Origin of the sequence: Mucilaginibacter hurinus (assembly GCF_003324525.1) — a bacterium.
GTDB lineage: Bacteria > Bacteroidota > Bacteroidia > Sphingobacteriales > Sphingobacteriaceae > Mucilaginibacter > Mucilaginibacter hurinus.
Window position 1 is genome coordinate 230,686 of the sequence record NZ_QGDC01000003.1, and the last position, 57,671, is coordinate 288,356.

The window sequence follows — 57,671 nt, forward strand, 5'->3', positions numbered from 1 at the left end:
GTATGACAGGTGGTGGGAAGCGCGTACCATCTGGGGTGCTATCGTAAATGATACGCGCACTCTTACGCGCCAATTACTAACTTTTGTTGATACGCATTACGGCACCGGTGATGAAAGGGCATTTTGCGAGCGTGTTGCCAAAAGGCAAATAGCCTGGTGCCACAGCCTAAGCAAACACCTGCGTGGCGAAAACGCCATGGAGGGCATTGAACACCTTATTTGCAACGAGGATATGGATTATATTAAAAGATATAACAATGTCCCTTTAGGCCTGCTTGAACTACAGGGTACCGACTTGCGTAACGCCTTTAAACTGGGCTGGATTAATGAATACCAGCAGGTGAAAATGGACGAAACACTAACCAGGTTCTCAAACGAAATGGGCGGTTGCGAACGCATTAAAAACACTGTCTTCCCGGCTACATACAGTGTTTATATACACTTCTCGCTGGTATTGTTCATTATGATGCTTCCGTTTGGACTGATAGAGTACTTTGGAATTGTAGAAGTACCGGTAGTAATTGCCATAGCCTGTTCATTCTTTTTGATCGAAAAGATGGCCATCCATCTGCAGGACCCTTTTGAGAATAAACCAACTGATACTCCCACTACCACGATATCAAAAAATATCGAGCGGGATATTAAGCAAATGTTGAAAGAGAACTACAGAAACGAAGAGATATCGGCGGGTGAATCGTATCGTAAAACAAAAATGTTTTACATACTGTAGCCCAGCCGGCCATACAACCCCTAATAAAAACCCCGAAGCTAATCTTCGGGGTTTTGTTTTTCAACTTTTTGGACACCGAGTTCAATGGTATGTAAGCTAGAAGCTGCTTATACTCCCGCTCCCGGATTTTGACTTTGAAACTTCTTTTGCACCGCCCGTATAGCGCACGCTTCCTGAACCTGAAACGGATGCGTCAACCTTTACGCCGGCATTTACCTTTACATTGCCTGATCCGCTTACACGGGCTGATGTGGTTTCAGTTTTTAGGCCAACCCCGTTATAATTTCCGGATCCGCTAACGCTTACATTTGAAGTGGTGGCGCTGCCGGTAAGCTTCATATTACCTGAGCCAGAAATGCGCCCTTCCAATGTTTGCGCCTCCACTTTACCGGTTATGCTACCAGACCCGCTAACCGCCAGGTTTAATGTATTAGACCTAATACCGTCTTGAAAAAATATATTGCCAGACCCGGATACACCTACGTTATTAAGTTGTTTTGCCGAAACATATACAATAACCTTTTTATTGCTAAACACCCTGCCGCTTTTGGTTTTTGTATGGATTTTTAATGTTCCGTTTCGTACCTCGGTAATTATGTATTCCATTACATCTGCCGGCGCGTCAATTTTAACCGATTCGGTAGAGCCTTGTTTAATATACACATCAAATGAACCGCCGGCTTCAACCCCTGTAAAGCCTGAAACCTGCCGCTCTTCGGTTTGATAAGCCGACTCATTTGCGGAAACGGTTAGGCCGCTTCCGGCAATAATTACCGCAGCCAGGATAATTTTAATAATTGATTTCATAATTGGTTAGTTTTAGTTCAACTATACAGCATTCAATACTGTCAGTAGTAAATATTCTTATAATGCGGTGACATCACCGCTGCCAGTTTTCGATTTTAATATCTCCGTAGCACCACCGGTGTAATTAATGTCCCCTGAACCTATAACCGAAGCTTCGATTTTTTGGCTGGCGTTCACACTCGCATCGCCCGAACCGGCTACCTTAACAGCTGTATTTACCGTAACAAGACCGCTGCCATCAAAATCGCCGGAGCCTGTAACTTTCACTGCCGAACTGTTGGCACGACCGGTGACTTTTATATCACCCGACCCGGCTATGCTGCTTTCAAGCGTTTGAACGTCTACCTTACCTTCAATATCGCCTGAACCGGTAACAGAAAGCTTGAGCGAATTTGATTTGATCCCACCTTCAAAAAAGATATCGCCCGATCCCGACATGGCTACACTGTTTAAATCTTTGGCAGAGATGTGGACAGTTATATCGTTTTTATCCCAATTACGGCTATTGTACTGTTTATCTAAATATATCTTTAAAACGCCATCTTTCACTTCAGTAACGATGTGTTTTAGTATATCATCAGGGGCATCAACTTTTACTGATTCGTTTGACCCTTGTTTAATGTACACATCAAAAGGCCCCGCTACTGATATCCCATTAAAGCCTTTAAGGTTTCGGTCATCGGTAGTACGGCGGGTTTGAAAGTGGTTATTGGCTTTAGCAAAAACCGAGTAACCGGTAAGCAATAAAGTGCAGATAATAATATTGGCTAATTTCATAATGCAATTGTTATGTTACAAACTTTATGTATCAGACACCCTTGCGCCGCTAAACGTTGCATGCCATTGAAAAATAAGTAGCGAATATTACGGGAATAGCTTCAGGCATATAAGCGCTAGTCTTTCAAAAGACCGATATAAAAGTTAAAGGTATCCGCTTCAATATTATCTTTGGTCGCCCCGGGTATGTCAACAGGCGTAAATTTATTGTTGTTCAGCATTATTAGCTTGTATTCGCCTCCGGGTATTTTCACCCTTACCGGCATGGTAAAGTTGTCTACAAACGTTATCCAGCGCGCAGATAACTTATCCTGATTTATTGCAAATTCAAGCACAGGAATAGTGCGATGATTCAGGTACTGATCAAACACCGTTGTAAGATCGATGCCTGCCTCTTTGTTTATATAATTTACTACATCACTATAGGTAACGGTTTGATGATAAAATGTTTTACCGAGGCCACGCAATATGTTTCGCCACTTTGCGTCATCATTAACAATGGTGCGTATCATATTTAATAACACTGCGCCTTTAGGATACATATCGCCCGAACCTTCTTTATTTACGTTATAAGGGCCCACTATGGCCTTGTCATTATCAATGCCCGCACGTAAACCATAGATATATTCCTGTCCCTTTTGTTTACCCTGTGTGCTTTCGGTAAATAATCCTTCTGAGTACGTTGTAAAGCTTTCCTGTATCCACATGTCGGCTATATCTTTTGCAGTAACGTTATTGCCAAACCATTCGTGCCCGGCTTCATGTACTATTATATAATCCCAGGCCAAACCTAAACCGGTGTTGCTTAGGTCGTGCCCCAAGTACCCTTTTTTGTATTGGTTGCCATAAGCAACTGCACTTTGATGTTCCATACCCAGGAACGGTGCATCCACTAGCTTAAAACTATCTTCATAAAATGGGTATGGCCCAAACCAATACTCAAATGCTTTAAGCATTGGTTTTACATCATCACCAAAATGCTTTTTTGCTTTACTAACATTGTAACTCAACACCCAATAATTTATATCCAGTTTTCCCTTTTCGCCGTTATAACTATCTTTTATATTAACGTAGTCACCAATATTTACGGCCACTCCATAGTTGTTGATAGGATTTGATACAAACCAGTCAAAGCGGGTATAACCATTCTTCAACCTGGTTACTTTGCGCAGGCGGCCGTTTGACACTTCTTTAAGACCGGTAGGTACACTGACGCTTATAAGCATACTGTCAACTTCATCGGCCTGGTGGTCTTTGTTAGGCCACCAGGCACTTGCCCCTAATCCCTGGCAAGCAGTAGCCACCCAGGGCCTGCCCAAAGAGTCTGTAGTGTAAACTACGCCACCATCCCAAGGGGCTCTTTTAGCAACAGTTGGATTACCCGAATAATACACGGTGAACTCATCTTTTGAACCATTTACAATGGGTTGCGGAAAGGATACAAATACAGCGTTATAATCACGGTGAAACGGTAATTCTTTGCCTTTATAAATCACCTTATCAACCTTCAAATTAGCAAACAAATCAAACTGAAGCCGAGTAAAGTTTTGCGTGGCAGTGAACTTAAACCGGTTACTGCCACTTATAAATTTTTTATCTATATCAAACTTAACATCCAGGTGATAATAGTTAATATCGTAGCAGGTACGAAAAGGCGTGAGGCTACCCCGCAAACTATCGGCACGTGTAAAAGTTTGCTCCTTATTAACCAGCAACTGAGCGCTGGCGGTAGCAAAGACGCACGTGAATGCTAATAATACTGTTAAAATTCGACGCATTTGTCCCATTCGTTATTATAGTAAACGCCGTTTAGCGTTTACCTGATGAATATTATGAGTTAGTTAATACAGCAAAGTACGTAATATCCCGCAGAATTACACGATTCAATATCTTAAAAAATAAATCATACACCGGTTATAAAAAGAGACACCCTTCCGGGTATCTCTTTTTATATAGGCAATCAGCTTTTTATTAATTGTTGAGTATAACCGAGTAAGGGATACGCACGCCTCTTAAGCGGTAATGGTCAGGGTTTGACCGGTAATTAACATGGCTCGGTATACATCCCGGGTAACCGTTAACAGCGTAGGTAAGCAATACTTCGTTTTTATCATTGATATATTCAGGGTGCAATATCGGTGCGTAGAAAAATGGATAGTGACCGTCAACCACATCATCAATAGTATAAATTACCTTATTTTTGGTAAACGGACCTATCGGGCTGTCAGCTGTGGCCAGGTATATACGTTTACCCTGATCGCAGCCTACGCTAAATTCAGTACTTACTAACACATATTTATCACGAACTTTAGCTACATGACAGCCGCTCGACATTGCTTCGGCCACCCTTTTAGCTTTTGTTACATCGCTGGTAAACCTGCTGCCGTTCCAAAAAGTCCACACCGGCTTTTCGCTGGTAGCCTTAAAACGGGCCAGGAAGATGTCGTTATGGATAAATGTCATCCGGTTACCAAAGGTATATACATAGTCTGAATTAGGATCTTTTATAAACGTATGCCCGAAGTTAATGCCATTGAACGGTGGCAAATGCCAATGGCCTACCGGCTTCATATCAGACAAGCGCACTTTAGATATCAAATCATGCCCTACGTTTTCGAAACCAAAACCGCCGCCGCCTATTTCTCTAAGGTAAGCCGAATAAATATACAGGTAGTTGCCGGCGCGGTATCCGCTATTTGGCCATATAAACAGCTTGGTATCTTCAGTATTTTTCAAATAGCTTTTGGGGCTTTTACCTGTACCTATAAGGGTCTGCGTTTGGCGCCAGTCCCAGTTGCCCTTTGGTTGCAGCAAAGCAGCGTTACGCACCTGGAAAAGCCACGGTATGGTTCCGTCAGACTTCCGGTAATCATCAATATGGCTATCGCCCATCAGCCATATTACTTTGCCATTACCCAAGTCAATACTAAACCCTGCGTCACTGGCTATGTGGCCGGTTTCGCGACGGAAGAAGTTGGTTACAACAGTATCTTTATAAGCAACTGCAGAAGCATCAGTATGTTTAGCAACATTGTTCTTATCGGCTTTTAGTTCGTCTTTTTTACATCCCGCCAGGCCGGCCATCACCAATGAGAACAGGAAGATCTTGTGTGTAAATTTCAGCATAAAAATAAGTTATTGGTTAAAACAATAAGGTTTGTATATACAAATCTACAAAAAATATCGATTGCAGGATGACGGATGGGTAATAATGTTGTTATAATAGTGCTGAGCGGATATAATTGCAACGGGAGTTTCTTTACCAAACGATATTTTTTAACTTTACCCACCAAATAAATACATTCTGCTATGCAATATGATGTTATCGTTATAGGCTCGGGTCCGGGTGGTTATGTCGCTGCTATTCGCTGCGCCCAGTTAGGTTTAAAAACTGCCATTGTTGAAAAGTATAACACGCTGGGTGGTACCTGCTTAAATGTGGGTTGCATTCCGTCAAAGGCCCTGCTTGATTCATCTGAGCATTACTATAATGCAGCGCATGCATTTAAAGGTCATGGCATTGAACTTAAAGACCTGAAGGTAAACTTTGGGCAGATGATAAAACGTAAAGAGGAAGTTGTAAATGCTAATACTGCCGGTATTAGTTACCTGATGAAAAAGAACAAGATTGATGTACATAACGGCATCGGTTCATTCAAGGATAAAAACACCATTATCATCACCAAAAATGATGGATCAGCAACTGAAATTACTGCCAAAAATGTGATTATTGCTACCGGTTCAAAACCGTCTGCGCTGCCGTTTTTACAGCCCGATAAAAAACGCATTATTACATCAACCGAGGCATTATCGCTTAAGGAAGTACCTAAACATATGGTATTGATAGGCGGTGGCGTTATTGGCCTTGAACTCGGATCGGTTTACGCACGCTTAGGTGCTAAAGTCTCGGTTGTAGAGTTTATGGACAGCATAATTCCAACCATGGACAAGGGTTTAGGCCGCGAATTGCAAAAGGTGCTTACCAGGTTAGGAATGGAGTTTTACCTTGGTCACAAAGTTACCGGTGCAACAGTGAAAGGCAAAGAAGTTACCGTAAGTTTTGACAGTCCGAAAGGTGATAAAATGGAACTGACAGGCGATTACTGCCTGCTGGCTGTGGGACGGGTTGCATATACCGAGGGTTTAGGTTTAGAAAATATAGGTATTACCGTTGAAGAACGCGGCCGTAAAATAACCGTTAATGAGCACTTAGAAACGAGTGTTAAAGGTGTTTATGCCATAGGAGACGTTGTTAAAGGTGCCATGCTTGCCCACAAGGCCGAAGACGAGGGTACTCTTGTAGCCGAAGTTATAGCCGGGCAAAAACCGCATATCAACTATAACCTGATACCCGGCGTGGTATACACCTGGCCCGAAGTTGCCAGCGTTGGCTACACTGAAGAGCAGCTAAAAGAAAAAGGCACCAAATACAAAAGCGGTTCGTTCCCATTCAAGGCGAGTGGGCGTGCGCGCGCTAGCGGCGATCTTGACGGGTTTGTAAAGGTACTGGCGGACAGCGCTACTGATGAGATATTAGGTGTACACATGATAGGCCCGCGCGCTGCTGACATGATAGCCGAGGCGGTATTGGCCATGGAGTTCCGTGCATCAGCTGAGGACGTAACCCGTACCAGCCACGCCCATCCAACTTATACCGAAGCCATGCGCGAAGCGTGCCTGGCAGCGACAGAAAACCGCGCGATACATATTTGATAAGAACCGGCGTTTTTTAATTCCCGGAGTTGGATAGCGTTAAATAGGCTGTTGTGATTTTTTTCAAGTAGTCCGGGTAAAATAAGTTCACAAGTACTTATGGCAGCGTTACAAAATGTAAGTATTATAATTGCCACCGTAGTAGTTATGGAGATATTCTCCTGGGCTATACATAAATATCTGTTTCATGGCGTGCTTTGGTTTATTCATAAAACCCATCACCAGCATCGCCATGGATTTCTTGAATTAAACGATGTTTTTAGTATAGGCTTTACCGCGCTGGCTTTATGGTTAATGTGGCTTGGACATGTTACTTTAGACTACCGCTTTTGGATAGGTACCGGCATCAGTTTATACGGCATCATCTACTTTATTTTTCACGACTGGTTTATCCATAACCGCTTAAAGGCATTTAAAAGCACTAACCGCTACTTATTAGGTATACGCCGGGCACATAAAATTCATCATAAGTCCACCGAGAAATGGCCTTCCGAAGAATTTGGGTTACTATGGGCGAGTTGGAAATGGTTTAAAAAGTAAGTTCCCAGCTAATGCTTATTCCTTGCTCACATAATGCCGCACATTTTCCTGGTACTTCACTATTTTGCCGTCTTTAACCAGCACATCATCAATGTAATTAAGCGAATCCTGCTTGCCCGTTTTGTCGGTCCATTTCTCAGTGTACCACAAGGTAACCCATGTGTCATCCTTATCGGGATAGTAAGCGGTTAACCAGGTTTCAAAATCCTTTAGAACGGTAACTTGTTTGGCGCGTTCAGCGCTTAGTATAATGGCTAAACTATCGCGCGTGCCTTCGTAATAAAAATTATCAGAAGTAAATATTACCGTATCGGCAAAATTTTGCAAGCCGCCTTTTATATCACCATCAACATATTTTTTAAGATAATTAAGCACCACCAGCGCATTCTTTTCGTCTCCTTTTACCCAATTAATGCCGTAGTTGGTTTTAAAGGGGTAGTTAAGGCTATCAGTCGGGATATTGTCATTGCTTTTATTTTTCTTTTGATAGCAGGCAGAAAGCAGGATAATAGAGAGCAGTAGAAAGGATGTCTTAACCATAGGTCTGTTATGTTGTAAATAAATATATAAATATTGAGGTGGTTTTTAAATCATTGTTTATCACATCGATTTTTAATAACGTCAAGCAGCCTGTTTTGAAAGTCACTTAACATGAGATTGCCCCACAAAGATGCATAACTGTTTATTTTAGTATTGAGTTTATAAGATGACGTTAAGTGTAAGCGGCACTCATTGCTGCCTAATCGTTGTATTTCATACGAAGCATTTAGAAATTCAAAATGAGCACCGGTCAATACATGCTTATCAAATACAGTATTCCTAACAGATGATGGAACAACCGCTATATTAAAAGATACTCTTTGATTTCGGTGCCATTGGTTAACAGTTTCTTTAAAGATTAAACCCTCCTCAAAATGACCAGTACGTATACCACCCAGCGTATCTTTATTAAGTTGGGCGTATAATGGCCTTGGAATACCAGCAAAATTGAAGAAACCGTTGTTATATTCCTCTTTTCTTATCTTATTTACACGTACTATGTTTGCCCAAATAATTGAGGGATCAGCACGTACAATTGTTGAGGTATGTATAGTAAATGTTTGACTAGGTGATATATATTGTGCCTCGATTATACCTGCGATGATTGGTATGAAAAAAACAGAATACATTACGCCATTGCGCTTTCGATAGTTTAAAACATATTTACCAAAAAAAACACCCCCTATAGCTGCACACAGCATGAATGGCGCTGTAATGATTAATATGCATATAACGTCCTCTATCCGAGTTGCAAGGCATATTATAAAAAACAAAAGAACACTTGAAATTGGAGTTAAAACACGATATAGTATAGATGATAATTGCTTTCGTGTTGCAAATAACATGGGTGTAATACCAATTACTAAGGGTACTATCCAAATAAATGTGATGGAGAATAGATCGCTAAAACTAAAGTTTTCGGTTTTGGAAGGTATGTTAAACACAACACGCATAAGCGTGCCATACAACGCACCAGTAATTATCCCGATAAATTTTATTAACAAACGCTTGTATGCGGGTGGCAAAAGCATAAATTGTGAATAAGGAAGCTGTTAATGTTAAACTGAAACTGTCGACTATAAATATAAAATATTTACAATAGTATTTCCGAAATTCGCCCCAACACGACAACCATGCTCCAGATTCAACATAGCGTCTCTCTTAAGCACTTCAACACCTTCGGCATTGACGTCAATGCTAAATATTTTGTAGAGATAAATCGTAAAGAGGAGCTGCAGGAACTGTTTGCCGATCCGCAATGGCTGCAAATTCCCCGGCTGGTGCTGGGCGGCGGCAGTAATATGCTGCTCGTTAATGATTTTAACGGCTTGGTTATTCGCATCAATATACGTGGTATTGAGCACCGGGTTAATGGTGATTCAGCAATAGTTGAGGCTGGCGGCGGCGAGGTATGGAATGACCTGGTGAACTTTTGCGTTGATCATAACTTATCCGGCATGGAAAACCTTAGCCTTATACCCGGCTCTGTGGGGGCCTCGCCTATACAAAACATCGGTGCTTACGGCGTAGAGTTAAAGGATGTGTTTGAGAGTTGTGAAGCATTTGAAATAGCTACAAACACATTCCGCAACTTTGGCAAAAGCGATTGCAAATTTGGATACCGGGACAGCGTGTTTAAAACTGAACTGAAAGGGCAGTACATTATAACATCGGTAAAATTTAAACTGTCGTTGGAGCCACAGCTCAAACTTACGTATGGTGCCATTAGCGAAGAACTGGCTAACCGCGGCATAAATACTCCTACTATAAAGGACGTATCTAAAGTGGTTTCAGCAATAAGGGTAAGCAAACTACCCGATCCAACTACCATTGGTAATGCCGGGAGTTTTTTTAAAAACCCGGTTATCCCTGTTGAAAAGTTCGCTTTGTTGAAAACTATACATCCTGACGTGGTAAACTATCCGGCCGGCGAAGGGTTTATCAAATTAGCAGCGGGATGGCTGATAGAACAATGCGGGTGGAAAGGCAAAGTGGTAGGTAATACCGGCACATGGAAAAACCAGGCTTTAGTATTGGTTAACCATGGCGGAGCTACCGGGGAAGAGGTTTTGGCTTTTTCGTCGCAAATCATAGACAGTGTGTATAGTAAATTCGGTGTGTTGTTAGAACGCGAAGTAAACATTATAGGCACGTAAAATTTACTTTAGCGAAAAGTTATAAAACCAAAAAATCGGTAATTCGCACTAAACGGCTTTTTTATTTCATTTTAGTTAAAATTCTGCTAATCCGTACACAATTCCATATATCTGTACAATTTCACGGGGTGCTTTTTATGCCGTAAAAGCGTGTTTGAACTTAAATTCGCGATGAAACCCGCTGAAAGACTTACATTATGAATAGTGCTTAACAAACTGGTATCATAATTGTCTTTTCTCAGTCACATAAACACTACTATTATGACAAAGATTGAGTTTAACACCCTGGTATTACGTCAAGCAAGTTCATTAAGGTCTTACGCGTTACACTTTACACATGACGCCGACGATGCAAACGACCTAGTACAGGACACCATGCTGAAAGCAATTACTTATTACAATAAGTTTAAAGAAGGTACAAATTTAAAAGGGTGGTTATACACAATCATGAAAAACACTTTCATCAACAACTACCGTCGTTTTGTAAAGATGAGCACGTTTGTAACCAAGTCTGACGAGATATCATCGCCAAACCTGGTATTCAGCTCAACAAAAAATCAAGGCGAATCTAAATTTGTAATGGATGATATTAAAAAAGCTTTAGATAAATTGCCAGAAGATTATTATGTACCCTTCACCATGTATTTCGAAGGCCATAAATATCACGAAATCGCTGATCATCTGGACATTCCTATCGGCACCGTAAAAACCCGCATACACGTTGCACGTAAGCTGCTTAAAAAGAATTTAAAAGCTTATGATAACGGCGTTGCAAAACCGGTGTACGCTGAAGCTGAATAATATCTGCTCGTAAAACTCAACATATATAATAAGAAACCCGCCTAAAAAACAGGCGGGTTTCTTTGTTTAACGGTTGGACAAAAATCGCTCGGTCTTTAACTAAAATAATTGATAAATTTAATCACGAAAGATATGATGATTTACGCCCTACCTCTTTAATCATTTTTTCAAGCTCTGCAGCGGCTATTTGTCCGGAGATTAACGCTGGGGGTACACCTGGGCCGGGTACGGTTAGTTGACCGGTATACAGCAAGTTTTTAATATGTTTTGCACGCATAGCCGGTTTTAAAAAGGCGGTTTGCTTGAGTGTGTTGGCCAGCCCATACGCATTGCCTTTGTAAGAATTGTAATCTGCTTTAAAATCATTCATAGCGTAGCTGCGCTTTACCACAATATTGTCCCTTATAATTTCGCCCGTTATGTGTTCAAAGCGGGCCAATATAATGTTCCAGTATTTTTCACGCATTTCCGCATTGTCTTTAAGGCCGGGAGCAAGCGGAATTAAAAAGAAAAGGTTTTCACAACCATTGGGCGCTACCGTTGTATCTGTTGCCGAAGTGCATGAAACGTAGAAGAGCGGCTTTGACGGCCATTGCGGTTCAGCATATATTTCCCTGGCGTGCTGCTCAAAGTCTTCGTCAAAAAATAAATTGTGATGCTGTATATTTTTTAGCCTTTTATTAACGCCCACATAAAATAGTAAACTTGAAGGCGACATGGTACGGGTGTCCCAATACTTTGGTGAGTAATTCCGGTGAGCCCCGTCAAGCAACTGCTGATCGGTGTGCTCATAATCGGCACCGGAAATAACATAATCAGCTTTTAGGTTTCCTTTATCAGTAACAATGTTGGTTATTTTTCCGCCGTCAACCTGTAGCGTAGTAACAGTGGTGCTGGTTTGTATATTAACACCAAGTTCATTAGCTATGCTCACCATGGCTTTAACAATTTGGTGCATACCGCCCATTGGGTACCATGTACCCAATACCAGGTCGGCATAATTCATCATACTGTACATTGCCGGGGTATTTTGCGGCGTCGCGCCTAAAAAAAGTACCGGGAACTCAAGTATCTTAACCAGCTTGGCATTCTTAAAAAATTTACGCACATGGCGGCGCATACTGCCTAAAAGCTGAATACCTAAACTTTTTTTTATAAGATTGAAGGTAAAATATTCGGTAATTGAATGCGACGGAAGAAATACGTACTCGCCCATTCCAACCTTGTATTTGTACTCCGCCTGTTTTAAAAACTCAGTCAACGCGTCGCCGGCACCGGGTTCCAGCTTTTCAAATAACGCCTGCAACTCCGTTATGCTGGCCGGTATGGTAACAATTTCATCTTTACCAAAGTAAACCCGGTAACCGGGATCCAGGCGCTTCAACGCATAAAAATCAGCAGTAGTTTTACCAAAAAGATTAAAGAAATTTTCAAACACATCTGGCATCCAGTACCAGCTGGGGCCCATGTCAAAGGTAAAACCATCCTTTTGCCACACCCGCGCACGCCCCCCGGGCTGATCATTCTTTTCAAGCACGGTTACTTTATGACCAGCTTTAGCTAACACGCACGCAGCTGCCAGCCCGGAAAATCCGGAGCCGATAATTGCGATGTGGTTTTGTTGATGCACGTTTATTAAAAGGCAATTTAAGTAAATTGTTTTAAATCATTTTTCTTAGTATCAAACACACGGCATTTAGCGATCCGCTTCCGGACACCAAGACCTGGCATGACTTGAAGGATGCTGAATTACAATATTTGTTTTCAAAGCAAAGCCGTATTTAGTGATAACTGATTGAGTACTAACTGACAAAAATAACCACAAAACAAACAACGCATTATTTTGTAGCTTTGGCATAAAGTGCCGTAAGGATGATGCAATTATATGACGATACCTGTTTTAACTGTAGTAAACTTATAACTAATAAGTACAGTACATCCTTTAGCCTGGGCATAAAGGCGTTCGACAAAAAATTCAGGGACCCTATATACGCCATTTACGGGTTTGTGCGGTATGCTGATGAAATAGTTGACACCTTTCATGAGCATGACAAGCAACAACTGATCAGCGATTTCAGGGCTCAAACATTTATAGCCATTAAACAGAAGATCAGTCTTAACCCGGTGCTTCACGCCTTCCAGATAGTAGTAAACCGTTATGGTATTGAGCACGACCTTATCGAAGCCTTCCTGATATCTATGGAAATGGACCTGGATACGCGGGTATATGATCAGGAAGCTTATAAAGCCTATATTTACGGATCGGCCGAAGTAGTTGGACTAATGTGCCTGCGGGTTTTTTGTGATAATGACGAACAACTTTACCAGGCTTTATTACCTAAAGCCTGCAGTTTAGGTTCAGCGTTTCAAAAAATAAACTTTTTGCGTGATGTAAGGGCAGACCATGAAGAGCGTGGCCGCACTTATTTCCCGGGCGTAAATTTTGAAAATTTTACCGAGGCTGATAAGCGTGCTATAGAAGAAGATATAAAAGCAGATTTTGCAGACGGTTTTGAAGGGATAAAATTATTACCACCCGGAACTAAGCTGGGAGTTTATATAGCATACATGTATTATCAGCACCTGTTAAAAAAAATCACAGGCATCCCTGCCAATACCATCCGGCAAAAACGCGTCAGAATATCTGATACGCAAAAAATGGCGCTATATGCAAAGGCTATCTTTAAGCAAAAATTTAATATAATTTAATGAGGCGCTTTATCATACTCGCCTTTATTGCAATGCTGCCATTTACTAAAAATGCGGTTGCAAACGATGTGGACCCGGTTGTTATACGCCAGCACCTTATAACTGCCTTAAAGAGCAGCAAAACTACCGACTCATTATTTAATCGTCTTGACGCGATTAAAAATAAAACCGGCCTGGTAACCGGCTATATCGCAACGCTTCAAGCGCTTAAAGCTATTCATGCCTGGAACCCATATAATAAAATTAAGCATCTTAACCGTTCTGAAAAAAGCTACCGTGCCGCAGTAGCTGCTGATCCTACAAATATTGAAGTAAGGTTTATGCGGTTTTCTGTCGAGCATAATGTTCCGGGATTTTTAGGCTATAATAAGAACCTTGCAAACGACAGACAAGAAATTATTACGCAACTCAAAAAGAAAAACTATGCGCATAACGACCATGCGTTCGTGTCCACGGTGGTAAAATTTTTGCTTGAATCCAAGAGGTGCACACCGGCCGAAAATGAGTATCTTACAAAGCTTTTGGCTAATTTAAAGTGAAATACACCTACCTGCTTATAAATTTTTTAACGGTACTGTTCCCGATTATTTTATCGTTTGATAAACGGGTGGCTTTTTATAAAAGCTGGAGATTTATCTGGCCCGGCATGGCAATTACAGGGTTGGTTTTTTTATTCTGGGATATTTTATTTACGGTTAAAGGTGTATGGTCTTTTAACCCTGAATATATTACCGGCATTGCCCTGGCCGGGTTACCGCTTGAAGAAATTCTGTTTTTTTTAACGGTGCCCTTTGCGTGTATATTTATATATGCCTGCTTAAATTACTATGTTAAGTGGCAAATAAGTATACGCCTAACACGTATCATATCAAACCTGGTGCTCATACTATCATTATTTGCGCTGATATTATATTATGACAGGGTGTATACGGCCGTAACCTTTGGTTTACTATTTATATTGGTGGCTTATTTGCAGTTCGGCTTAAAGGCTAACTGGCTGAGCAGGTTTTATATGGCTTACATTGTTTCGCTTATACCATTCTATATCGTTAACGGCATACTTACGGGGCTTCCGGTGGTGCTGTATAACGATGCGGAGAACCTTGGCATAAGGGCCGGCACTATCCCCCTGGAAGATCATTTTTATTCCATGGCATTGCTGATGATGAATATCGCATTCTTTGAGTATTTTAAGCAACGGAAAAATCATGGCCATGCTTGAATTGCCGTTATATACGAGGTCGCAACTGGCTCTGCGCAATGGGCAGGACAAGCCGGAAGTATGGGTAGCATACCACGGCATTATTTACGATGTGACCGAAAGCCGTTTATGGCGCAATGGTAAGCATTACGAACATTGGGCCGGACAAGACCTCACTGATGAACTGCCCGACGCGCCGCATACCGAATCGGTATTTGAACGGTTTAACCCGGTGGGCCGGTTGGCAGTATAGCTATTCCTTTATTACCTTCCCCGTTACCACTGTATCAGCGGTAGCTACATTAAAAATGTATATTCCGCTTGGATAACCTGATAAGCTAACATCGTTTGATCTGCCTGAAATGATCTGTTTACCCATCAGGTTTGATACCTGCACTTTTTTTATGGCCTTATCTGACATGATATGCACATTTTGCCCGTTAGTAACTACCGTAGGGTAAATACTGATACCTGCATTACTATTAACGGCAAGCATTTCACCGGCTGTAATGGCTGAAGCATTAGCGGCCTGGTTTATAGTAACGGTTTTACTGCCTGCAAAACTACCGTTAGTAAAGCTAAACCTTATGGAACCTGTACGGGCCTTACCACTTGTATTGGCTGATGCCGTAAACGTGAGGTATCCCGATCCGGTTTTTGACTTTAAACCGTTAGTGCCTACTTTTATCCATGATGGCAGTGATATGATATTCCCTGTGCAGCAAAAGGCATCCGCATTTACATTAACGCTGCCACCACCGGCAGCATAATTCAAAGCCTCGGGATAAACGGCGAATGACGGCGAGCCGTTGCATGGCCCGTCCTGGCGCACGGTAAAAGGGGCGCTTTGTGAGGCAGCGGCAAACGTTATGGCACCCTGCCGCGCTGCACCTGTGCTTTTTGCAGTTACAATAAGCGTAGTGTTTCCCTTGCCCGACATAGGCTTGCAGCTAATCCAATCAGGCAGTTTACTTATAGACCAGCTTTGTGTAGTGGTTAGGTTTACAAAGTGCGCTCCTCCCGTCGCCGCAAATCGGAGCGGGTTAGAGAATACCGGTTTTTGACTTATAGACAAGCGACTGTCAAAACTCTGTCCGGGTACTGTTACGGCAATGGTGGTGAGCTTGGTAACGGTACCTATATTTGGCTGCGCGGTAATGGTAACAGTAGTAGTGCCGGCGTTGCCTGACATTGGGGAAATTGTGTAACCGCTATATGTTTTATTTATTGACCATGCGTTACTGCTTCGTATCTGGATACTTTTTTGCCCCCCCTCACCGGCAAATATTACGCTATCGGCCGAAAAAATACTTTTTACCTCAAAGTTTTGCTTTACCACTTGCCCTTTATGATCAACTATAAACTGCCAGATACCGTGTTTACCTGTACCGGCCGGGTTAACGGGCACGGTAAACCACCTGTAAAAAGCGCTGTAATGGAAAGCTTCTTTTTGAAAAATCCCCCTGAAAAACGGTTTTCCGTCAGGGGATATCAATGAAATCCTGGTAACCGAATCGGGCTGCATATCCCTGAAATACATTGAAAAATACATGGGATCACCATCGTTAAACACAGTAGCTATGTTATCTGCCGCTTCTGTGGCATTATAGCATTGTGATAGCACCGGTATAGATCTACCTGTCACTATTTTATTAATGGTAGTTACATAGTACGGCTGTTGCTTTTTCCATAACGATTGGTTTCCGCCTGCATTGCACGATCCCGCCCACGGATCCAATAGCTCCTGGTAGGTATTATCCTTATAAACTTCAAAATGCAAGTGCGGACCGGTTGAATTGCCTGAACTGCCTACAACACCCAGGTATTCACCTTCGTTTACTATCGAGCCTATTGGCTTTGTAGTAACCGAGCCTTTTTTCATGTGGCCGTACCAACACACAGAGCCATCAGTGTTTTGTACATATACCGCGTTCCAGTCACAATATTCTGTACAAAATGCACAGCTTTTATCATCAGCGCCGTCAAACTTGTAAATAATAGTCCCTTTTGTTGCCGCTACAATCTGCACGGCGTTTTTATCCATCTTATCCCATGCAAACGGCCATGTAAAAATATCGGTGCCCTGGTGGCCTTCATAAGTCCGCGTGCCACAATTAAAATCCCTCAGGCCGGTACCTCTATTTTCATCCACATAATTGCTTATTCCGTAGTACCCCGGATCGGTACTGCCCGCAGATTGCTTAATAGGCCATATAAATTTACCCACCGGCACTCCATGGGTACGCACACGTAAAACTTTTTGCTGCACCAATTTGGCTGTGCTGCTTTTTAGTTGGGTAATTATCATTTGCCGTTGGCGGTTGCTGATACATGAATCTTTTAAAGTTTCACGAAAGCCAATACCGGTTTCTTTAAATGATTGCTGGGCTTTGGTTGCGTTGGCGCAAATCAACAGAAAAGCGCACGTCAATGTAACAAGGCGTAATGGGTTCATCGGTTTTTTAAAAAGGTAGGCTAATATAAAATAAAATCAGCCCAATTAAAAGGCAGTTTATATAGCTAATGTGTTATATATCAAACCTTGATAAGCCTACAAATTGCTGAATCCGATCTGAAATTTCCTGTTGTGTAAGATTCTTTATACGTTCAGTACCAAACTTTTCCACACAGAACGAAGCAAGGGCCGATCCGTATATCAGTGCGTTCTTCATATTATTAAAGTTAACCGTGCCTACACGGGCCAAATGGCCTATAAAACCGCCTGCAAATGTATCGCCGGCGCCGGTTGGGTCAAATACATCTGCAAGAGGCAAAGCTGGCGTTGCAAAAACGTTGGTTTCATCAAATAGTAAGGCACCATGCTCGCCCTTTTTGATAACCAAATATTTAGGGCCCATCGCCAGAATTTTGCGGGCTGCCTTCACCAGCGAGTATTCGCCGGATAATTGGCGCGCCTCTTCATCATTGATGGTGAGTACATCAACCATCTTAATGGTCTCAAGCAAATCATCCAGTGCAATATTCATCCAAAAGTTCATCGTATCCATTACGATAAGTTTGGGGCGGTTGCGTAGTCGTCTTATAACTGTTTGCTGTATTTGTGGAGTTAGATTGCCAAGCATCAGGTATTCACAATTCTGATAACTTTCAGGAATAACCGGATCAAAGTTTGCCAGTACATTCAGTTCAGTAATAAGCGTATCGCGGGTGTTCATGTCGTTATGATACCTGCCGCTCCAAAAAAATGATTTTTCGCCTTTTTTTACCTGCAGTCCCTCAGTATTAACTCCATGGTCATTTAGATCCTTTATCTCGCTTTCCGGAAAATCGTCACCTACCACCGCTACGATGTTTACCTTATCATAAAAGTATGATGCTGCCAGACCTGCGTAGGTAGCGGCGCCGCCTACTATTTTATCTGCTTTACCAAAAGGGGTTTCAAGAGCGTCAAACGCCACGGTGCCAATTACTACCAAACTCATGCGTGAATATTTTTTTATTTTTTTGCGCAAATATTGTGAAATTAAGCCGAAAATTATACTTTTGCACACTCTAATCGAGAAAACGCACTCCTGAGTAGCTCAGCCGGTTAGAGCATCTGACTGTTAATCAGAGGGTCGCTGGTTCGAGCCCAGCCTCAGGAGCCACGAGCCCCGCAAGTCCGCGGGGCTTTTTTTATGGATTTTATTTTGGTCCTTTTTATCAGTTGGTAGCACAAGGGTACGATTACTGCAATAAAACTTTACCGGATTTGTTTATGCCTTCAGCTGCGATATTTAGAATGTATGTACCGGGGGAGGTAGCAACATCTAAGGTATAATGCTCAGTTGTGTTTACATTAAATGTTTGCTTAGTTAGCTGTTTACCATATAGCGTAGTTAAAGTGGCCGTCAGGGCTTTGCCTTTATAAGCTTTTAAATCGAAACTCACTTTACCTGATGTAGCAGGATTAGGATATATATTGAACGTAACATCAGTTGGAGCCGAATGAGACAAGTAATTACTTTTTACCAATACAGATCTTATTGGCGAGCGTTTTTCCATACCGCCTTCCCACCATACAAATACATAATGTACATACGTATCTTTTAATACAATGATCTCTGTATCCCAATACCTGTAAGTGGAAGGCATATTGTGCGTAAAGCCTTTTGAAAATATAGTTCCTACATATTTGTAACTATTCCTGTCGTACTTATCGCCATAACTACGATATATAGCGCCGTGATGATGAAAATGTTCAGACTGTGTGATAATATCAATTTTAACAGGGCTATAACCATTGTTACTGGTTACTTGAAAGGTCTTAATATCCACATAAGCTTTAAATGTAAATTTTTTCGACCTGTCGATAGTTGCTTTGTTATTTGCATCGTATAACACAAATCGGTAATACCTGGTACCTTCATAGGAAGTTACCCCGCTGATTGGTAACTCTGCCTTAAAATTAGTGCCTATGCCACCCGGGATGGTATCAACAGAGTAAAAGTTTATATTATCACTGCTTTCCTGCAGTATAAAATGGTCGTGATTATTTAATGCGGTGATAAAGTTGACATTTATCTTATTTCCACTGGGCCTGGCCGTATAACTCGCAACAGTGTCTGCAGGCGCCCCGTGAATATCTGCACTAGTTGATAATGGAGCAGGTTCAAACGGACCCAACACATCTAATCCTATAAAATAATAAGCTGTACCCTGTTTAACGTGTTTTGTTGGTTTAATGCACCATTCAATCTCTGTTGATTGTCCATGTTTGAGTATCATCCCACCGGTACCCGCCTGGGTCACCACTTTACCGGGTATAAAATCGTTACTAAATATCTGGCTGGTTGTAGGTTGACCATTTGTCACATATTTCGAACTTGTAATTATAAATGCGTCGGTTGTATTTGGATCACTCGTTAACACCTTATAATCTGCATCGGCAGCACTCTTATTTCGCAAAACGTGTGTTACAGATAGGTTAATGTTAATGTCTTCATTAGTATTGTAGTACCCGATACGAAGCCTGATGGGGTTGAAATTTGAAATTTGCGTACCCGTGTGCGCGGCCGCACTCCAGGTAGCTGTTTTCTCGTTGCCATTATCATTTCGCCACCGATAGCCTGAAGTGGCGAAAACGCCGGCGAAAGTGTTTGCACAAATTAATACAATCGCAATAGAAAGCAGGATCTTATTCATGATGTGTGATTTAGGTGATAATAAAAGAGTTATTTTTTGTATTTATAACTTAGATCTAGTGATGATAAATATATGTAAATTATATTTCCATTATTATACTCCTTTTTTACTCGGTTATGAAAGGAGCCTGATAAGTGGAGCTCAATTTATTATTCCGGCAGATTAAGATATTTGCAGATTCCTTTATCGAGCAAATCATTTTTTATTAAGATCCTAGATTTTCGTAAATCACCAGGATTAATGATACAGGCGCATAGCGCCGTAAACCAAGTCATCTAATCAGACTTTTAAAAACACCTGTATAGGACACAGTACGAGCTCGGGCGCAAAGACAAACATTATTCAATGCTACAGAAGTAAAAGCATTTATACAGAGGCTGCAACAAAAACCACTGCAGAGATTGACCATCCGGAGAAAGGCACACATATATCATGACGTTGAAATTACGTCAACATAATATTGCAGCAGATATAGAAATGATAAATACTCAACAAAATTAATGACGCCTATAAACGACTATTGAAAATGATGTATAACGTGTTTGATTGATATGGCGTTGTTAAACGTAGTAGGGTTTATAAGTTATATAATAAACACAATTGAAAGGCATAATAAACGACAAGTAATTACTGCTCTTTATTATAATCTATCACTTACTCCTCTGATTTAATAACAACCGGCCCCATCAATCCCGAGGGCAATAACCCATCACCCGGTTTATACGGATTGACATTAAGCCACGTCAGGCGCTTATCCGCAGTAAGGCTGCTATCGCCTATCAAGCGGTTCACCCAGGTGTTTACTACCTCAATTTCCAGTTCGTTCTTACCCGGTTTTAAAGCTCCGGCTACATCCACACTGTACGGCGGTGTCCATACGGTGCCCAAATCCTTGCCATTAAGTTTTATTTTTGCCATTACGTTTACTTTGCCCAGGTCAATAGTTATCTTTTTACCGGTTTTTATATCCGCCTTAAATGTAGTTTTGTATACAGCGGTACCCGAATAGTACTTTATCCTGTCGTCCCGGCTGTCTGCCCAGTTGGTTAACGTAGTAAAAACAACCTGTTCGGCCGGGCCGCCAAAAGTTTTATCGAACGATACCTGCCATGGCATGTTCAAGGTCAACAAAGATTTTTGTACCGGGAAATTCTTCAGGCCGGGCAGGCGCTTCACCATCTTGTCAGTAAATATAACAAAGCCGCTTTCAGCGCCTTCCAGCTCTAGTGGCACGGTTGTGAGGCTATCTGCAACACTAAATTCGGGTAACAGGCGGGTTTCGCCCGTAACCGGGTTCCACCACTCGGGCTGCCTGCCTTTCGCCCTGAATTTCGGACTAATACTAATCGTGCTGTCAGACTGGTTTGTAACAAAGTAAATATCCGCTTCCGGAGTTATGCGGTGCGTGTATAATACCGGTGCTTTTCCCTCCACTGAAAAATCGGGTTTAAGTTTGAGCAACTTAAATGCTTCTTCCATTGTATAACCGCACAAAACCATACCCTTCCCATACCGGTTGTGTTTAATGCTAACACCGTCAGCCTTACCCCATAGTTCCCCAGCTATGGCTCTAACTTGCTCGTCTGCTTTGCCAAAACTTTGCAGGCTCGGCGAACATAGGGGTTTCGGCCCTAATATTACCGCACCGGCTTTCACCAGGTCGCGAATGCTTTTCAAGAGTTCCGGGCGCATCGTCTCGAGCTTTGGCAACACCATTAAACTGTACGTTATGCCCTCGGGCAATGTTAGCTTGCCATTATTTACCGACAAACGGTTTTCTATTACCTCGGCATTTATATAATCATATCCATAGCCATCAGGCAATTGGGGATCACGCACACCCGTCATTTTAGGTGCATCCTCACCTATAAAATACGCTACGTCATTTACCGGCGTGCCTTGTTGCAACATGTGGTTACAACGACGCAGGTAATCAATAAAGGCTTTACCTTGTTTAAACCAGGTGTTATTACGGTTAAACTCAGTGCCAAAACCCGCATTAATACCCGGAACTTTATCCGCATAAGGTTGTTGAATATAAACGTGTAAAATGGTGTTGTTTACCCCTTCGGTAAACGACCAATCTCCCCGCTTTTTCAACAGCGCCGGGTGACGGCCATAAGTGAAAAAACCGGCGGTAAATGATTCTGCAGACACTTTGTTTTTACCGTAAATATGGGCAGCCGACGATGCTGCTTTACACTCAATGCTACCCAGGTCGCTCTCATTCCAAAATTCGCCGCCAACCTCATCAGCCTGGCCACCGTATTTTAAAAACTCTGACGGGTAACCCCAATGACCATAATTTTCCAGCCATAACCCCAGCTTGTTTTTGTGGCACAGCTCACGCAAGCCACCAACATAATCATAAGCAACTTTATCTGCTACCAGCCGCCGGAGGTCCCATAAAAAGCGATTGCTGGCATCGGCGCTGTGTACAATTCTGCCTGTTAATACCGGCAGCCAGGGCAGCGGGTCATAGCCGTACTGCTTTTTAAATGTTTCGGCCATGCCATCAGTCCAGTTCTGCGAGCCGGTTTCGTAGCTATCCGCAACCACATACTTAAATGAAGTGCGATCAGCAGCCGGTATTTTTTTTATTACTTCGCCAATAAAGGAGTTATATAGGGTGAGCAATGCCTCGCGGCTCATCTTGTCAACCTCAAGCCCGGTGCCCTCCGCAGGTGCGGGCGAGTTTGTAACCCCGGTGGGCAACATACCATAGCGCACAATAGTCCATTTGCCGGGCGGCACTTTCCAGCTAATCACATCCTTGCCCAATAAGGACGTAAGGTTGATAATTTTTCCGGCATCAATATAACCGGAGCCTTCCTGTTGTACCGGCCATTGGTACTCATTCCATAAAGGCAGTGGCGACTGGAACATTTTTGCCAGCTGTTTTTCAGCATAGCTCTCCAGGTAGGGCGTACCGCTGAGCTTTAATTCGTTAATACCACTATTGCCCCCGTCTATGTTTGTTAATACCAGCCTAAAACGGTTTGAACAAATTTTGGTGAATGATACTGATACCGGCGCATAGGGAATAAATCCGACGGTTAGCATAGCATTGTACCTTATGATCTTGAATTTTTTAACGGACACGAATCCGGAAACCGTTTCCGCAAACAATTCTGCCGAAGCAGTTAATGGATTATGCGCAGGATATAATAGCAGGCTTTGCGCTTCCAGACCGGCAGGCGCGCTGATGTCAAAGCTAACCGACTTACTTTTTATAACCTCCTCTGAAAATGTGGCCGTTGTATTTATATCGCCATCTGTTAACGCGGCGATGTTGTTAACCGGCAGATTTGATATTACTGTATGTTTCTGCTTAGAGAGTTCTGTGCCTTGCTGTGCTGGAAATGCCAGTACGGCAACATCTTGCCAGTGTTGAGCAGCCGGTTTTGGTAAATTAACGGTTTTGGGTCCGGTAACGGTTACCTCATCTGCCGCCAGGTAACGCATAGTTTCTGCCGGCTTAACCCAGGGGCCCCCACTTTGGCTCCAGCCCGGGCTGTTAAACATTCCTATATCCACGCCTGTTTGCCCGCCGGTTTTCATAGCCTGGTGCACAACCTCCCACCACTCTGCCGTAAACATTTTAACAGGGCCCTCCGGTACATCGCCTAAGCCGATATTACCAATAAAAGCCCGGCCAATACCCACTTCAGCCATTGCCTGCAAGTCTTTTACCACACCTTCTTTTGATATATTACCGTTAAGCCAATACCAGTACACGCCTGGCTTACTTGATGCCGGAGGCCGCAAAAAGTCAGCCGGCGACGGTAACTGCTGCGCTTGTAACTGTGAAGCGAACAAAATAATCAGGAATAGATAGCTTACATAAAAAAAGTTCCGCATAACTATGGCAGGTATAATTTAGTGTAAAGATAGCCCCGAAAGAATATCAGCCATCCTGAGCTGTCGCATAATTAGTTATGCATCTGCAACGCTACACTAAAAATGCCTTGCATTATTGTCATGATCCGGTAACTCCTGACTTGTTAACAAAATCATGAACACTGTGTGACAATATAAAATTAAGGTCACTATAAATTTGTAGCAAGATGAAAATGAAGATAGAGGTCTGGAGTGATGTAATGTGCCCGTTTTGCTATATAGGCAAACGTAAATTTGAAACCGCGCTTGGTCAGTTTGATTATGCGGGTGACGTCGAAGTAATTTGGAAAAGCTACCAGTTATCGCCTGATATGCAGACATCGCCCGGTAAAAGCATACACCAGTTTTTGGCGGACCATAAAGGGATAACCCTTGAACACGCTACAGAGATGAATGCACAGGTGGCTGGTTTTGCCGCACAGGCGGGCCTCAATTTTGATTTTGACCGCACTATTCCGGCTAACACTTTTAAGGCCCACCGCTTTGCGCACCTGGCCAAACAACATGGGCTGCAGGACAAAGCCGAAGAAGCTTTGTTTGAGGCCTATTTTACCAAAGGTGAAAATATTGACGATACAACGACCCTGGTAGGATTGGGGGATACCATTGGACTGGATGCCGCAGAAACCGAAATGGTTTTGCAAAGTGACCGATACGCCGCTGATGTAAACCAGGACATTTACGAAGCGCAGCAAATTGGTGTACGTGGCGTCCCTTTTTTCGTATTCGACAGAAAGGTGGCTGTGTCAGGCGCCCAGGACAGTTCGGTGTTTTTACAAGCGCTTGAAAAAACTTATACTGAATGGCAGAAAAGTAATCCGCAAACGATAGCGGAAATCATCCAGGGATCGTCATGTGCTCCCGACGAAGAATGCGGTTAACATTGACTGACGGTTTGATACATGAATCCTTTAAACACGGGATATATTACTTTCTTTCACTATGTCCCAAATTCTTATCAGGACTTACTACATCGCGCACCAACTGCTTTAATTCCTTAATATCTTTAAAGCCGCCGTTTAATTTTCTGTCAAACACAACATTACCATCAACGCTGATGATATATGCACCACTGGTGGTGCTTGGCACTAACAATACGCCATGCAGTTCGTCAGTAAAAGTAGTTAACAACTCCTGCGCCATATAAGCTGCGCGCAACATCCATCCGCACTTCGGGCAATACTCAATCGCTACAGTAGGTTTATTTTTCTGCATACTATATCTTATTAAAATTATTCACCTCCATTTGCACTGGTAGCTCCCAGCCCATCAATGTCATCACACGTTTAAATTCGTCCTGCACACAGGCGCTTATGGTTACATCAATATTTCTGACGGGGTGGTTAAATGTTAAGTGTGCTGCGTGCAGTAACATAGTACTCATATCCCATTTTTGGCTAAACAGTTTGTTTTGCTTGTTGCAGCCATGTGTACGGTCGCCAATAATCGGGTGAAATATATGCGCCATATGCTTACGTATCTGGTGCATACGGCCGGTTGTTGGAGTTACTTCAATCAGCGAGTACCGTGAGGTAGTATGTTTACCAAGCGGCACCTCTAACTCGGCCCGGTTTAACGTAACAAAGGTAGTAAAAGCGTCCTGCAAGGTGCCGTTCTCTTTACGCAAAGGGTAGTTTATTTCAACGCTATCATCAGTGTACCCCCGTACAATGGCCAGGTACTTTTTGTGAACCCTGTTTTCGGCAAATTGCTGCTGCATAAGTATCTCGGTCGGCTTATCCAGTGCAAACAGCAGTAGGCCACCTGTTTTCCGATCAATACGATGGCAGGGATATACCTTTTGACCAATTTGATCGCGCAGCAGTTGCAGCGCAAACTCTTCGGCATCATCAGCAATGCCTGTGCGATGCACCAACAGGCCATGTGGTTTATTTATGGCAACCAATTGGCTGTCGCTGTAAACAATTTCGAGCATATAGTACTGGTTGGGTATAGCTAAACGCCTGCCCAATGTGGTAAAATTAAAAATAAAATTAACGGTATTCAGGGTTATAGCTGTAAACCACCTGGTACGCCATGTCTTTTAATTTAGCGGATACCTGGCCAATCTGCAAGTCTTCAGGCTGCAAGGTTGGTTCGCAAACAGAATAAACTTTGCCATTATAAACTATCGGAGTACCCACCGGTTTATCAAACTCCACACCTATGGTAATGTGAGTTGGATATAAAAGGGCTATCATCGGCAGATCATATATCTCTTTTACCAGGTAAAAGAAAAGGGCCGCACGATCGTCGCAATCACTGTATTTGGCGAATAGTGTGCCCTCGGGCGAAAGGCGTTTCTCTTTACCGTAATTCTCCTCATCGTCTTCATACAAAAAAGCATAACGGGTAAATCGCATCAGGTAATCAACACCTTTCTTTTGCGTCATACCTGCAATATTCTTTTTTAGCACCGGTATTAGTGAGGAGTAAGTTTCTTTAGATAACGGGATATTAAAGTATGAGCCAAAATCGACTCCCGGATAGTTAGTAAATATCTTTTCAATATCCGGATTTAGCTTCACAGTGAAATGGTATACCTTGTGGCCGTAAGTAAACTGAAGCTTTTTTTCAATATAATTTTCCGCTTTAAAATCCGGCATACGGGTAACAATATATGAAAACGCGCCTGTAGCTCCCGGCACTGTCACATCTACCGGTAACGGCGGGTCCTGATTTAAATCAGCTTTTGCATAGTCATGATAATTAAGGCACATAAATTTTTTGCCATCAACCATGAAGAACGGGATATCCGTTATATCTTCATCGTTATATACGTAAAAAATCACTTTTTTATCCGGGGTAATAGCCAACCGTGCATCATAGCCCGATTTAGCTAGTAGGAACCACTTATATAAAGTGTAACGTCCATAATTTTCGGCTTTGGGGCTTATTTGCTGCGCGGTTTTCCGAACAAGCTGGTAGTATAGCCAGTCGTTAAGCTGATGGCTATTCTTATAAGCCAACAACGAATCAATAACCGGCTTATAGTCTGCCTTATTTATAACCGAGTAAAACGCCCTTACATCGTTTGCAGATAACTGTGCAGGCACATCAACAAAAAGAGAGGTATCTGCATCCGCTTTGAAATTCCCGCTATAAAATTCAACAAGCAATGCCCGGCGCTTACCCTGACCAAAAGATGAAGTAAGCGCTACTGATAAAAGTATTATACCGAATACTTTAATAAACCGGGCCATTGTAGTTAAATTAATGTTACCTGAATATCAGCGCTAAGTTAAATTTAGGTAATTAAAATCACCAAACCAAGGGCTTTCATATTAAATTTCGGTTATGCAAGCACGCCAATCAGGTTTAAAGTTTACATGCAGGATTAACGTTTTAGTGCACTGTAAAACAAAAACGGCCTGCATTAAAGCAAGCCGTTAACTTTTAATCACACTAAATGGTTATGATCTTGAGCCGGGGGTAATCTCAAGCTTTTCAATGATACCTGTTACTACTTTTGGCAAGTCTTGTATGGCTTTTTGCGGGTTACGCAGTTCGCCAACACCATATCCACGCCAAACCATTTTACCGGTGCGGCGGTCAATCAGGTCAATTATAATGGTGCCTTCGCGGAATGGAACACGTTCGGCAAAACCGCCGCCGCCCCAGCCCCAGCCGCCCCAACCCCATGGTCGGAAACCCCAGCCCCAGCCACCCCAACCCATGTATGGGCTGCCATAGTACTGGGTTTTTACACCACGACCAGTCATGCTGGTATAGCTAACCAACAGGTCGGGATATGCCGCTTCATTTAAACCCTTGGCCTTTAAAGCAGCAGTGCCTGCCGTTCTGATGTTTTCATCAGCAATATCATTGGCATATATTTTTTTCGGATCATTTGTAGGCTTCGCGGCTTCAACCCAGCCAAATGTATTATATCCGTTTAAATTGGTGTTGTTTTTGGCCGCGGTGTAATACCTGTAATTAGAGCAGGCGGTTAAGCCCGTCATAATAAATAGCAGCAACCCGGCGTAAATTACTCTTTTCATGTGTTTTCTATCTCCCTTTTTTTGATTAGACGAAATGCCCTCTAAAAGGTTTAATGTATAAAGTTAAAAAATTATGATAAATATTTTCCGACTATCGGCATTCTGCGGCCCACACCGAATGCCTTTGGCGACACCCTTAAAATGGGCGGCGTTTGGTAACGTTTATGCTCGGCCGTGTTAACCAATTTTATTACTTTACGCACAGTAGTTTCATCATACCCCATTTGTATAATTTCGCCCGAAGAGCAGCGGTTTTCCACGTATTCCTTTAATATTTTATCAAGTATATCATAATCAGGCAAAGAGTCAGTATCCTTTTGGCCGGGGCGCAATTCGGCCGATGGCGGCTTTACAATGGTATTTACCGGGATAATTTCGCGGTCGCGATTTATGTATTTTGCCAGTTCAAACACCTGCGTTTTGTACACGTCGCCAATAACAGATATGCCGCCACACATATCTCCATACAGCGTGCCATAACCCACGGCAGCTTCGCTTTTATTAGAGGTATTAAGCAATATGTAACCAAATTTATTACACATAGCCATTAATAGGACTGCACGGCTGCGTGCCTGTATATTTTCTTCCGCAATGTTAAAAGGCAGGTTCTTGAACTGCGGTGACAAAGCCTGTTCAAAAGCGTCGGTAACTTCTTTTATAGCTATCACCTCGTGCCTGCAACCTAAGTTCTGCACCAGGTCCATAGCGTCCTTTAATGAGTGGTCTGACGAAAATTTGGAGGGCAATAATATCGCCATTACGTTTTCTGCGCCTAATGCTTCAGCGGCCAGCGCGCAAACTACCGCGCTATCAATACCGCCTGATAAGCCAAGGGTGGCCTGTTTAAATCCCGACTTATAAAAATAGTCTCTTATACCCAGCAGCAAACCGTTATGTATCTGCTCAATATCGCTTGCCCGGGTTGTTTTTAGTGTAGGCGTGTGCTGCGGAACAATTTTAGCATCATTTTGTAAGGTGTAATAGCCTATACTTTCCTCAAAATACGGCATCTCGTCAATTATAGCGCCATTGTTATCAAACACAAGCGAGCCACCGTCAAATATAAGCTCTGTTTGCGCTCCAACCTGGTTTACGTAAAACAAAGGTAAGTTGTACCGTTTTGCATTATCGCTTAATATGGCTATCCGTTCTTCATCATGGCTATAAGTAAACGGCGAGGCGGCAATATTTATCATCACATCGGGCTGCTGCTTTATCAACTCATCCATAGGACGGGTTATATACAATGGATTTTCTATGGTATTCCACAGGTCTTCGCAAATAGTTAAAGCTATACGGTGACCTTTAAAGTCAATGCAATTGAATTGCGTGCAAGGCTCAAAATAACGGTACTCATCAAATACATCATAATTAGGCAGTAGCGCTTTGCTCACAATCGCTTCAACCTTACCGTTATTAATAAAATAAGCCGAATTATTCAGGTCTTTACCCTCTGGTTGATTGTTTACCGTTGGGATACCAATGATACAGGCAATGTCCTGGCAAACCGCTGCAATGGCATCAGCTTCCTGGTTGCAAAGTGAAATAAACTCTTTAAATTCTAAAAAATCACGAGCCGGGTATCCTCCTACGCACAGTTCGGCAAATACTACAAGGTCTGCACCATTTTCCCTGGCCTTTTTAATAGCATCAATAATTTTTGCGGTATTTGATTCAAAATTCCCTATATGATAGTTTAACTGTGCTAAAGCGATTTTCATAAATATTAATTTAATTTTGTTAGGATGATGATGGCCTTAAACAAAGCAAAGCAAATTTATTTAATTTTTACCATCGCTGCCTTAAGCGCGTGTGACAGGCACCAGGGCCCGGACGTAAGCGGCATTGACCTTGAGGTAAACATTGAGCGCTTTGATCATGACTTTGATGCTATGCGAGCAAAACCTATGCCGCAGCAGGCTGCTTACCTGCAAAAAAAGTACGGTTTTTTTTATGCCGATTATATTGAACGCATATTAACTGCGGGCACTGTTACCGACACGGCCTACTTTTCCGTTCTACGGGATGTGTTTAAGGGCAAAGCATATGCCGATCTGAAACATGCCGTTGATTCTGTATACCCTGATTTAAATAAGCAAAATTTGGAGCTGACTAATGCGTTTAAACATGTGAAGTATTATTATCCTCAAAAACAACTTCCCAAGGTTTACGCCTATTTTTCGGGCTTTCAGGCTCAAACTTCTATCGGCGACGGTTATTTTGCTATTGGATTAGATATGTTTTTAGGAGCGGACTCTAAATTTTACCCAGCGTTAGTGCAGACACTGCCGCACTACATAACACGGCGGTTTACACCGGAGCATATAACACCACGCGTAATAGAAGGTATGGCCCGCGAAGACATGTTCCCCGAGCATGACAAAGACAAAACCCTGCTTTCAAAAATGATCTATAATGGCAAAATCATGTATTTTATGGATAAGATTTTACCGGATGTACCCGATTCCCTTAAAATAGGTTACACCGCGCATCAGCTGCAATGGTGTAATGACCACAAGGCTGATATCTGGGCGTATTTTTTAGAGGAGAACTTACTATATAATGCCGATTACCTGCAAATACAAAAATACCTAACGGAAGCGCCGTTCACCCCGGGCCTTGGCGAAAAGAATGATTCGGCACCAAAACTTGCCGTATGGACAGGCTGGCAGATAGTACGGCAATATATGGATAAGCACCCCGATGTCACCTTACCCCGACTAATGGCTGATAAGGATGCTCAGAAGATCCTCAACGATTCAAAGTACCGGGCCAAGTAAAATATATAGTTTAGGCCATTGTGAGCGGTAAGGTAATGCATACCAACTGCTAACGAGCCTCTTTATCAGATTGCTAGTACCTTTCATGATACATTTAAAATATTATGCTGCCAGGCTATTACTTTAACACATCAGCAGGCAGCATCTCTGTTTCACTTAGTTTTTTATAAGGATTTAGCGGGGTTGTGTCGTGGGCTGCAATACGCTTCTGTTCTTCATCTAGCCAGCCCTTTATGCCAATCTTAATAAAACCACCTACTTCAGCGCGTTCAATAAGTCCCTGGTTCATATCTGCTAACGCGTAAAAGTTAGCCATTATCCCATCAGTATGTACTTTAGCCTTTTCCAGCACCTTTGCCGCGTCGTCAAACTTGCTGTTTTTTCGCAGGGTTTCTATAACTCCGCGTAAACGGTGCCCTTCGGCCATATTCATGGCGAGTGCGTGAAGTTTAGCTACCCTGTTAACACGGTACGCATATGACTTATTGCCTTTTGCTGCTGCTATCGCCGGTTCAATAAACTTCTTTTGTTCGTCAGCCAGCATTTTGCGATCTTCATTATTTGTATCGTCGCGTACGTGATAGCTTAAATCTATATTGGTTGCCCATTCCTGGTAGTAATCGGCTATATATGGGCCGGCTTGGGGGCCGTAATACTTCAAACCATAATCGCGTATAGCTTCATATGGATCATAGGTCTTATCATAATAGGTGCGGCCGCCCAGGTAAGCGTTAAGTCCGTGGTTCCACCAGTATCCTTTCGGATAAGTTAGCATATACATTGCGCTTACATTGTGCTTTATAAAATACCGCCTGTCACTCACCATCGCTTTAGTAAATGGCCCCATTACCCAGGGTTCGGCAAAGTTATCCGGGTAATATTGGCAAATGCTTAAACCACCCTTTGCCGCTTTACGCCAGTTGTCCAGGTTTTTAGCATCGTATGCCGGGTCGTCATACCCTACGCCATGGTAGCGCCCCCACTGCGCCCATATAATCCGCAAGCGTTCGTTAATTACATCAAGGTTAGTTGGAGGGTCGGGTACAGCCCCGTAGCCGCCAATTGTCTCTACCATTACGTCAGGGTGCGTGGTTTTCAATTCTTCGGCAAGTTCGCTTGCCACAACCATCAGCAAATTGCTTGCCCCTGCTTTTTTACAAATATCGCACGCGCAGGGCACGCCCCCGTCAAATGGTATATTGCTGAATATTTTTATCAAGGGTGCCTTCTCAATAAATGCAATAGCATTTTTGGTAAACTCCTTACGCGCATCCTGGTTTGACCAGCAAAACTGCGCGCCTGCATAGGTTTGGGGCACCCGTTTACCATCGCGCAGGCCAAACCACTCCGGATGGTCTTTAAAATATACGTCGTGATTAAGCAACTGATCGAATGAATGGGCCGGTCCATGAATAAACATGCCGCGTTTGTCGAGCTCTGTTTCAACACCATGCTTTTTAAAATCGTCATATTGATCAAACAGCGATACATTGGCGTTAGAGGCCAGCGCCTGCCAGCCTACAGCGTTATAGCGGTTCTTCATGGCCCAGTCAACTTGCTCCTTTGCCAGTTCGTAGTCCATTTTAAAAAACCACCCATCACCATTGTATATCCGGTACCGGGTAGGCGACGACACCATCCAGGAGCTGCTGTTAATTGAAACTGTGCTTAGTGAAGGCACAACTTCCGGGTCATTACTGTCCTGGCGCGGATAAAACCACCTGCAACCAATTTTTTCAAGCAAATCATATACTCCGTAAATTATACCCTGTCCGTTTTCACCTGCTACTACCACTACGTCCGGCTTTGCAGATACCGCTACGGTATAAGCGTCATAACCCTTATCCATTACCGGCAATATTTTTTGATAAGCGGCAGGGATATCCTTTTTTAAACCAATGATAATGCTATAATTGCCTGGCGCTTTAGCTGCAGGCAAGGTTGCACCGCTTATCTTCTGAAGGTACTTTTGCAATTCGCCAGCTGCAAATTTTGCTTCTTTTGTAGCAGATACGGTGTGTATTTTCCATTGGCTTTTATTTGCCTTCACTAATATTACAGGCACATCAGCTGCCCGGCTAAAAAAACTGCTCAAGGTAAATATTACCGTAAAGCACAGGTTAAAAAACATTTTCATTATATTCAGTTTAATCTATTGGTATTACAATTGAGTTGCCGCATCTGCCATTAGTTGGCGGAGCATTACAGGTTGGGTATACACACATTGGGTTTTGCCTATTTACAACTACCGCTTTTGTGTTTACCGCGCTCAGCTGCTACGCAAACCTATTCACTATAAATTTTTGTATTAAGCTCACTTAGCTTAAACAGATTGATCAGGCAATAGTAGTTCACCAGCCTTTAGGCGTCACTGTTATAAAATTATAATTTTATTTTCCTAATGCAATAGGCGCATTTACCCGACCTTGCAAAAAATCACAAAATTCATCAGCAAAAGCGCATGCAGATCTGCTACAAACACACGTAGCATATTACCGCTAAACAAATATACCAGTGGGAAACGGTTAGTATGCGCTCCTCTTAAACCAACATTCTCTTAATGCAAAAAGCGGTGGATACCTTGATATTATTTAACCGGGATAAACTTAATCAGTTTGCCGGGTCCTTCTGATATAGCGTACACATAACCTTCTGGGCTTTCAGCCGCGTATCTGAAACGGCCCTGACCCTGCAGCATTCTATCTTCAGACTTAAACGTAGTTCCGGTAAGCGTAATGCGGTTAAGGTGCGTTAAGGCCAAAGCACCTACCAACAAGTTTCCTTTTGCGCCAGCATATTTATTGCCGGTTATAATAGTCATCCCGCATGGCCCTATGGATGGTACCCAGTAGTGCTTTGGATTTTCCACCCCGGGTAATTCTTTGTTTGGCGTAATTATACTGCCATCGTAATTAACGCCATAAGTTGCTATGGGCCAGCCGTAGTTCTTACCTTTTTGTATCAGGTTTAGTTCGTCCCCACCTTTGGGGCCGTGCTCCACCTCCCATAACCTATTATTGGCAGCATCGTAAACCATACCCTGCGGATTCCGATGTCCGTATGTCCAGATAGACTTGCTTGCACCGGCCGTATTCACAAAGGGATTATCAGCGGGCACCCTGCCGTCATCATATATACGGTGTATTTTGCCATGGTCGTTATCCAATTGCTGTACCTTTGGCTCGGTACCGCGTTCACCTACACTTACATATAAGTATTTATCCTTGTCAAAAACTATGCGACTGCCAAAATGGTGCGTTGCCCTGATGTATGGCTTTGCGGTAAAAATATCCTCCAGGTCAGTGACCTGATTTAATTTGAGCTTAAACCGTGCTACCGCCGTGGTAACACCGCCATCAACAGGTTTTGAATACGTTATATATATCCAGCCGTTTGTCTTATAATCAGGGTGCAACTTAATATCCATTAAACCGCCTTGTCCGGCATTTTTTACCGGCGGCAATCCTACAAGTTTTTTACCTGTAAACTTATCATCCTTAAATATTAGTACATCACCTGCCTTTTCAGTAACTAATAAATAACCCTCAGGCAACCATACCATGCCCCAGGGATTATTTAATCCGGTGTAAATAGTTTTAACAGTTACATTGGCGTTTGCCAGTTTAAGCGCAGGGCCGTCGTCATCCGGCTTAACCGTATTGTCAACAATACGCTGGCATGATATAAATATAATTGCCGCTAATAATATTGTTGGTATGCAATACCTCTTCATTATCAAAATAATTTGTTTTCTGTTCATGTTATAAAGCTACGCTTTGCTAAATAAGTTTTAAATTTCTTACAACTGTAAATCAATGAATAAATGGCAAATTTGATTATTGTAATTAAAATATTACCTGTTAATATTGAATCGCCGATTTTATGCTCGTAAACTAATGTTAAATGCGGTATTGCTTATGTGCGGGATAACTAAATATATAAACATTTGAAGTACGATATTTGCATAAGCCCCTGCCAATACATCATCCATCATTACACCCACACCGCCGGGCAGTTTTTCCATTGATTTTATATAGTGAGGCTTAACCATGTCAAAAAACCGGAACAGGATAAAACCGGCTATAAGTAACCATAAGTTAGCCGGGATAAACAACATGGTTATCCACATGCCGGCTACTTCATCAATAACTACGCGGTAATTGTCTTTACCCCAGTAAGGTTCAACCTTGTTACCGGCGTATACGCCTATAAAAAAAATGGTGATGCCGATGATCAAAAATGCCACCGGAAGCTGGAGCCATGTGGTTTGCCAAACAAAATAAATTATACAGCAAGTAACTGCGGCTGCTATAGTGCCGCCTCCTTTAATATAACCTATACCGAACAGCGTTGCAACAAGTTTATTCATCAACTTCAAATTTAGTTATTTAACTAAATTGGCGAATATATATTTAACACCATGCAATTACCTCATTATGACGATAATCTTATAATGAATATATATTAAAAACAATAATTTTTGTATATTTGTTATGTTTGCATAGTAAACGTATTAATGAGAACGGGCATCATAAAACACTTTTTAGTTCTATTCTTCATTTTTTCCATAATGGAAAAAACAGGTATATCTGTGCTCTCATTAATAGTTGATAACGGTTACCACCTTACCGAAGTTGCCTTTGAAGAGGCCGAGGAAAAAGGTGCTTCAGAAACCAAAGAAGGGGTTAAGGAATATTGGCTTTTTCATCCTGATATAAAGCTCCCTTTACCCTACACAGAACCGAAGCCAATGAATTTTGCCGGTGTAAACAGCAATCTCCATTTGGCTTATTTTCCTTCGGTACCTACACCGCCTCCAAACTACTGTATATAATTTTATTGCGTTGATTTAAATGAGCCGTACCTGAAAAGCGTGCCTGCTCTGTTTTTTACCATTTAATTTTATATACCATGAATACTCAAGTTAAATTTTTAGCAACCCTATTTTCTGCTGCAGCATTATTTTTCACTGCGCAAACTGCATCTGCACAAAGCGTAAGCGATGCTGAACTAAAAAAGAACCAAACACCTATTAAAAATTCACTGTCGTACATTGAGCAGTTAAAGCCATTAACATTTGAATTTAATAAAGACAAGTTTAAGCAGCTTAATCTGCCGGCCGGTACACAGTACGGGTTTAGCACCGACGAGGTACAGCGCATATTGCCCGGCCTGGTAACTAAACAATACAAATGGTATGTTGCAGGTAAAAATAACCAACGTGCTGTAGCCACAAATGCTGTTGATTACGATAAGCTTATCCCACTGTTGGTAGGAGCTATTAAAGAGCAACAGGCTGAGATAGAGCAATTGCGTGCCAGCGTTCAGCAGTTAAAAGCCAAATAATTTAGTTAATAGTTTTAGTGTGGAAGACGTCCCGAATTCAGGGGCGTCTTTTTTTATTCTACTGTTACTGATTTTGCAAGGTTACGGGGCTGATCAACATTGCAGCCGCGCATAACAGCTATGTGATACGCCAGTAACTGCAGCGGTATTGTTGCCAGTAACGGCACAAATGCTTCACCGGTTTGTGGTATTTCAATAACGTATTCAGCCATGTCTTTTACTTCGGTGTCTCCTTCGGTAACAATAGCTATCACATGTCCGCCCCGGGCCTTAACTTCCTGTATATTGCTTATCACTTTTTCATATGATGAATGCTTGGTAGCAATAAACACTACAGGCATATCTTCGTCAATAAGCGCAATCGGCCCATGCTTCATCTCAGCAGCAGGATAACCTTCGGCATGTATATACGATATTTCTTTAAGCTTTAAAGCGCCTTCAAGCGCTACCGGGAATGAACTGCCCCGGCCTAAAAACAGGCAGTTATTGCTCGACTTGAATTTTTCAGCAATCGTTTTTACGTGATCATTTGATTGTAAAGCGCGCTCAACAAGCGTTGGTATCTCATCCAGTTCGGTTAAATACTCAATAAGCTTGCTTTGTGTTATGGCGCCGCGCTTTTGAGCAATATAAAAGGCTATAAGCGTTAACACGGTAACTTGGGCGGTAAACGCTTTGGTTGACGCCACGCCTATTTCAGGGCCCGCGTGTGTATATACACCCGCATGGGTGGTACGCGGTATAGAAGCACCCACTACATTACAAATACCAAAAATAGTGGCTCCCTTTTCTTTAGCCAGTTCAATGGCTGCCATGGTATCCGCTGTTTCGCCCGATTGGGATATAGCGATAACCAGGTCCTTTTCATTGATAATAGGATTGCGATACCTGAATTCAGACGCATACTCAACCTCAACCGGTACGCGCGCATATTCTTCAATCAAATATTCACCCACCAGACCCGCATGCCATGATGTGCCGCAGGCGACGATAATAATGCGGTCGATATTTTTAAGCTTTTCAACATACTCTTTTATGCCGCCCAGCTGTACCTTGCCCTGCCCCGGATAAATACGCCCGCGCAGACAATCACGTATAGAACGCGGTTGCTCGTATATCTCCTTCAGCATGAAATGGTCATAGCCACCCTTTTCAAGTGCCTCAAGTTTAATATCCAGTTCCTGTATGTAAGGCGTTTGTACGGTGTTATCGATATTTTTTATTAACAGATCCTTACGACTTATGTAGGCTATTTCGTTATCATTCAGATAGATGACATTTTTTGTGTATTCAACTATCGGAGTAGCATCCGAGGCTATAAAGTATTCACCGTGGCCTACGCCAATAACCATCGGGCTGCCCTTGCGCGCGGCAATCATCAGATCCGGATCGTCTGCGCTCATAATAACTATGGCATATGCCCCTATTACAGTATTCAGCGCTACCCTTACAGCCTCACGCAGATCAAGGCCAGTTTCCCGCTCGATATCTTCAACAAAATGAATTAATACTTCGGTATCCGTATCGCTTTTAAAAACGTGCCCCTTTGATAGCAGGGTTTCTTTTATAACTGCATAATTTTCGATAATGCCGTTATGTATAATGGTGAGTTTACGGTCGCCAGACGAATGCGGATGCGAGTTACGGTCACTTGGGGCGCCATGGGTAGCCCAGCGGGTATGCCCCATGCCCATGGTACTGTTAAGCGTGATATCTTTTACAAAATCTTCAAGAACGCTTACCTTACCTGCCTTTTTATATACTTTTAAGCCGTTGTCATGTAAAGCAATTCCTGCGCTATCGTAACCACGGTATTCAAGACGCTGTAAACCTTTAATAATAATAGGATATGCATCCCTGTGACCTATGTAACCTACGATTCCGCACATAAATTTAAAATTGACTATTGTAGCAAAAGTAATCAGCTTTTAATACAAAACAACGGTAAGCCCATCAATAATTGCAATAAAAAAGCCCCGTGGGGGGCTTTAATTATTTTATCCTGGTATAAATAATATTGAGCTTAACCCGGAACGGTGAGTTTTTACCCGCCAGTATGGTACGGGCTATGGGGTATCCTGTTGCATTAACATCGGCAGCACTTTGCGCGCTTTCGTTGGCAGCGCCAATAAACGTTCCATAGTCCTTAGTTTTACCCAGCACAAGATTTTGAATATAATTAGTAAGCAAAAAGCGGTACTCATTTTTTACCGGCAAACCCAACCGGCCTCCAAAAAGTGCCGAATAACTGCCCGTCATATCTTCAATAAATGTTCGCTGCTTGGCCAGGTCAAACTTATACATCATTAAATTAGGCAGCGGCGCATACGGAATAATGCTGCCCGGGTAAGGTGTTACCACCAGTTCGGCCCGGTTGATAATAATATCATTTTTCATATCAATCAGCGATTGCAAGCCCGGGAAGCTTACCTTAACCCTTAAACCGCCCATTCCCTGTACATAAGCCTTGGTATTTGACTCTGTTTGATTGGTCAAGGCGGTAAGCACATTCTCGCTATAGGTGTGTTTTATATCGGCAATATGCCGTGTAATAGGTAATGACACTACTGAGGTATCCATTGTAGTACCATTGTTCACCCTTATATAAACCGATAAGGTATCAGGTAAGCCGAAGGTGAGTATTCCCCCGGTTCCGGTAGTGCCTGCTTCATCCAGCTTTACATAAAAGCCTTTAACCGCAGTTTGGAAGTTATCATTTGAATTAAGTTGGTTGCCCGCAGTAAATAACACTTCCCTTATACGCGCGGTGTTAAGCGGTATGCGTAATTGCGGTAACACACGCACAAGGGTATCCGGCTTACCTTTGATAATTGAGAAAACTTTAAGCGTATCATGCGGACGCGCTTTAAATGTTTTTGTTCCCCATACATCGGTGGTGTTATACAACCAGTTTTTTGTGTTATAATAAACTGTAGATGCTACCGGCTTTTCATTTAGTTGAAAAACATTAACCTTATACATCGAATTAACCGAATCGCCATAAAATCCGGCCGAATTGTACTTTATGCTTAAAATAGCCGAGTCGATATCAATTGTGCCTGTGGGTATTGTGTATTTACTTAACAACGGCAGGTTAATATTAGTAACTATGCTTGATTGTGTTAAACCCAATTCAGGATCGTTAAAATAAGCTAATGGCGTACGGGCAAGGTTACCAACCTGTACCGAGTCTTCACGCATTGTATTCAACATAACGGTAGTATCGGCGTATACTGTGCCGCTTAAGCCGTTATCAACACCTAATCCAACGCCATCAGGGTTTTTACAACCGTTTAAAATAAAAAGACTTATCAACAGGGTTAATAAGTCTAGTCTGAAAAATTTCATATATCTGTAATAGCTATCCAACTTTATACCACGTGCGCTAATTCTTCGTTAGCAATTTCGTCGTAAAAATTGTAATAATTTTCTACATCCGAAGTAGAATTGAAATCTAAAACAGCTTTATTGCTGTTTTTAACATTATTTAACACTTCTTCTTCAATATTCTCGCTACCAAGTACAATGCCGTCTGAGTAGTGAATAGCCCCCGCATATAAAGCAGAATTAGTACCTGGTTTATATACATCTGTATGCGTTTCGGTCATATCGTTCATAACCGCTTTCTGTGCAAAATCTGCGTTTAGTTTATCAGTAAAATCATTCTCATAAATTGAATAAACGATCTTCGAATTTTTAAACGTTGGATCATCCTTGTAGGTAGTTTTCAAATACGCTGGTACTAACGCGCTCATCCAGCCATGGCAGTGAATCATATCAGGTGCCCAGCCAAGCTTTTTAACGGTCTCTAATGCACCTTTGCAAAAGAAGATCATGCGCTCATCATTATCTGCATAAAACTTACCATCCTTATCGGCAAACACATGCTTGCGCTGAAAATACTCTTCGTTATCAAGAAAGTATACCTGCATACGGGCAGCCGGTATTGAAGCTACTTTAATAATTAACGGATTATCGTTATCATTAATAATAATGTTCATTCCCGATAAGCGAATCACCTCATGTAGCCTGTTCCTGCGCTCGTTAATATTACCGAAACGCGGCATAAGGATACGTATCTCGTAACCTTTGTCCTGCATAGCCTGCGGTAGCTGGCGTACTATTTCAGAAATTTTTGTGAGTTCAAGGAAGGGAGACATTTCATGAGAAATAAACAAAAGCTTAGATTTACCCATCTCTATAATCTGTATTAAATAAGTTAAGAACCCAAATAAAATATTTTTGGGTTTGCAAATATACGGATATTATATGAACTATCAATGAATTGTGCAAGTAAGTTTGGTTATTTTTGTCGAATTGTTCAACTTCGCCGAATTTTTTAAACAAGCCGGGTATTGGAAAAATTTACAACAAAAAGTAGTGTACAACAGTATGTGCAGCAGCAACGCGCAAGTGGCAAAACCATCGGATTTGTAGCCACCATGGGCGCCCTCCACGCCGGCCATATTTCATTAATTGACATAGCCCGCCGGCATTGTGATATAGTTATTAGCAGCATTTTTGTAAACCCAACACAGTTTAATGACACCAAGGATCTTGAGAAATATCCGCGTCCCATTGCTGTTGACGTAGCTATGCTTGAACAAGCCGGCTGCGACGCTTTATTTAATCCTGAGGTGGAAGAGATGTATTCCGGTGACGAGGGATGGCATTTGGACATTGGCGAACTAGAACACTTGCTTGAAGGCCGGTCGCGACCGGGACATTACCAGGGCGTTATGCAGGTGGTACATAAATTATTTACCATTGTTAAGCCCGACGAAGCATTTTTTGGGCAAAAGGACTATCAGCAGTTTATGGTGATCAACAAAATGACTGCATTGATGAAAATGCCGGTTAAATTGGTGATGTGCCCAATTGTACGCGAGCCTGATGGGCTGGCAATGAGTTCACGAAATATTCATTTGTCAGCTGACGATCGCCGCCACTCGTTAGTCCTTTCACAAACACTGAACCAGGTTTACAGGGATTTTGACCCCGCAAGCATTGCCGGTTTGCAGGACCAGGCTATGCAAACATTGTATAATGAGGAGGGCGTTGAACCGGATTATTTTGTACTGGTAGATGGCGATACCCTGCATCCCGCAAATCAAAACACGCAAAAAGTTGTGGCATTAGTGGCTGCTAAAGTAGGCAACACACGGCTGATAGATAACGTTATTGTTCAATGACGATTCTCTATAATTGATAGTTGGAGTCTTTTACGCTACAACTCATCAGTTATGGTCTATGCACTGTAATAAAATTTGCCCCTGTCCCGCAAACTATTAACTATGAACTAATATGATTAACTTTGTGCCATGATAATTGAGGTATTAAAATCCAAGATACATCGTATAAGGGTAACCCAGGCCGAGTTAAACTATGTGGGTAGCATTACGATAGACGAGGATTTGATGGATGCGGCTGATATAATCGCCAACGAGAAGGTGCAGATAGTGAACAATAACAATGGAGCCCGGTTTGAAACCTATGTTATAAAAGGGGAGCGTGGTACCGGAACGGTTTGCCTTAACGGAGCTACCGCTCGTTTAGCGCAGGTAGGCGACATTATCATTGTAATGAGTTACGCGCACATGGACAAAACTGAGGCGAAAACATACCAACCTATTTTGGTTTTCCCTGATACCGATAATAAGCTGATAAAATAAATTTTCAGCTATTTGACTGCCTATCCCCTGTTAGCTTTTAGTTATTCCTGTTGGCAAGAACATTATTCGCTGGCAACTACAATGTCCCCTTTCAAAAAACAACAGCCTACTCGTTGATATCGGGCTATTGCAATTATGTGTATTACAGTGACCCTGTCTAATTCAATCGTTATTAAAAATTGAAAATTTAATGCGAAATGCCCTCATAATTTCTATCTTTGCACCCCGACGCTGAAGTCGGGTTTATCTTCGCTTTCAGCGCATAGGAAACGGTTAACCCTAGTTAACTTTTGTTTGACTTTAACTTTTTTGAATTAAAAAAGCCCTATGCCCAAAAACACCTCCATCAAATCGGTATTGATCATTGGTTCAGGCCCTATTATTATCGGACAGGCCTGCGAGTTTGACTATTCAGGCTCACAAGCCGCGCTTTCGCTTAAAGACGAAGGTATATCAGTAACTATTATTAACAGTAATCCCGCCACCATCATGACGGATAAGGTTATTGCTGATAATGTATACTTGCTACCTCTTACCACCGAAAGTATTGAAAAAATTTTGCAGGAGCAGCAAATTGATGCCGTACTGCCTACTATGGGCGGCCAAACCGCGTTAAACCTTTGTATTAACGCAGATGAGCAAGGCATATGGAAAAAATACGGCGTTAAAATTATTGGTGTTGATATCGCTGCTATTGAGAAAACCGAAAACCGTGAAGCATTCAGGCAACTGATGGTTGATATTGGTGTTGGCGTAGCCACTTCAAAAATTGCCAATTCATTTTTAGAAGGCAAAGAAGCAGCACAGGACATTGGTTTTCCGCTGGTGATACGCCCAAGTTACACACTGGGGGGCAAAGGGGCAGGTTTTGTACACAAAAAAGAAGATTTTGATGTTGCATTAAGCCGCGGTTTGCAAGCATCACCAACGCACGAAGTTTTGGTAGAGCAGGCAGTGTTGGGCTGGAAAGAATATGAGCTGGAGTTATTGCGTGACAGTCGCGACAATGTGATCATCATTTGCTCGATTGAGAACTTTGACCCGATGGGTATACATACAGGCGACTCGATTACCGTAGCACCTGCCATGACATTGAGCGACCGCTGCTACCAGGAAATGCGCAACCAGGCTATAAAAATGATGCGCGCCATTGGCAACTTTGCAGGGGGGTGTAATGTACAGTTCTCTGTCAATCCCGCTAATGAAGAAATTATCGCGATCGAGATTAACCCGCGGGTATCACGTTCATCAGCACTGGCCTCAAAGGCAACCGGCTACCCAATCGCAAAAATTGCAGCCAAGCTGGCCATAGGTTATAACCTTGATGAGATAGAAAACCAGATAACTAAAACTACCTCCGCTTATTTTGAACCTACGCTGGATTACGTTATCGTAAAAATTCCGCGTTGGAATTTTGATAAATTCAAAGGCGCCAACCGCGAGTTGGGACTTCAAATGAAATCAGTAGGGGAAGTAATGGGTATTGGGCGTACGTTTATTGAGGCTTTGCAGAAAGCCTGCCAAAGCCTTGAAATAGGCCGCGCCGGATTAGGCGCAGATGGCCGCCAAAGCCGCAACCTTGACGAGATTATGCACAGCCTTGAGCACCCAAGCTGGGACAGGCTGTTTCATATATATGATGCCCTTAGCTTAGGGGTGCCGATAGAATCAGTAAGAAAAGCAACTAAAATAGACCGCTGGTTTTTAAACCAGATACAGGACGTGGTGAACCTGGAAAATGAGCTTCGTCGCTACTCGCTTAACAATATCCCGGAAGATATATTTTATACGCTGAAACAAAAAGGCTTTTCAGATGCGCAAATTGCTTACATTTTAGGCAATGTTACCGAAGAGGATGTTTACCAGAGACGTAAAGCACTTGGTTTGCGCCGTGTATATAAAATGGTAGATACATGCGCCGCCGAGTTCCCGGCAAAAACGCCTTATTATTACTCAACCTACGAGGGCGAAAATGAGTCGGTAGTATCTGACAAAAAGAAAATAATAGTACTTGGATCAGGCCCTAACCGTATAGGCCAGGGTATTGAATTTGACTACAGCTGCGTACACGGCCTGCTGGCTGCAAAGGAAGCGGGCTTTGAGGCTATAATGATCAACTGTAATCCTGAAACCGTATCAACCGACTTTAACATGGCTGATAAGCTGTACTTTGAGCCGGTATTTTGGGAGCATGTGCGCGAAATCATCGACCTTGAGAAGCCGTACGGCGTTGTGGTACAACTAGGTGGCCAAACCGCGCTTAAAATGGCAGAAAAACTGCATGAGCACGGTATACGAATCATAGGCACCTCGTTCCCCAACATGGATATAGCCGAAGACCGCGGCCGTTTCTCAGACCTGCTAAAAGAACTTGACATCCCATACCCTAAATATGGCGTGGCAGAAAGTGCTGAAGAGGCGCTTGAAGTAGCCCACCAGGTAGGTTACCCGGTGTTGGTTCGCCCAAGTTACGTACTGGGTGGTCAGGGTATGAGCATTGTGATAAACGATGAGGATCTTGAAAAAGCAGTAGTAAGCCTGCTTAAAAATTTGCCGGGCAACCGTGTGCTGATAGACCATTTCCTTGATCGTGCTTCAGAAGCCGAATCAGACTCGATATCTGACGGTGATGACGTGCATATTATAGGCTTGATGGAACACATAGAGCCTGCAGGCATACACTCAGGCGATTCGTACGCCGTATTGCCGCCGTTTGACCTTTCAGACAATGTTATACAGCAAATGGAAGACTATACCGTTAAAATAGCCAAAGCATTAAATGTACGCGGCCTGCTTAACATCCAGTTTGCTATAAAAGATGAAAAGGTATACGTAATAGAGGCCAATCCCCGTGCATCACGTACTGTACCGTTTATTGCTAAGGCTTACGACGTTCCTTACATCAATATCGCGGCGAAAGTGATGCTCGAAACACACAAACTGAAAGACTTCACCATAGTGCGCAAACCAAAAGGCTATGCTATAAAAGAGCCTGTATTTTCATACGATAAGTTCCCGGAAGTAGACAAGCAACTGGGGCCTGAGATGAAATCAACAGGTGAGGCCATACGCTTTATACCGAACCTGCAGGATCCATATTTCAGGCACTTGTACAAAGAAAAGTCGATGTATTTGAGCAAATAATAATCGATTTGTGATGAGCAGAACGATCTATTTGAACAATATAGATCCGGATGAAATGTATGACACATTCATTAAGATTGAACAGTCATTCGGTATCAAATTTATTCAGGCGGATATGGACAATCTGTATACTCTTGGAGATCTGTATAATGTTGTCCATTCCAAAATAGATCTTATTCATCAGGATAGCTGTACTACGCAACAAGCATTTTATAATCTGCGCAGCATCCTTGTGGCCTACACCGATGTTGACAAGAAGGACATCACTCCTAAAACTGCTATAAAAGATGTTTTCTACAATGAATTGTGGCTCATTGAAAAGGTAAAGCAGCAAACCGGCATAGATATAGCTGTCCTGCAAATGAAAGGGAGTGTAGTATTGTGTCTACTACTATTATTTGTCGCAGGCTGCTTAGCTTGTTGCTTTAATTTGTTAGTTGCATTACTAATTTTTTCCGCATTCACGGTTTCTTTATTAATTGCCGATAAATTTGGCAAAGAAATATCAGTTAAAACCGTCGGTGAAATGGCTGGAAAAATGGCCAGGGAACATTACCTACAAAGCAGGAAATACCGGAATACTGTAAACCGCAATGAGATTAATAAAAAAATACAGGAGCTTTTTAAGCGCGACTTTGCCATTGATTCGTCATCACTAACGCCCAACGCCAGCTTATTTCGTTCTTGAATCTAATCGCTTTAATCCACCGACTACTGATACACCATTAATCCTTTTACCTCAAAACTTATTTTGTGCTTTAAGCGCCCGTTATTTTTGTAAGTGGCCGTGTCCCCGGCAAAATGCTGGTTTTCGGCGGCGGTAAACCATCGTTTTGCTACTCCCTGTATAATTACTGTACGTCCTTCAATATCTGATGGAAGCGTTACATTATAGTCTTTGAAATTAGCCCTGATAGTTTCGCCATTACCGGCGTCCATTTCAAACCAGCCGCCCTTTTCCTTAATTACCTTCACCACTTTACCCTTTAATTTACTGGTAATACGCTTTTTAACTCCCATATAATCCCTCAACGCTGATGCATCCATATTACCGGAAGTGTCGGGCCTTTGACCGAATACCATGCCATGCGGTAAGGGCACCTTTTGTTGTGCCATTGCAGGATGAACCAATGGAAGCAAAAATACTATAAGCAAAATGAGCCAACGCGTAACCATGCCTGTATAACAACAGCCATTTGTGTTGGTTTTAATGCTTGCTTACTACGTTGAAATTAGTATATGGGCAACAGTAATATAATGTTAAACACAGTACGCTTCTCAGGCAGTAAGTTTTACAAGTTTATTTTGCTGCAGTACCGGTATGGCAGTAGTCATATCTACATTAAGGCAAAAAGCAATATCAGCTTCAATACCTAGTTGTTTAAGTCTGTCGCTATGCGATGTTTTTTTAAGATATCCGGACAGGTCGTCTTTGGCAAGCAGATAAAGGTCATTAGCCGCGATAGCCGGATCATCTGTTTTAAATTGCAAACCCTTTAGCTGCTCAACTACCGCGCCGGCAAAAAGCGTATCTTCCAGGTTGAAATTATTTTTCCATCCGGCGCAAACAAGCAAAATATTTTCATGCTGTGTTTTTAACCAATTACACAAGGCTGTAAGGTTGATAAAAGCTCCCAGCACAATTTTTTTAGCCCCTATTGACAAATGCAGGGCGTGGGTGCCATTGGTTGTAGTTAATACTACGGTTTTACCGCTTACTTTATCTGGAGTGTACGAAAACGGGGAATTTCCAAAATCAAATCCGGATACTACAGCACCATCCCGTTCAGCGGCCAGCAAATAGTTTAGGCCTTTTTCGCGATATGCGGCACACTCCTCAACCTGTGAAACCGGGATTATCGCCTCCGCGCCATTTTCAATGCCATAACATATAGACGTTGTCGCTCTAAAAACATCAATGATCACTACTATATAGTCTTCAACTTTGTAAAGCGGCAATAATGCCGGGGTAAGGCAAACTTCTAATCGTTTGTTCATATATCAAAACGGAATACAAAGAGTGTAACTCCTTAAAAAATCTAAAGTTCGGGTTTGTAAAAAGGTGGCTTAACAATCTTCGCCTTTACCTTATTGTCGCGTATTTTGATAAATATCTCGGTATCTTCAGCGGCAAATTCTGTGTTAATATAACCCATGCCTATGGCTTTTTGTAAAGATGGCGATTGTGTGCCTGATGTAACTCTTCCTATCGTAGAGCCTTCGGCATCAGTTATTTCATAATCATGGCGAGGTATACCGCGCTCAATCATTTCAAACCCTATGAGCTTTTTTGTTACACCAGCTTGCTTTTGCTGTTGCAGGGCGGCTGAATTAGTAAACTCTTTATTAAACTTAGTTACCCAACCCAATCCGGCTTCTAATGGCGAGGTAGTGTCGTCAATATCATTGCCATAAAGACAAAAGCCCATCTCTAATCGTAAAGTATCACGTGCCCCTAATCCAATAGGCTTTATGTTGAACGGTTCGCCGGCTTCAAAAATTGCATTCCATATCTCTTCAGCGTGGACATTGTCAAAATATATCTCAAATCCACCCGCCCCCGTGTAACCTGTTGCTGATACCAGCACATTATCTACCCCGGCAAATTTCCCTTTTTTAAAAGTATAATATTCCATGGACGCCAATTCAATATCAGTTAGGGTTTGAAGCACCTCGGCGGCTTTGGGGCCCTGTACGGCTAACAAGGAAGTACGGTCTGATATATTTTTCATTTCCACACCGTTGGTGTTAAACTTCAATATCCATTCCCAGTCCTTTTCAATATTTGAGGCATTAACCACCAACATGTAGGTCTTGTCGTCTATCCGGTAAACCAGCAAATCGTCCACAATGCCACCATTTTCATTTGGCAAGCACGAATATTGCACTTTGCCATCATACAATTTAGCAGCGTCATTACTGCACACCCGTTGTATCAGGTCGAGCGCGTTATCGCCTTTTAAAATAAACTCGCCCATATGACTTACGTCAAACACGCCCACGCCCTTACGTACCGCCTCGTGCTCGGCATTTATACCAGTGTATTGCACAGGCATATTATAGCCTGCAAAGGGCACCATTTTGGCTCCTGCCTTTATATGAATATCTGTTAACGCCGTATTCTTCATCAGTCAGTAATTTAGGGCAAAAGTAATAATTCAGGAGAGATATGAGGCATCAAGCATTTCCCGGTAATACCGTATCAACTTATCTGTTACACCTTCTACATTGTGATGCCGCTCTACCAGTGCACGTGCATTAGCGCCTATTTTGCGACAGAACGATTCATCAGTGATACAACGCCTTATAGCATCATAAAAGTCTTCGCGATTGTCTGCAATCAAAATATCATGACCATCCTCATAATCTATCCCTTCGGCACCCAAAGTTGTTGATATGATGCATTTCTGCATGGCCATACCCTCCACTATTTTAACACGCATACCACCACCGGAAAGCAGCGGCACTATCATAATGGATTTGTTATTTACAAAATCAAGCGCGTCATCTACTTCACCCTGTATATAAATTTTTCCGGGCACTTCGTAATCGTCAAACTCTTCCGGTATATCGCTCCCTGCAAGGTAGAAGCGCACCCGCAGGTCATTGCCGGTTAAATCTGCATGAAAATTATCTATAAACCATTCTATCCCTTCGCGATTAGGCATCCAGGAAAGTGAACCTAAAAAGAACAGGCTGGGAAATTCGGTTTTTGTATGGTCGGGCGCGTAATTATGCAGATCGACACTTATGGGCAACACCTTAACCGGTATGTTAATATCATTTGAACGGATAAAGAACTCATCCTGCGGAGTGAAAACAATAATGCCGTCGAAATTATTAAGCTGCTCCAGTTCATAAGTTTTAATACGACGGGCCAGCATACCTAAATATATCTTTTTAAAGGGGTCGGCGCGCTGCTTTGAAAGCCTTGCCCATACCTGGTGCTCAATATTGTGCGCTCTGAATATGACTTTAGCTTTAGTACTCCTTCTTACAACAGACAGATATGGCGCTACAAACAAACCTTCAAACTGAATGATGTCATAGATATTTGTACGCAACTCGTCAGCTAAAACTTTTTCAAGCTCTTCATCAAAATACCGTTCTATTATATGAGCCGTTTTTCTGAAAAGATTTAAAAAAGCATCAAAAAAACTTACCGAGGTATCAACGTAATGCGAACGATAAGTTATTTTATCAAGAATAGCATCCCTATCCACAGGACGGTCGGTGAGCTTTTTATCTTCTATGGATATTAACGTAACCTGATGGCCGAGCTTTACCAGCCCCTTTATAGTGTTATACACTACAATAGGATATCCGCCGTTTTGCGGAAACAAAGTCCGGTGCGATAATATCAGTATTTTCAAGGAATAAAGTGGTTTGTTCCAAAAATACCTTAATTAAGCCTAACTATCAAGAATTTGACTTACAGGAACACTAACTAACAGAAAACTTCATTTCCAGTTGAGGTTCTGTAACCCGGAAACTGCGACGGTGATAGGGCGTATGGCCCATTTGTAAAACCATGTTGCGGTGCTTAATGGTCGGATAGCCTTTATTACTATGCCAATCATATTCAGGATGTTCGGCGGCTATTTTCTTCATATAATCATCACGGTAGGTTTTAGCAAGTATAGACGCTGCCGCTATGCTGTAATATTTAGCATCCCCCTCCACAATGCAATGGTGCGGAATACTTTGATACTTGTTAAACCGGTTACCATCTATAATCAGGAACTGGGGCTTTATTGATAGCATCGCTATAGCCCGGTGCATGGCTAAAAATGAAGCGTTTAAAATATTTATATTGTCAATTTCCTGGTTACAGCATGATGCTACTGCATATGAAATTGCTTTTTTTTCAACTTCTTCGCGTAACTGATACCTTACATCCTCAGTTAATTGTTTTGAGTCATTCAAGAGGTGATGATTAAAATCATGCGGCAGTATTACTGCCGCCGCAAATACCGGCCCTGCCAGGCAGCCCCTGCCTGCCTCGTCACATCCTGCTTCAATATATTCGTGCTGGTACCTGGCTAATAACATACTCCGTGCATAATCCTTTACCAAATATCTTACTTTTAAAAGTAATAGCTACCACTTGCAGCAATAAGATTTCAACATTTTAATGTGGAATATACGAACATTTATATTGCTTTTTTTATTATTGGTTATTACGTTTGCTGCAACTTACATAAATAACTCTACTTATAGTTGATGGGTACCCATGCGAAAAAGATAATTCTTTTTGATGATGATGATGATATACTGTCTATATGCACCTATATTTTAGAGGAGCAGGGATGGGAGGTGCATACCTTTGGTAATTGCAATGAAATTATCGACAAAGTATCAGGTATTATGCCCGATGTAATTTTAATGGATAATTGGATACCTGACACCGGTGGTATAGAAGCCACCCAGCGTTTAAAGGCTGATAATAACTTAAAACATATACCCGTAATTTATTTTTCGGCCAATAGCGATATTCAATCACTCGCAAAGGATGCTGGGGCTGAAACCTACCTTGCAAAGCCGTTTGATCTGGAAGAGCTTGAAGATGTAATTAACAAATTAATACGTTAACTACATTAAGCCCTGTGGCCTCCCGTTGCCACCGCCCCGCCGCTCATCGCTACCCGGACCATCTTGCCCTGCAGGAGCTTTGCCAGCAAACTTTTGAAGGCGAAGAGTAAATGTCAGCAAAAAATAGCGGCTCAGCCTGTTTGTATTTCTCTGCGTGGTTGTTATTCCATCATCTGACGATGAAAAACCACGGTTCTGATTGAAAAGGTCAAATCCCTGAAGCCTGATGGTGGCCATATTATTTTTCAGAAACCGCCGTTCTACATAAACATTTAAGATATTAGGATTGGTTACCGGCACATTGTAGCCATAGTTAACCTGGCGGGTAAAGTCATAGCTAAGCGTCCAGTCTTTCCAGAAATAGTTTTTGCCGTTAATACCCAGGTTAAGCGTACGTGCATTTGTGTTTTGACCAAATAGTGGGTTGTTATTATTGATGCTGCTTACGGTTTTGTTAATAGAATAACTGGTATTAAATTCAGTATCCATAACATCATCAATATTTACTCTGAAACGTAAGTTAGGAGAAAAAACCAGGTTTTTTGAGATATTCTTTTCAAAGGCAGCCGCCCGGTTAAGGCTATCAACTGAATTTGAGAACCCAATGTTATTGCTGTACTGTACCCTACCGCCTATTGATAAGGTATACTTCCGTTCGGCCCAGGGTTTTGAAAAAGCTGCAAAAGCCTGTGCGTTATAATAGCCACCTGTATTAGTGTAAGTTGTTAAGTTGGTGTTTTGCAGGTTCTTTAGCGAAGGGTCAGCCGCTAAGGCTGAGGCAGCAAATGTTGTTGGATAAGTGGTTGTTTGGGATACAACCTTATCATTGGTTTGCGTAAATGACAGCCTTGTAAAGAATGTGTTGCCCGACTCAAAACTAAAATTGTTAAACCTGATGTTGAAGTCATTTGTAAACTCGGGTTTTAAATTAGGGTTACCCAATACCGGGTACAGCGCGTTTGACAGATCGAGCACAGGCTGCAATTGGTTAAATGACGGCTGGTTGTTTTCCCCGCGATAATTTATATTCAATGACTTGTTACGCGAAAATTTATATGAGAACCGGGCTACCGGTACAATATTAAATGTATTACGTACTGTTTGCGGCGCGTTAACTGAGTTACCCCTTAACGATCCGGGCTGTACGCCTAATCCCAAAATGTAGTTATATTTTTCTTCTACAAACCGGTAGTTTAAGCCAACACGGTTGGTTGTAAACGTGTAGTTGTACCTGTTACTCAGCAAATCGTAACGGTTAAAGTCGGCGTCAGAATAATTTAGCGGCGGCACCGCACCGGTATAAGCTAACGTATCTGTACGTTTATCCGTGTTGGTTAACGATCGGTTAAAGGCATAATTGAATTCCAGGAACGACACTTTGCTTAACGGCTCAATGTAGGAAAAACGCGCACCAAAAGTAGAGGTCCGGCTATTGGTATTGACACGTTGATTTAAAGGTGTAGTTGGTACGCCAATCGTATAGTCATATATCGGGTTGTCGTAACGGTCGTTTTTGGCGGTGCTGTAATTTAAATTGATATTGAAGTTACGGCCCTTTGTATTAAACTTATGATTAAACAAGCCGCTGATACTAAAATTAGGCGAGGTGGTTTGAGTGAATGAATTAACTGTATAAGCAAGATTAGTTACATCACTTCTGGCCGACGAAACTTCGCTGAAACTACCTGAGGTATTATCAGCGTAAGAAAATGTGGGCACAATCTTGATATAATTCATACTATCAGGACTATATTCAATATTAAAGTTTAGCCTGTGATTAAGTACGCTGCTTGTATCAGAACTTGTTGAACGACTGGTAAGCGGGTTAACAAACCTGCTTAGCTGAAAATCATTGCTATTGGTATATGTAGTATTATCAGAGAAACTATAACTGCCGTAAATCGATAATTTTTTGCCGATCTCGTCCCGGAAGTTAATGCCAAGCGAACGGGCATTGGTAATGCCGTTAGCGTTAGTTGTTTGGCCGCTATTACCGCCCATTGCCCGCCTGCCACGGCCACCCCCTCCGCCAAAACCACCGCTGCCAAAATTGCCGCCAAAACCGCCGCCGGTTGCAGCACCGTAGCTAAAGGTATTTACATTGGTATTATTCAGGTTACCTAAAACAGCAATTTGCTGGTCGTCTTTAAACTTAAAAAAATTAAGTGTTCCTATGTAACGGTTTTTATTGCTAACTCCGGGATCATTAGGCAAGGCATCGCTGCCATCGCCCGCTGTGGCTTGTAACGAATAACCATAATTTTTATCCTCGCGCACATTGATATTTATAATTTTGGTTGCCTCACCTGTACGGATACCTGTTAGGTTGGCCTGGTCGCCGTAGTCATCAACAATTTGTATGCTTTCAATAATATCCGCCGGTAAATTTTTTGTTGCCGCCTGCAGGTCGCCACCATAAAAATCTTTTCCGTTAAGGCGCACGCGGGTTACCTGCTGACCCTGGGCCGTCACATTGCCGTCCTTGTCTACGTCAACACCCGGTAACTTACGCAGAACATCTTCCACCGGCGCATTATCCCGCACTTTATATGAACTTACTTTGTACTCAACGGTATCCTCCTTTAAAACAACCGGGTTTGCAGCTGCGGTGATAGTAACCTGCCCAAGCTGGTTACTTTCAAACTGCATAATTATCGGATCAAGAACCACAACACCGGTATCGGCCTCGAGCGAATACCGTTTAGCTATAGCCTGAAATCCGATGGAGGTTACAGTGATCCTTATTTTTCGCCCTTTTACTGCGCTAAAAGCGAAACTGCCATTCATATCGGCTGCTGTGAGCGTGCTATCGCCCTGTTCAGACGTTAATTTAACACTAGCGCCCGGTACAGATAATTTTGTCGAGTCTATTACAGTACCACGCACTTCTATCCCGTTTTGGGCATGTGTTGGAGTTAAAGAAAATAGCAGACAGCCTAATAACAGTAAAAGTAATTTCATAGTATTAATTATAAACAGTACGCCTAACAATCCTTAAAGACATTAGTTGGGCACAAATGTTTAATTATTAAATCCTAAACTGTTACAAATCATACTATTGTTACACAGGCTTCCGCTTTTATGTAATACACATGTGTGAATAAAATATAAATAAAAAAACATAACAAAAGGTTAAAGATTACCGTTTTAAAGGCACATCATCATTAACCTATGGCTAAATTAAATACATCCCTGCACGCCAGAGTGCACAAATGGATGAACACTATCGGATTCAGGCTTAATGCCTCACAAACAAAGGATAACGTTACCGTTAATCATTATTTTTTTGAAACCTTCAACTTTTTTGAGAAAGAGAAGAATAACGACCATTCAAAATCAAAGTTTCTTTGTTTTGATATGTACGGCGAAAAAATCCCGGTGCGATCACTTTTAGACCTCCAGTCGGCTTTTTTCGACAATATAAGTCAGCTTAAGTAAAGCACTATCTATATCCTGCGTTTTAAGGTAAGGATGACATTATCATACTTTCCATCATGGAATACTCTCAGCAGGATACTTGTGTTCTCGCGTGAGCGAAAAAGTTCGTCTATTTCTTCAAGCGTCATTTTAGTAACGGGCTTAAAGTTAATGGATACTATTTCGTCATTTTTCTCAAGGCCTATATCATAAGCTGGCGACCCCGGTTCCACACGGCTTATTATAACATGGCTGTGGTCATCGGCATAGCCGTAATATTCCAGCCCACTCATATCATGTTCAAACTTATCATGATAACCCCGGGTCTTTTTTAAATAAATAGCGTTTTCACTGTAATTAAAAACAACCTTAAACCGCTTTAGTATTCCTGTCCCAAGGTTGCCATCGCGTTTCACGGCAAGTTGGCGGGGGGTATTGGTGCCATCAGGTAATGATACCAGTGGGTCTTTTAGCTTAAACCCTCCAATATCAATCTCTTTTATTCTACTAATAAACCCGTTAATAGGCCCGTTAAGCCCTATTCCCAGATTACCCGATATAAAGCGGTCAGGCAGCCCTTTGGTTTTTATAATATTTTCAAGGGAAAGCGGATGCCCGGCACCCAAATCAATGATTAGTTTGCTTCTCATCGAACTGCCATCGTACATCGTCACGTTAGCCTCAATATAAGGCTTTTTCTCCTCTACGCTTATGGGTATTTTAGTGCCTTTTTTCATCAGCCGCATATCCGCAGGCCTGCAAACTGTAACAGTGCTGTCAACAAAATTTATTTCTACCGCCAGCTTGTTAAAAAACTCATAACCCAGTAAGCCATGTACAGGCATTCCTATAAAATTTGACAGGTTAAAATGATCTTTTTTTAATATAGCGGCTGCTACGTTGTGACTTTTTAATCCGGGTAGATCGATATTAAGGGGTGAAGTTATAAAAGCTTCAGAATCGCCGCCCTCACCAAGCCCGGGTATTTTAACGGTGCGTTTATTATTGATATTTAAGGAATCAACCAGCGCCGGTTCAGTAATAATCATAACGCCCACACCGGTATCAAGAATAAAGTTAAATGGTCCTTTATTATTGATATTCATTTGAATGAGCACCATATTACGCACATGCAGAAACGGAATTTTTACCCGTTTTCTGTCACTGTCGAGCTCAAAATGTTGCGCCATGGCACTACTGCAAAGCAAAAGCAGGCAGCAAACTACGGTTACACGCAGTGGCAAAAATTTATTAAAAGCTTCAACCATTAAAGGCTATAATTAGTATTTAAAATTACCAATAAATACTAACCGTTGCCTTTTAAATGTTATGAAGTTTTCGGATTACCGTTGTCATCGCAGTCAGGTTTCGAGGCATCTTCGTCGTCGCATTTAAGTGCTCCTTTTAACTCAGGATTTTGCAAGGGCATCTCGCTTACCTTTTGCTCAATTTCGGTTTGCCTCACTGCTACCGCATAAGGTGCCGGTTCAATTTTTGTCCCTAACGCTTCGGCATACACCTGTGTAAATTCAGCGCCGATATACAGTATGGCTGCCGTATAATATATCCATACCAATATAACTATAATTGACCCGGCCGTGCCGTATACCGAACCCTGCGCGGTATACTGGATATACATGCTTATTATATATTGGCCTATAATAAATAGTATAGCAGTAAAAATCGCACCTGAGCGCACCGTTTTCCATTTGATTTTGACATCCGGCAGCACCTTAAATATTATTGCGAATAATATTGATATAACAATTAAGGTGATAGAAAAATTGATGATAAACACCGTTGTTTCGCCAATAAAGCTTGGCAGAAACTCTTTTAGCTTAGTACTAATTGCGCTTATAACTACATTGACCAGTAATGATGCAAGCAATAAAAAGCCTAAACTTACTATAAGAGAAAAAGATAAAAAGCGGTTTTGCAGCATTTTTACCCACCCCTTTTTAGGCTTTGCTTTTACACGCCAGATAATGTTAAGCGAATCTTGTATTTCCAGAAATATACTGCTTGCACCCAGTAACAATGTAACTATACCAACGATTAACCCGAAACCGCTTTTACCGGCTATATCCTGACTTTTTACAGTTTGCTGTATTTGTTGCGTAGCCTGTGCGCCAATATACTCCTGTATCTGGCTATAAAAGTCAATTTGGTTTTGCCTGTCCTGTAAAAAAATGCCGGCTAATGACAGTACCAATATTAATAGTGGTGCTAAAGAAAATATGGTATAATAAGCCAGCGAAGCGCTTAGCTTCAAACCGTTATCATCTGAGAAGCCACTAAATGTAGCGACCAAAACTTTCCATAATTGCTTAAAATATTCTTTACTAAACATTTTCATAGTGCATCCCCGCTTTAAAAATCGGCAAACAATAAGCTAACAGTAAATTTTAGGGTAATGTTTGCCGTTAAAAAACCGTTTTACTATTTAACCTGAAGAGAAGATGGGTGAGGAAATTACAGACTTTCGAACGGGATATCCATTAGTTCATAGTCTTCCCATCCTTTAAAATCAAAATGCCACCATTCGGTGGGGTATACGGTAAAGTGATACTTTTCCATAATTGAACGTAGGAAATCGCGGTTCTTTATTTGCTGGGCACTTAAGTTAGTATAGTAAGCCCAGGCAGCTTTTTCAAAGCTATCATAACCTGTAGGCATGTCAAGTTCCTGGCCGTTTTTCAGGTCAATCAAAGTTAAATCAATGGCACAACCGCGGTTATGCCGGGATCCCTTTCTGGGATCGGCCACGTAGGTTGTATCTTTTGCTATTTCGTAAAATTTTAAGGTAACGCTATATGGGCGGTAGGCATCAAATATTTTTAATGCCATGCCTCTGTTTTTAAGTTCAGCCTGTACTTTTGCAAGAGCCTTTACAACTGGCAGCCGTGCAAATGCCCTGGCCTCCCTGTACACCTGCTGCCCGGTAAAATTGTTGGTTGTAGCATAGCGTATGTCAAGCTTTATGTCCGGAATTATTTGTGTTATTTCTACCAGCCTTCCTTTATGATTTTTATTAAGGTAAGCTTTATAACCCTTTAACCCGATTACTTTGCTGCTGTCAATGTATTTATAGGTTTGTGCCGATACTGTAAAACTTACTACAAACAGGTATCCTGATATCAGCCACCGTTTCATATCATAGGTTTGATACAACTAAAAGATCAAGTTCTTTGTGCTGGATAGAAAAACGCTCGGCTATGTGCTTGTTAGTGAGATGGCCCTGGTAAATATAAACCGCGTTACGTACGCCGGCATTCTTCCATACCACGTTTTTAATACCCCCGTTTTCGCCGATTTCTATTAAAATCGGGGCGAAAATATTGGTTAAGGCATAAGTAGCGGTGCGTGCCACACGCGATGCAATATTAGGAACACAATAGTGAATTACGTCATATTTTCTGAAAACAGGCTCGGTATGATTGGTCACTTCCGATGTTTCAAAACAACCTCCCTGGTCAATGCTTACGTCAATAATTACTGAGTCGCGCTTCATGCGGCTAACTGTTTCTTCAGAAATGATACAGGGGCTGCGACCATCTTCAGCACGTATAGCGCCAATGGCTACATCGCAGGTAGTAATTGCTTTTTCAAGTACAATGGGTTGTACAACCGATGTAAATACGCGGTTACCTATATTATTTTGCAGCCTGCGCAGTTTGTATATTGATGGATCAAACACCTT

Annotated in this window: 51 protein-coding genes and 1 tRNA gene (2 of these 52 only partly in view); 20 read left to right on the forward strand and 32 right to left on the reverse strand. The window is 42.1% G+C overall.

Features of this window, described 5'->3' with window-relative positions:
- A protein-coding gene (locus DJ568_RS06820; protein ID WP_114004514.1) for a bestrophin family protein crosses the window boundary here: on the forward strand, positions 1 to 730 show its 3' portion. It extends 200 nt beyond the left edge of the window; 730 of the gene's 930 nt are visible here — the last part of the coding sequence; its start codon lies off the left edge, out of view; it ends in the stop codon at positions 728 to 730.
- A gap of 96 nt (positions 731 to 826) precedes the next feature.
- Here the strand turns inward: DJ568_RS06820 and DJ568_RS06825 are convergent, their stop codons facing one another.
- From DJ568_RS06825 to DJ568_RS06840, 4 genes are all read right to left on the reverse strand, one after another.
- Positions 827 to 1,537, reverse strand: a complete 711-nt coding sequence (locus tag DJ568_RS06825; RefSeq protein WP_114004515.1) for a head GIN domain-containing protein — start codon at positions 1,535 to 1,537, stop codon at positions 827 to 829.
- Between the two features lie 57 nt (positions 1,538 to 1,594).
- On the reverse strand, positions 1,595 to 2,314 hold the full coding sequence (locus tag DJ568_RS06830) for a head GIN domain-containing protein (protein ID WP_114004516.1): 720 nt from the start codon (positions 2,312 to 2,314) through the stop codon (positions 1,595 to 1,597).
- A gap of 116 nt (positions 2,315 to 2,430) precedes the next feature.
- A complete protein-coding gene (locus tag DJ568_RS06835) occupies positions 2,431 to 4,092 on the reverse strand; it encodes a M1 family metallopeptidase (protein WP_114004517.1) in 1,662 nt (553 codons plus the stop codon).
- A 193-nt stretch (positions 4,093 to 4,285) separates the two neighbouring features.
- Positions 4,286 to 5,440 carry a DUF4185 domain-containing protein gene (locus DJ568_RS06840; protein WP_114004518.1) on the reverse strand — a complete coding sequence of 385 codons (1,155 nt, stop codon included), beginning with the start codon at positions 5,438 to 5,440 and terminating at the stop codon, positions 4,286 to 4,288.
- A 183-nt stretch (positions 5,441 to 5,623) separates the two neighbouring features.
- On the opposite strand from DJ568_RS06840, the gene lpdA reads away from it, so the two are divergent.
- Both lpdA and DJ568_RS06850 read left to right on the forward strand, forming a co-directional pair.
- Positions 5,624 to 7,027, forward strand: coding sequence for a dihydrolipoyl dehydrogenase (lpdA, locus tag DJ568_RS06845; RefSeq protein WP_114004519.1), 1,404 nt, complete (start codon positions 5,624 to 5,626; stop codon positions 7,025 to 7,027).
- A 99-nt stretch (positions 7,028 to 7,126) separates the two neighbouring features.
- On the forward strand, positions 7,127 to 7,567 hold the full coding sequence (locus DJ568_RS06850) for a sterol desaturase family protein (RefSeq protein WP_114004520.1): 441 nt from the start codon (positions 7,127 to 7,129) through the stop codon (positions 7,565 to 7,567).
- A gap of 15 nt (positions 7,568 to 7,582) precedes the next feature.
- On the opposite strand, the gene DJ568_RS06855 is transcribed toward DJ568_RS06850, so the two are convergent.
- Both DJ568_RS06855 and DJ568_RS06860 read right to left on the reverse strand, forming a co-directional pair.
- On the reverse strand, positions 7,583 to 8,107 hold the full coding sequence (locus DJ568_RS06855) for a nuclear transport factor 2-like protein (protein ID WP_114004521.1): 525 nt from the start codon (positions 8,105 to 8,107) through the stop codon (positions 7,583 to 7,585).
- Positions 8,108 to 8,157: 50 nt separating this feature from the next.
- Positions 8,158 to 9,138, reverse strand: coding sequence for a hypothetical protein (locus DJ568_RS06860; protein ID WP_147238720.1), 981 nt, complete (start codon positions 9,136 to 9,138; stop codon positions 8,158 to 8,160).
- A 102-nt stretch (positions 9,139 to 9,240) separates the two neighbouring features.
- On the opposite strand from DJ568_RS06860, the gene murB reads away from it, so the two are divergent.
- Positions 9,241 to 10,263, forward strand: a complete 1,023-nt coding sequence (gene murB / locus DJ568_RS06870) for a UDP-N-acetylmuramate dehydrogenase (RefSeq protein WP_114004524.1) — start codon at positions 9,241 to 9,243, stop codon at positions 10,261 to 10,263.
- Between the two features lie 261 nt (positions 10,264 to 10,524).
- Positions 10,525 to 11,064 (forward strand): RNA polymerase sigma factor, encoded by a 540-nt coding sequence (locus DJ568_RS06875; RefSeq protein WP_114004525.1) that lies wholly within the window; start codon positions 10,525 to 10,527, stop codon positions 11,062 to 11,064.
- 121 nt (positions 11,065 to 11,185) lie between these two features.
- On the opposite strand, the gene DJ568_RS06880 is transcribed toward DJ568_RS06875, so the two are convergent.
- Complete coding sequence (locus tag DJ568_RS06880) at positions 11,186 to 12,694, reverse strand: phytoene desaturase family protein (RefSeq protein WP_114004526.1); 1,509 nt, start codon at positions 12,692 to 12,694, stop codon at positions 11,186 to 11,188.
- Positions 12,695 to 12,936: 242 nt separating this feature from the next.
- On the opposite strand from DJ568_RS06880, the gene DJ568_RS06885 reads away from it, so the two are divergent.
- Genes DJ568_RS06885 through DJ568_RS06900 form a run of 4 tightly spaced genes read left to right on the forward strand, consistent with a single transcriptional unit; the run spans position 12,937 to position 15,227 of the window.
- Complete coding sequence (locus DJ568_RS06885; protein ID WP_199560902.1) at positions 12,937 to 13,773, forward strand: phytoene/squalene synthase family protein; 837 nt, start codon at positions 12,937 to 12,939, stop codon at positions 13,771 to 13,773.
- Entirely contained in the window at positions 13,773 to 14,312 is a 540-nt protein-coding gene (locus DJ568_RS06890) for a hypothetical protein (RefSeq protein ID WP_114004527.1), read from the forward strand. The genes DJ568_RS06885 and DJ568_RS06890 overlap by 1 nt, the downstream gene beginning before the upstream one ends.
- Positions 14,309 to 14,995: a lycopene cyclase domain-containing protein gene (locus tag DJ568_RS06895; RefSeq protein ID WP_114004528.1), complete on the forward strand. Its 687-nt coding sequence runs from the start codon at positions 14,309 to 14,311 to the stop codon at positions 14,993 to 14,995. The genes DJ568_RS06890 and DJ568_RS06895 overlap by 4 nt, the downstream gene beginning before the upstream one ends.
- On the forward strand, positions 14,988 to 15,227 hold the full coding sequence (locus DJ568_RS06900; protein WP_114004683.1) for a cytochrome b5 domain-containing protein: 240 nt from the start codon (positions 14,988 to 14,990) through the stop codon (positions 15,225 to 15,227). Before DJ568_RS06895 ends, DJ568_RS06900 begins: the two co-directional genes overlap by 8 nt.
- Here DJ568_RS06900 and DJ568_RS17575 read toward each other — a convergent pair whose 3' ends face one another.
- On the reverse strand, positions 15,228 to 17,429 hold the full coding sequence (locus DJ568_RS17575) for a BACON domain-containing protein (RefSeq protein WP_114004529.1): 2,202 nt from the start codon (positions 17,427 to 17,429) through the stop codon (positions 15,228 to 15,230).
- 73 nt (positions 17,430 to 17,502) lie between these two features.
- The gene (locus tag DJ568_RS06910) at positions 17,503 to 18,417 is read right to left on the reverse strand and encodes a PfkB family carbohydrate kinase (RefSeq protein ID WP_114004530.1); all 915 of its coding nucleotides are present in this window, start codon (positions 18,415 to 18,417) and stop codon (positions 17,503 to 17,505) included.
- Between the two features lie 88 nt (positions 18,418 to 18,505).
- Here DJ568_RS06910 and DJ568_RS06915 point away from each other — a divergent pair.
- Positions 18,506 to 18,582, forward strand: a tRNA-Asn gene (locus tag DJ568_RS06915).
- 79 nt (positions 18,583 to 18,661) lie between these two features.
- Here the strand turns inward: DJ568_RS06915 and DJ568_RS06920 are convergent.
- Together DJ568_RS06920 and DJ568_RS06925 are read right to left on the reverse strand one after the other, a co-directional pair.
- Positions 18,662 to 20,119: a T9SS type A sorting domain-containing protein gene (locus DJ568_RS06920; RefSeq protein WP_114004531.1), complete on the reverse strand. Its 1,458-nt coding sequence runs from the start codon at positions 20,117 to 20,119 to the stop codon at positions 18,662 to 18,664.
- 654 nt (positions 20,120 to 20,773) lie between these two features.
- The gene (locus tag DJ568_RS06925) at positions 20,774 to 23,980 is read right to left on the reverse strand and encodes a glycosyl hydrolase (RefSeq protein WP_114004532.1); all 3,207 of its coding nucleotides are present in this window, start codon (positions 23,978 to 23,980) and stop codon (positions 20,774 to 20,776) included.
- 206 nt (positions 23,981 to 24,186) lie between these two features.
- Here DJ568_RS06925 and DJ568_RS06930 point away from each other — a divergent pair, with 206 nt between their 5' ends.
- Positions 24,187 to 24,900 (forward strand): DsbA family oxidoreductase, encoded by a 714-nt coding sequence (locus DJ568_RS06930; RefSeq protein WP_233496641.1) that lies wholly within the window; start codon positions 24,187 to 24,189, stop codon positions 24,898 to 24,900.
- 46 nt (positions 24,901 to 24,946) lie between these two features.
- Here DJ568_RS06930 and DJ568_RS06935 read toward each other — a convergent pair whose 3' ends face one another.
- The 5 genes from DJ568_RS06935 to DJ568_RS06955 form a co-directional block, all read right to left on the reverse strand.
- Positions 24,947 to 25,234, reverse strand: coding sequence for a SelT/SelW/SelH family protein (locus DJ568_RS06935; protein WP_114004533.1), 288 nt, complete (start codon positions 25,232 to 25,234; stop codon positions 24,947 to 24,949).
- A gap of 1 nt (position 25,235) precedes the next feature.
- Positions 25,236 to 25,955 carry a pseudouridine synthase gene (locus DJ568_RS06940; protein WP_114004685.1) on the reverse strand — a complete coding sequence of 240 codons (720 nt, stop codon included), beginning with the start codon at positions 25,953 to 25,955 and terminating at the stop codon, positions 25,236 to 25,238.
- Between the two features lie 58 nt (positions 25,956 to 26,013).
- Entirely contained in the window at positions 26,014 to 27,222 is a 1,209-nt protein-coding gene (locus tag DJ568_RS06945; RefSeq protein WP_114004534.1) for a hypothetical protein, read from the reverse strand.
- A gap of 210 nt (positions 27,223 to 27,432) precedes the next feature.
- Positions 27,433 to 28,020, reverse strand: a complete 588-nt coding sequence (locus DJ568_RS06950) for a DUF4136 domain-containing protein (protein ID WP_114004535.1) — start codon at positions 28,018 to 28,020, stop codon at positions 27,433 to 27,435.
- A 71-nt stretch (positions 28,021 to 28,091) separates the two neighbouring features.
- Positions 28,092 to 29,741: an NAD+ synthase gene (locus DJ568_RS06955; protein ID WP_114004536.1), complete on the reverse strand. Its 1,650-nt coding sequence runs from the start codon at positions 29,739 to 29,741 to the stop codon at positions 28,092 to 28,094.
- A 24-nt stretch (positions 29,742 to 29,765) separates the two neighbouring features.
- Between DJ568_RS06955 and gldB the strand changes: the two genes are divergently transcribed.
- Positions 29,766 to 30,800, forward strand: coding sequence for a gliding motility lipoprotein GldB (gldB, locus tag DJ568_RS06960; RefSeq protein ID WP_317047531.1), 1,035 nt, complete (start codon positions 29,766 to 29,768; stop codon positions 30,798 to 30,800).
- 118 nt (positions 30,801 to 30,918) lie between these two features.
- On the opposite strand, the gene DJ568_RS06965 is transcribed toward gldB, so the two are convergent.
- The 3 genes from DJ568_RS06965 to DJ568_RS06975 all read right to left on the reverse strand — a co-directional run bounded on the left by DJ568_RS06965 (position 30,919) and on the right by DJ568_RS06975 (position 35,169).
- Complete coding sequence (locus DJ568_RS06965; protein ID WP_114004537.1) at positions 30,919 to 32,937, reverse strand: DUF4838 domain-containing protein; 2,019 nt, start codon at positions 32,935 to 32,937, stop codon at positions 30,919 to 30,921.
- 450 nt (positions 32,938 to 33,387) lie between these two features.
- The gene (locus tag DJ568_RS06970; protein WP_199560904.1) at positions 33,388 to 34,560 is read right to left on the reverse strand and encodes a PQQ-dependent sugar dehydrogenase; all 1,173 of its coding nucleotides are present in this window, start codon (positions 34,558 to 34,560) and stop codon (positions 33,388 to 33,390) included.
- A 120-nt stretch (positions 34,561 to 34,680) separates the two neighbouring features.
- Positions 34,681 to 35,169 (reverse strand): phosphatidylglycerophosphatase A family protein, encoded by a 489-nt coding sequence (locus DJ568_RS06975; protein ID WP_199560911.1) that lies wholly within the window; start codon positions 35,167 to 35,169, stop codon positions 34,681 to 34,683.
- A 201-nt stretch (positions 35,170 to 35,370) separates the two neighbouring features.
- Between DJ568_RS06975 and DJ568_RS06980 the strand changes: the two genes are divergently transcribed.
- Both DJ568_RS06980 and DJ568_RS06985 read left to right on the forward strand, forming a co-directional pair.
- Positions 35,371 to 35,634 carry a hypothetical protein gene (locus DJ568_RS06980; protein WP_114004539.1) on the forward strand — a complete coding sequence of 88 codons (264 nt, stop codon included), beginning with the start codon at positions 35,371 to 35,373 and terminating at the stop codon, positions 35,632 to 35,634.
- 77 nt (positions 35,635 to 35,711) lie between these two features.
- Positions 35,712 to 36,146 carry a tail fiber domain-containing protein gene (locus DJ568_RS06985; RefSeq protein ID WP_114004540.1) on the forward strand — a complete coding sequence of 145 codons (435 nt, stop codon included), beginning with the start codon at positions 35,712 to 35,714 and terminating at the stop codon, positions 36,144 to 36,146.
- 53 nt (positions 36,147 to 36,199) lie between these two features.
- On the opposite strand, the gene glmS is transcribed toward DJ568_RS06985, so the two are convergent.
- From glmS to DJ568_RS07000, 3 genes are all read right to left on the reverse strand, one after another.
- On the reverse strand, positions 36,200 to 38,035 hold the full coding sequence (gene glmS, locus DJ568_RS06990; protein ID WP_114004541.1) for a glutamine--fructose-6-phosphate transaminase (isomerizing): 1,836 nt from the start codon (positions 38,033 to 38,035) through the stop codon (positions 36,200 to 36,202).
- A gap of 103 nt (positions 38,036 to 38,138) precedes the next feature.
- Complete coding sequence (locus tag DJ568_RS06995) at positions 38,139 to 39,494, reverse strand: DUF4270 family protein (RefSeq protein ID WP_114004542.1); 1,356 nt, start codon at positions 39,492 to 39,494, stop codon at positions 38,139 to 38,141.
- A 23-nt stretch (positions 39,495 to 39,517) separates the two neighbouring features.
- On the reverse strand, positions 39,518 to 40,342 hold the full coding sequence (locus DJ568_RS07000) for a glycogen/starch synthase (protein ID WP_114004543.1): 825 nt from the start codon (positions 40,340 to 40,342) through the stop codon (positions 39,518 to 39,520).
- 159 nt (positions 40,343 to 40,501) lie between these two features.
- Here DJ568_RS07000 and panC point away from each other — a divergent pair, with 159 nt between their 5' ends.
- The 4 genes from panC (at position 40,502) to DJ568_RS07020 (ending at position 45,650) form a co-directional block, all read left to right on the forward strand.
- Positions 40,502 to 41,338 (forward strand): pantoate--beta-alanine ligase, encoded by an 837-nt coding sequence (gene panC / locus DJ568_RS07005; RefSeq protein WP_114004544.1) that lies wholly within the window; start codon positions 40,502 to 40,504, stop codon positions 41,336 to 41,338.
- 129 nt (positions 41,339 to 41,467) lie between these two features.
- Positions 41,468 to 41,818, forward strand: coding sequence for an aspartate 1-decarboxylase (panD, locus tag DJ568_RS07010; RefSeq protein WP_114004545.1), 351 nt, complete (start codon positions 41,468 to 41,470; stop codon positions 41,816 to 41,818).
- A gap of 327 nt (positions 41,819 to 42,145) precedes the next feature.
- The gene (gene carB, locus DJ568_RS07015; RefSeq protein WP_114004546.1) at positions 42,146 to 44,962 is read left to right on the forward strand and encodes a carbamoyl-phosphate synthase large subunit; all 2,817 of its coding nucleotides are present in this window, start codon (positions 42,146 to 42,148) and stop codon (positions 44,960 to 44,962) included.
- 13 nt (positions 44,963 to 44,975) lie between these two features.
- The gene (locus tag DJ568_RS07020; protein ID WP_114004547.1) at positions 44,976 to 45,650 is read left to right on the forward strand and encodes a hypothetical protein; all 675 of its coding nucleotides are present in this window, start codon (positions 44,976 to 44,978) and stop codon (positions 45,648 to 45,650) included.
- Positions 45,651 to 45,673: 23 nt separating this feature from the next.
- Here DJ568_RS07020 and DJ568_RS07025 read toward each other — a convergent pair whose 3' ends face one another.
- The 5 genes from DJ568_RS07025 to DJ568_RS07045 form a co-directional block, all read right to left on the reverse strand.
- Positions 45,674 to 46,078, reverse strand: coding sequence for a DUF4920 domain-containing protein (locus DJ568_RS07025; RefSeq protein ID WP_158534890.1), 405 nt, complete (start codon positions 46,076 to 46,078; stop codon positions 45,674 to 45,676).
- A 162-nt stretch (positions 46,079 to 46,240) separates the two neighbouring features.
- A complete protein-coding gene (locus tag DJ568_RS07030; RefSeq protein WP_114004549.1) occupies positions 46,241 to 46,960 on the reverse strand; it encodes a 2-phosphosulfolactate phosphatase in 720 nt (239 codons plus the stop codon).
- A 41-nt stretch (positions 46,961 to 47,001) separates the two neighbouring features.
- The gene (gcvT, locus tag DJ568_RS07035) at positions 47,002 to 48,090 is read right to left on the reverse strand and encodes a glycine cleavage system aminomethyltransferase GcvT (RefSeq protein WP_114004550.1); all 1,089 of its coding nucleotides are present in this window, start codon (positions 48,088 to 48,090) and stop codon (positions 47,002 to 47,004) included.
- Between the two features lie 30 nt (positions 48,091 to 48,120).
- Entirely contained in the window at positions 48,121 to 49,335 is a 1,215-nt protein-coding gene (locus tag DJ568_RS07040; protein WP_114004551.1) for a glycosyltransferase family 4 protein, read from the reverse strand.
- A gap of 70 nt (positions 49,336 to 49,405) precedes the next feature.
- Entirely contained in the window at positions 49,406 to 50,014 is a 609-nt protein-coding gene (locus tag DJ568_RS07045; RefSeq protein WP_114004552.1) for a ribonuclease HII, read from the reverse strand.
- A 171-nt stretch (positions 50,015 to 50,185) separates the two neighbouring features.
- Between DJ568_RS07045 and DJ568_RS07050 the strand changes: the two genes are divergently transcribed.
- Positions 50,186 to 50,554 carry a response regulator gene (locus DJ568_RS07050; protein WP_114004553.1) on the forward strand — a complete coding sequence of 123 codons (369 nt, stop codon included), beginning with the start codon at positions 50,186 to 50,188 and terminating at the stop codon, positions 50,552 to 50,554.
- On the opposite strand, the gene DJ568_RS07055 is transcribed toward DJ568_RS07050, so the two are convergent.
- Positions 50,555 to 53,515 carry an outer membrane beta-barrel protein gene (locus tag DJ568_RS07055; protein ID WP_114004554.1) on the reverse strand — a complete coding sequence of 987 codons (2,961 nt, stop codon included), beginning with the start codon at positions 53,513 to 53,515 and terminating at the stop codon, positions 50,555 to 50,557.
- Between the two features lie 210 nt (positions 53,516 to 53,725).
- Between DJ568_RS07055 and DJ568_RS07060 the strand changes: the two genes are divergently transcribed.
- On the forward strand, positions 53,726 to 53,992 hold the full coding sequence (locus DJ568_RS07060; protein WP_114004555.1) for a hypothetical protein: 267 nt from the start codon (positions 53,726 to 53,728) through the stop codon (positions 53,990 to 53,992).
- Positions 53,993 to 54,000: 8 nt separating this feature from the next.
- Here the strand turns inward: DJ568_RS07060 and DJ568_RS07065 are convergent, their stop codons facing one another.
- The 4 genes from DJ568_RS07065 to DJ568_RS07080 form a co-directional block, all read right to left on the reverse strand.
- Positions 54,001 to 55,239: an aspartyl protease family protein gene (locus DJ568_RS07065; protein ID WP_114004556.1), complete on the reverse strand. Its 1,239-nt coding sequence runs from the start codon at positions 55,237 to 55,239 to the stop codon at positions 54,001 to 54,003.
- A 59-nt stretch (positions 55,240 to 55,298) separates the two neighbouring features.
- Positions 55,299 to 56,327, reverse strand: coding sequence for a YihY/virulence factor BrkB family protein (locus DJ568_RS07070; RefSeq protein WP_114004557.1), 1,029 nt, complete (start codon positions 56,325 to 56,327; stop codon positions 55,299 to 55,301).
- A gap of 116 nt (positions 56,328 to 56,443) precedes the next feature.
- Complete coding sequence (locus tag DJ568_RS07075) at positions 56,444 to 57,124, reverse strand: M15 family metallopeptidase (RefSeq protein ID WP_114004558.1); 681 nt, start codon at positions 57,122 to 57,124, stop codon at positions 56,444 to 56,446.
- Between the two features lies 1 nt (position 57,125).
- On the reverse strand, positions 57,126 to 57,671 hold the end of the coding sequence (locus tag DJ568_RS07080; protein ID WP_114004559.1) for an alanine dehydrogenase. It continues 681 nt past the right edge of the window; the window shows 546 of its 1,227 coding nt (coding positions 682-1,227); its start codon lies beyond the right edge, outside the window; it ends in the stop codon at positions 57,126 to 57,128.

What these genes read in the sequence shown, in the direction of transcription:
- DJ568_RS07075 (WP_114004558.1), bottom strand. Translation starts at nt 57,124, where the DNA reads ATGAAACGGTGGCTGATATCAGGATACCTGTTTGTAGTAAGTTTTACA.
- DJ568_RS06935 (WP_114004533.1), bottom strand. Translation starts at nt 25,234, where the DNA reads ATGCAGAAAAATAAACCTACTGTAGCGATTGAGTATTGCCCGAAGTGC.
- DJ568_RS07025 (WP_158534890.1), bottom strand. Translation starts at nt 46,078, where the DNA reads ATGGCACAACAAAAGGTGCCCTTACCGCATGGCATGGTATTCGGTCAA.
- DJ568_RS06970 (WP_199560904.1), bottom strand. Translation starts at nt 34,560, where the DNA reads ATGAACAGAAAACAAATTATTTTGATAATGAAGAGGTATTGCATACCA.
- DJ568_RS06855 (WP_114004521.1), bottom strand. Translation starts at nt 8,107, where the DNA reads ATGGTTAAGACATCCTTTCTACTGCTCTCTATTATCCTGCTTTCTGCC.
- DJ568_RS06830 (WP_114004516.1), bottom strand. Translation starts at nt 2,314, where the DNA reads ATGAAATTAGCCAATATTATTATCTGCACTTTATTGCTTACCGGTTAC.
- DJ568_RS06965 (WP_114004537.1), bottom strand. Translation starts at nt 32,937, where the DNA reads ATGAAAATGTTTTTTAACCTGTGCTTTACGGTAATATTTACCTTGAGC.
- DJ568_RS06985 (WP_114004540.1), top strand. Translation starts at nt 35,712, where the DNA reads ATGAATACTCAAGTTAAATTTTTAGCAACCCTATTTTCTGCTGCAGCA.
- DJ568_RS07030 (WP_114004549.1), bottom strand. Translation starts at nt 46,960, where the DNA reads ATGAACAAACGATTAGAAGTTTGCCTTACCCCGGCATTATTGCCGCTT.
- DJ568_RS06900 (WP_114004683.1), top strand. Translation starts at nt 14,988, where the DNA reads ATGCTTGAATTGCCGTTATATACGAGGTCGCAACTGGCTCTGCGCAAT.
- DJ568_RS07055 (WP_114004554.1), bottom strand. Translation starts at nt 53,515, where the DNA reads ATGAAATTACTTTTACTGTTATTAGGCTGTCTGCTATTTTCTTTAACT.
- DJ568_RS06890 (WP_114004527.1), top strand. Translation starts at nt 13,773, where the DNA reads ATGAGGCGCTTTATCATACTCGCCTTTATTGCAATGCTGCCATTTACT.
- DJ568_RS07060 (WP_114004555.1), top strand. Translation starts at nt 53,726, where the DNA reads ATGGCTAAATTAAATACATCCCTGCACGCCAGAGTGCACAAATGGATG.
- DJ568_RS06885 (WP_199560902.1), top strand. Translation starts at nt 12,937, where the DNA reads ATGATGCAATTATATGACGATACCTGTTTTAACTGTAGTAAACTTATA.
- DJ568_RS06840 (WP_114004518.1), bottom strand. Translation starts at nt 5,440, where the DNA reads ATGCTGAAATTTACACACAAGATCTTCCTGTTCTCATTGGTGATGGCC.
- DJ568_RS06950 (WP_114004535.1), bottom strand. Translation starts at nt 28,020, where the DNA reads ATGAAAAGAGTAATTTACGCCGGGTTGCTGCTATTTATTATGACGGGC.
- DJ568_RS06940 (WP_114004685.1), bottom strand. Translation starts at nt 25,955, where the DNA reads ATGCTCGAAATTGTTTACAGCGACAGCCAATTGGTTGCCATAAATAAA.
- DJ568_RS06945 (WP_114004534.1), bottom strand. Translation starts at nt 27,222, where the DNA reads ATGGCCCGGTTTATTAAAGTATTCGGTATAATACTTTTATCAGTAGCG.
- DJ568_RS06975 (WP_199560911.1), bottom strand. Translation starts at nt 35,169, where the DNA reads ATGAATAAACTTGTTGCAACGCTGTTCGGTATAGGTTATATTAAAGGA.
- DJ568_RS06825 (WP_114004515.1), bottom strand. Translation starts at nt 1,537, where the DNA reads ATGAAATCAATTATTAAAATTATCCTGGCTGCGGTAATTATTGCCGGA.
- DJ568_RS06925 (WP_114004532.1), bottom strand. Translation starts at nt 23,980, where the DNA reads ATGCGGAACTTTTTTTATGTAAGCTATCTATTCCTGATTATTTTGTTC.
- DJ568_RS06850 (WP_114004520.1), top strand. Translation starts at nt 7,127, where the DNA reads ATGGCAGCGTTACAAAATGTAAGTATTATAATTGCCACCGTAGTAGTT.
- DJ568_RS07045 (WP_114004552.1), bottom strand. Translation starts at nt 50,014, where the DNA reads ATGTTATTAGCCAGGTACCAGCACGAATATATTGAAGCAGGATGTGAC.
- carB (WP_114004546.1), top strand. Translation starts at nt 42,146, where the DNA reads ATGCCCAAAAACACCTCCATCAAATCGGTATTGATCATTGGTTCAGGC.
- DJ568_RS06920 (WP_114004531.1), bottom strand. Translation starts at nt 20,119, where the DNA reads ATGAATAAGATCCTGCTTTCTATTGCGATTGTATTAATTTGTGCAAAC.
- DJ568_RS06955 (WP_114004536.1), bottom strand. Translation starts at nt 29,741, where the DNA reads ATGAAAATCGCTTTAGCACAGTTAAACTATCATATAGGGAATTTTGAA.
- murB (WP_114004524.1), top strand. Translation starts at nt 9,241, where the DNA reads ATGCTCCAGATTCAACATAGCGTCTCTCTTAAGCACTTCAACACCTTC.
- DJ568_RS06980 (WP_114004539.1), top strand. Translation starts at nt 35,371, where the DNA reads ATGGAAAAAACAGGTATATCTGTGCTCTCATTAATAGTTGATAACGGT.
- panD (WP_114004545.1), top strand. Translation starts at nt 41,468, where the DNA reads ATGATAATTGAGGTATTAAAATCCAAGATACATCGTATAAGGGTAACC.
- DJ568_RS06995 (WP_114004542.1), bottom strand. Translation starts at nt 39,494, where the DNA reads ATGAAATTTTTCAGACTAGACTTATTAACCCTGTTGATAAGTCTTTTT.
- DJ568_RS06835 (WP_114004517.1), bottom strand. Translation starts at nt 4,092, where the DNA reads ATGCGTCGAATTTTAACAGTATTATTAGCATTCACGTGCGTCTTTGCT.
- DJ568_RS06860 (WP_147238720.1), bottom strand. Translation starts at nt 9,138, where the DNA reads ATGCTTTTGCCACCCGCATACAAGCGTTTGTTAATAAAATTTATCGGG.
- DJ568_RS06910 (WP_114004530.1), bottom strand. Translation starts at nt 18,417, where the DNA reads ATGAGTTTGGTAGTAATTGGCACCGTGGCGTTTGACGCTCTTGAAACC.
- gcvT (WP_114004550.1), bottom strand. Translation starts at nt 48,090, where the DNA reads ATGAAGAATACGGCGTTAACAGATATTCATATAAAGGCAGGAGCCAAA.
- lpdA (WP_114004519.1), top strand. Translation starts at nt 5,624, where the DNA reads ATGCAATATGATGTTATCGTTATAGGCTCGGGTCCGGGTGGTTATGTC.
- DJ568_RS06930 (WP_233496641.1), top strand. Translation starts at nt 24,187, where the DNA reads ATGAAAATGAAGATAGAGGTCTGGAGTGATGTAATGTGCCCGTTTTGC.
- glmS (WP_114004541.1), bottom strand. Translation starts at nt 38,035, where the DNA reads ATGTGCGGAATCGTAGGTTACATAGGTCACAGGGATGCATATCCTATT.
- DJ568_RS07070 (WP_114004557.1), bottom strand. Translation starts at nt 56,327, where the DNA reads ATGAAAATGTTTAGTAAAGAATATTTTAAGCAATTATGGAAAGTTTTG.
- DJ568_RS17575 (WP_114004529.1), bottom strand. Translation starts at nt 17,429, where the DNA reads ATGAACCCATTACGCCTTGTTACATTGACGTGCGCTTTTCTGTTGATT.
- DJ568_RS07020 (WP_114004547.1), top strand. Translation starts at nt 44,976, where the DNA reads ATGAGCAGAACGATCTATTTGAACAATATAGATCCGGATGAAATGTAT.
- DJ568_RS06875 (WP_114004525.1), top strand. Translation starts at nt 10,525, where the DNA reads ATGACAAAGATTGAGTTTAACACCCTGGTATTACGTCAAGCAAGTTCA.
- DJ568_RS07065 (WP_114004556.1), bottom strand. Translation starts at nt 55,239, where the DNA reads ATGGTTGAAGCTTTTAATAAATTTTTGCCACTGCGTGTAACCGTAGTT.
- DJ568_RS07000 (WP_114004543.1), bottom strand. Translation starts at nt 40,342, where the DNA reads ATGGGTAAATCTAAGCTTTTGTTTATTTCTCATGAAATGTCTCCCTTC.
- gldB (WP_317047531.1), top strand. Translation starts at nt 29,766, where the DNA reads ATGATGATGGCCTTAAACAAAGCAAAGCAAATTTATTTAATTTTTACC.
- DJ568_RS07050 (WP_114004553.1), top strand. Translation starts at nt 50,186, where the DNA reads ATGGGTACCCATGCGAAAAAGATAATTCTTTTTGATGATGATGATGAT.